Raw genomic sequence first — 56,809 nt, forward strand, 5'->3', positions numbered from 1 at the left:
GGGGGCCGGCCCGTCCTGGGGGCCGAAGCACTGGTCCATGGGCGGGAACGCCGGCGGCTGCGCCGTCGTACGGACGTCGTCCGGCAGGGCGTCCAGGTCGCCGTAGGAGGCGAGGACACGGATGCGTTCCACCTCGCGGCCCTGCTCGTCGTACTGGAAGAGCGAGGCCTGGCCGGTCGACAGGGTGCGGCCCGTCCGTACGACCTCGGTGCGGATGACCGCCGGGCCCGGCTGGGACGCCGTCAGGTAGTGCGCCGAGATCGTGAACGGGTCGGCGTGCGGCAAGGCGTCCGCGAGGGCGCGGCCGAGGACGGCCAGCAGATAGCCGCCGTTGACGGCGTTGATGATGGTCCAGCCGGCGGAGAGGTCGATGTCGTACACGCCGGGTGCGCGAGCGACGAGCGCGGTGTCCCGGTCGAACTCGCTGTCACCGATGGTGGCCCTGGTGGCCTGCACGGAAGCTGCTTCTGGCATGCCTGAACCGTACAACGACAAACTACTAAGCGGTAGCTTTCCAGGTTACGGGCGCATGACACGTCCCATTCGGCCGCCGTCCTCCCGGGTGAGGTTCCGGCAATTTCTTGGTAAGTGTCCCCACTCGTCCTCAACCCCGGGGCGCCTCTCCCCCTCTATGGGGACATGAGCCTCACCGGGACTGCGTTCCTCTACACGCTGATCGTGCTGTTCGCGATCGCCCTGATACTGCCGCTCGTCCTGTGGACGCGGATGCGCGGGCCGAGAGCGCTGCGCATGGCGGCCCGGATGCTGATGCTGCTGTTCGCCCAGGGGACGGCCGTCGCGTTGGTCTTCGTGTTCATCAACAACGCCAACAACCTCTACGACAACTGGGCCGACCTGCTCGGCACGGGCAACCATGTGCAGCAGGCGGCCAACCTGGGCGCCGACGGCACCGGCGGAATAGCGCTGAAACGGTTGCCCAGGGTCAAGCAGGACTTCACCCCGGCCACCGGACCGGGCATGCGCGGGGTGCGCCAGACGGAGCTCAAGGGCCGTGTCTCCGGCGTGAACGCCGAGGTCTACGTGTGGCTGCCGCCGCAGTACAACGAGCCCGCCTACCGCCACCGCAAGTTCCCCGTGGTCGAGCTGCTCCCAGGCTACCCGGGCTCGGCGAAGGCCTGGTTCGGGTCGATGAAGGCGACCCAGCAGCTGGCCCCGCTGATGCGCAGCGGCCAGGTCGCGCCGTTCATTCTGGTCGCCCCGCGCACCAACCTGCTGGCCGGCGTGGACACCGGCTGCGCCAACATCCCGGGCCAGGTCAACGCCGACAGCTGGCTCAGCATCGACGTGCCGAAGATGGTCATGGACAACTTCCGCGCCGAGCCCGGCCCCAAGGGCTGGGCGGTCGCCGGGTACTCGGCCGGGGCGCACTGCGCGGTCAAGCTGGCCGTCGCGCACCCGAACCGCTACATGGCCGCGATCAGCATGTCCGGCTACAACGACCCGATCGGCGAACGCAATTCGCTCGCCTCGCAGAACCCGACGGTCCGGGCCGAGAACAACCCCTTCCTGCTGCTGAGGAAGTCGCCCGCCCCGCCCCGGATCGCGCTGTACATCTCCGGCCAGCCGCGCGACGGCTACGAGGCCGGCGTCGCCCTCGAACAGATCGCGAAGGCGCCGACCACGGTGCATGTCATCTTCATCCCGAAGAGCGCGGGCGGCCACACCATGGCGCTGTGGCGGCCGCAGGTGGTCCCGTCGTTCCGCTGGCTCACCGTGGAGATGGGCCGGCACCACGCGCGGGTCCGGAGCACTACTCCTCCCGCACCGTCGACCGGCGATTCCACGCACGCGGCGCTCGCCAGTGGTACTTCATCGCAAGCAGGCGCAACACGAAGGCGGTGACGACCGCGAGCCCGCTGGTGAACGGCGTCAGGGCGTCGTAGCGGAGGCAGAGGACGGCCATGGTGGAGCCGACGATCGCTGGGACCGCGTACAGGTCGCGGTCCCAGCGCAGCAGTGACGGCACCTCGTTGGCCAGGACGTCCCTGAGCACACCGCCCCCGACGGCGGTGGCGAGGCCGAGGGTCGCCGACTGGGTGAGACCGAGCCCGTACTCGTACGCCTTGATCGTTCCGGCGACGCAGAACAGACCGAGGCCGGCCGCGTCGAAGACGTTGACGGCGACCTGGATGCGCTCGACGTGCGGGTGCAGGAAGACCACCATGAGAGCGGCGAGCAGCGGGGTGATGAAGTAGCCCAGGTCCGTGAAGGCGGCCGGGGGCACGGCCCCGATGATCAGGTCCCGGAACAGCCCTCCGCCCAGCGCGGTGACCTCGGCGAGCACGGCGATGCCGAAGACGTCGAAGTTCTTGCGGACGGCCAGCAGCGCGCCGGAGATGGCGAACACAAAGATGCCGACGAGGTCGAGCGTGTGCTGGACGGAGGGGCTGAACAGTTGCTGGAGCACCCCACATTCTTACTCGGGGGCCCGCACGGTCCTCACAGGGCCGGTTTGCCGGTGGTGTAGATCCACTTCTGGAACAGGTCGTCGAGGTTCTGCCCGGAGATCTTCTCGGCGAGCGCGATGAACTGCCCGGTGTTCGCGTTGCCGTAGCGGTGGATCCTGGTCCAGGCCGGCAGCAGCCTGAAGAACGCCTCGTCGCCGATGCGTTCGCGCAGCGTCTGGAGCGTCATCGCCCCGCGCTGGTAGACCGCGGAGGCGAACATGGTGTCGCGCTGCGGGTCGGCGACGGTGATCTGCCAGAAGGGGTTGTCGGCGGCGCGGGCGTTGTAAGCGGCCAGGAACGAGTCGTGGGCGCTGCGGGTGCCCTGGTGCTCGGCCCACAGCCACTGGGCGTAGGTGGCGAAGCCCTCGTTGAGCCAGATGTCCTTCCAGCGCTCGACCGAGACCGAGTCGCCGAACCACTGGTGGGCGAGCTCGTGCACGATCGTCGACTCGCTGCGCACGGCCGAGTACGCCGGCTTGCTCTGCACCTCCAGCGAGAACCCGGCCTGGGGCATGTCGTCGACGATCGCGCCGGTCTCCTCGAAGGGGTACGGCCCGAAGACCTGCGACCAGTAGTCGGTGGCCGCCGCGGTGACGGCGTACACGTCGACGTTGTTGCTGTTCGCGAGCACCGGGTCGATGGCGACGTAGATCGGGATCCCGGAAGGCGTGGTGCCGGTCTTCACGTCGAACTTCCCGATGGTGGCGGTCGCGAGATAGGTCGCCATGGGTTTCGACTCGCGCCAGTGGGTGTACGTCGAGTCGCCCTTGTCGTACGTCGAGACGAGACGGCCGTTGGAGACGCCGGTCAGACCCTTGGGCGCCTTGATACGGATGTCGTAGGTGGCCTTGTCGTCGGGGTGGTCGCTGGACGGGAACCAGGTGGAGGCGGCATTGGGTTCGCAGGCGACGAAGACGCCGTCGGGGGTCTTCATCCACCCGTAGTCGGAGCCGAAGATGATCGGGCCGTTGAGGGGTTCGGGGACACCGCCGTAGGTGACGGTGACCGTGAAGGTGTGCCCCTTGGGCAGCACTCCCTTCGGCGTGATGCGCAGTTCGTCGCCGTCCCGGGTGAACCCGGCGCGTCTGCCGTTCACTTCGACCGCGGTGACCTCCAGTTTCTGCAGGTCCAGGTCGAAGGAGGAGAGGGTCTGGGTGGCGCGGGCGGTGAGCGTCGTACGCCCGTCCAGGCGGTCGGTGTCCGGGTCGTACGCCACGTCGAGGGCGTAGTGGCGGGCGTCGAAGCCGCCGTTGCCGAGGTCGGGGAAGTAGGGGTCGCCGATGCCCCGAGCGCCCGGGGTGGGGGCGGCGGAGGCGGCTATGACGAAGAAGGAGGCCGCCGCGGTCGCGACGGCCCCTAAGCGTGCCGAACGGGAGAGTGCCATGGGTAGCCCCTTCGGTGCGTGGTCCGATCAGACGGATACGCCCGACTCTGCACTCCCCCTGATGGGCATGTACATGGCTTTACCAAGTCGTCATGCCTATCGGGGAGTTGACTCCTGACCGGTCCCCCGGTCGCGCGAATGCTCCGGCAGCCCGTTCGGACTGCCGGAGCATTCACCCTGATGGATTCCGGGTTACTTCTCGCCGCCGGTTTCCGGCTTCCCGGACTCGGCGGCGGGCGCCGCCTCCGCGGGCTCCTCCGCTTCCGCGGGCTCCTCCGCCGCCACGTCTGCTTCGGCCTCGGGCTCGGGCTCGGGCTCGGCGGCGACCTCCGCCGCCACCGCCGCCACCGCCGCCGACGTCTCCGCCGACTCCGCGAGCACCTCGTCGGAAACCAGCTCGGCCGCCTCCTTGGCGGCCGTCAGCAGGACGGTGTCCTGGGGCGCCTGGTCCTCGAAGTTCTCCGGGTGGTGGCAGGCGACCTGCTGGCCGGGCTTGAGCTCGACCAGCTTCGGCTCGGTCGTCTTGCAGATCTCCGTCGCCTTCCAGCACCGCGTGTGGAAGCGGCAGCCACTCGGCGGGGAGATCGGCGAGGGCACGTCGCCCTTGAGCAGGATGCGCTCGCTCTTGGCGTTCTTCCGCTTCGGGTCCGGGATCGGCACCGCAGACATGAGCGCCTTGGTGTACGGGTGCATCGGCGCCCGGTACAGCGACTCACGGTCGGCCAGCTCGACGATCTTGCCGAGGTACATCACCGCGATCCGGTCCGAGACGTGCCGGACGACCGAGAGGTCGTGCGCGATGATCACGTACGTCAGGCCCAGCTCCTGCTGGAGGTCGTCGAGCAGGTTGACGACCTGCGCCTGGATCGACACGTCCAGCGCGGAGACCGGCTCGTCCGCCACGACCAGCTTCGGGTTCAGGGCGAGCGCGCGGGCGATGCCGATGCGCTGGCGCTGACCGCCGGAGAACTCGTGCGGATAGCGGTTGTAGTGCTCGGGGTTGAGACCGACCACCGACAGCAGCCGCTGCACTTCCTTCTTGATGCCGCCCTCGGGCTCGACGCCCTGCAGCCTGAAGGGGGCGCCGACGATCGTGCCGATGGTGTGGCGCGGGTTCAGCGAGGAGTACGGGTCCTGGAAGATCATCTGCACATCGCGGCGCAGCGGACGCATGCCGCTCACACCGAGGTGCGTGATGTCCTTGCCCTCGAACTCGACCGTGCCGCCGGTCGGTTCGAGCAGCCGGGTGATCAGCCGGCCCATCGTCGACTTGCCGCAGCCGGACTCGCCCACGACACCGAGGGTCTCGCCGGCCTTGACCTCGAAGTCGATGCCGTCGACCGCGTGCACGGCGCCGACCTGCCGCTGGAGCAGGCCCTTCTTGATCGGGAAGTGCTTCTGGAGCCCGGTCACCTTCAGCAGGGTCTCGCCGGGCGCGGCGTCCGCCTTGGTGGCCAGGTCGCCTTGGCTCTGCGCAGGGATGCTCACTGCCTTGTCCTCGCTCACAGCTTCGGCGCAATCTCTTCGGTCCAGATACGCTCCCGCTGCTCCTGCGTCATGTGGCAGGCGGCCCAGTGCCGGCTGCCGACCTCGGTCAGCTCGGGGCGGACCGTGCGGGTGACGTTGTCCTTCGGGATGTCGGCGTACGGGCAGCGCGGGTTGAAGGCGCAGCCCGACGGGACGTTGATCAGGGAGGGCGGGGAACCCTTGATCGGGATGAGCCGGTCGGTGTCCTCGCGGTCCAGCCGCGGCATCGAGCCCAGCAGGCCCCAGGTGTAGGGATGGCGGGGCGCGGAGAACACCGACTCCGCCGAGCCGCGCTCCACGCACCGGCCGCCGTACATGACCAGCAGGTCGTCGGCCATCTCGGCGACGACACCGAGATCGTGCGTGATCATGATGACCGCGGAGCCGAACTCCTTCTGCAGATCGCGGATCAGGTCGAGGATCTGCGCCTGGACGGTCACGTCCAGGGCGGTCGTCGGCTCGTCCGCGATGAGCAGCTCGGGGTTGTTGACCAGCGACATCGCGATCATCGCGCGCTGGCGCATACCGCCGGAGAACTCGTGCGGGTAGCCGTCCACACGCTTGTCCGGCTCCGGGATGCCCACCCGGTCCAGCATCTCGATGGCCCGCTGCCTGGCCACCTTCTTGGACACGTCGTGGTGGACCCGGTACGCCTCGATGATCTGCGCCCCGACGCTGTAGAACGGGTGCATGGCCGACAGCGGGTCCTGGAAGATCATCGCCATCTTCCGGCCGCGCAGGCGGCGGACCTCGTCCGGATCGGCCGCGATCAGCTCCTGACCGTCCAGCCAGACTTCGCCGCTGACCCGGGCGTTGGCCTGGCGGTGCAGGCCCATCACCCCGAGGGAGGTGACGGACTTTCCGGAACCGGACTCACCGACGATGCCCAGCGTCCGGCCGCGGCGGACGTCGAAGCTGACACCGTCCACCGACTTGACCAGACCGTCGTCCGTGTCGAAGTGGATGCGCAGATCGCGCACGGAGAGGAACGCGTCGTCGGCGTCGGACGGGGCGGCAGTGGTCGGTTCGCCCAACGCCGCCTTTTCGAGCTTGCTCACGAGTACCTCACGCGGGGGTCGATGGCGGCGTACACCAGGTCGACGATGAGATTGCAGAAGACGATGAAGAAGGCAGCGACCAGGGTGACGCCCATGACGATGGGCAGGTCGTTGTCCTTGATGGACTGGATGGAATACGCGCCGATGCCCTGGAGGGAGAAGACGGTCTCGGTGAGCACCGCGGTACCGATCAAGGTGCCGAAGTCCATGCCGAAGATGGTGACGATGGGAGTCAGCGCGGCTCTGAGGCCGTGCTTCGTCACGACCGTGCGCTCCTTGAGGCCCTTGGCCCGTGCCGTCCGGATGTAGTCCTCGCCCATGGTCTCCAGCATGCCTGCCCGGGTGAGCCGGGCGTAGAGAGCGGAGAAGAGGAACGCGAGGCTGATCCATGGCAGCAGCAGATGCCATGCCCATTCGGCCGGATTCTGCGTGAACGGCACATAGTCCGTGCTGTCCCAGATGGGGAACTGGTAGACGAACAGCGCGTTGATCACCTGGCCGGTGAAGAAGATCGGCAGCGAGACGCCGGCGAGCGCGATGAACATCGAGATGCGGTCCACCGGCTTGCCCTTGCGCAGCGCCGAGATGACACCGGTCGTGACGCCGAAGATCACCCAGATCACGGCTGCGCCGACGGCCAGCGAGAAGGAGATCGGGATGCGCTGCGTGAGCTGCGGCCACACCTCGACATGGCTCTTGAAGGAGTACCCGAAGCACGGCGCGTCGCAATGCGTCGCGTCGGGACCGAACTTGTAGTCGGCGCCTACGAACAAGCCCTTGAGGTAGTGCCAGTACTGGATGTAGATGGGCTGGTCGAAACCAAGGTTCCGCTTGATCGCGGCGACGGACGCGGGGTTGGCGTCCTTGCCCACGTACTGGGAGGCCAGCTGGGTGGCCGTCTGGCCGCCGAGGCGCGGGACCAGGAAGAAGATGCCGAAGGTGACTGCGCTGACCACCAGCAGCAGTACGAATGCGCCCAAGACGCGTCGGATGATGTACGCAGCCACAGCTGTGCGGCTCCCAGCGGCCGGGACGGGGTTTGCCCGTCCCGGCCGCCCGGTGCCTTCACCTGCCTTTCAGGGGAATCCGGCCTGTGCTTACTTCGACGAGCTCAGCAGCAGGTAGTCGTACATACCGAGGTACGCCTGCGTGACCGTCACGTTGGTCGCGGACGTCGGCCGGAGCAACAGGTTCTTGCGGTAGAGCAGCGGAACGACCGAGCCGTTGTCCATGACCATCTTGTCGATGTCGCCCCAGGCCTTGGTGCGGGCGGCGGAGTCGGTGTTGGCGATCGCGGACTTCAGGGCGTCGTTGATCTTCGGGTCGTTCAGCTCCATCAGGTTGTTACCACCCGACGGCTTGATGGCCGCACCGTTGACGATCTGGTCCAGGAAGCCGTAGCCGGTCGGCCAGTCGGCGCCCCAGGCCATGGACAGCATGCCCAGCTTGTGGTCGTGGACGTAGCTCGGGACACCGGCGAAGTTCGAGAAGTACTTGCCGGACGGGAACTGCTTGATGTCCACGTTGATGCCGACGGCCTTCAGCGAGTTCTGGATGGCCGTGGCTGCCGCAACCTCGGCAGGGCGGTCCGAACGAGCCGTCAGCGTGGTGGAGAAGCCGTTCGGCTTGCCGCACGCCTTCAGCGCCGCCTTGGCCTTGGCGATCCTGTCCGCCGTCCGCGCCTTGGCGGTGTCGCCCACGACGGGGTACTTGTCGAACTTCGTGTAGCCGTTCACCGACGGCGGCAGCAGCGTGGTGGCCACGTCACCCTTGGGCGAGCCACCCACGGCGTCGAGCACCGACTGCTTGTCGATGCCGTACTGCACGGCCTTGCGGCAGTCGATGTTGTCGAACGGCGCCACGTGCACGTTCAGCGCGATGTACTGCGTCGCACCCGCGTACGAGTTGTCCGTCTGCTTGGCGTACTTGCCGCTCAGAACCCTCGGCTGGGTCTGCGGCTGCACGCCGGTGCCGGCCGCGTCAGCGGTGATCTTGTCGGCGAGCAGGTCGTTGTCGACCGTGACCGGGTTGACCTTGAACTTGATCGTGATCTTGTCCGGCTGCGCCTTGCGGATCGGGTCCGTCTTGGCGTCCCAGCTCGTGTTGCGGACGAGAGTGGCACCACGGCCCTCCTCGTACGACTGGAACTTGTACGGGCCCGAGGACACGATGTGCTGCACGTACTTCGCACCGTCGTCCTTCGCCTGCGGCACGGGGGCCGTCTGGGAGAAGGTCGCCAGGTAGTCGAAGTCGGCGAAGGGCTGGTTCAGCTTGAAGACGATCGTCCGGTCGTCCGGGGTCTCGATCGACTTCAGGCCACCGGCCGACTTGTCCTTGTAGGGGCCCTGGTACTTGTCGCCGCCGACCAGGTACGACTTGAAGTACGTGGGGCCGTTGGACAGCGCGTCGGGCGCGAAGTTGGAGCGCTCGACCGCGTACTTGACGTCCTTGGACGTGATCGGCGTGCCGTCCTGGAACTTCAGGCCCGCGCGCAGGTGGTACGTCCAGGTCTTCGCGTCGGCGCTCGCCTTGCCCAGGGACTCGGCGAGGTCGGGGACGACCGTGAGACCGGCCTTGCCAGCCGCCGGTTTGAACGTGGTGAGCGTACGCGCGTAGAGGCGGGAGAAGTTCTGCACCCAGCCGTAGTACGTGTTGCCCGGGTCCAGGGAGTCCGGCACGTCGGAGTGCTCGAACGCGACCGTGCCTCCCTTCTTGCTGGACGCATTGACTATGGAGTCCAGCGCCGCGTCCTTCTTGCCGCTGCCACCACTGCTGCTGTTGCCGCCTCCGCCGCACGCGGCGGCGCCGAGCGAGAGCGCCAGGACCGACGCCACGGCGGCGGTCACCCTTCTCGTCTTCACGGTGAGGAAAGCCCCCTCTATCGATGGATCACTTGCTGCGAGGATCGAGCGCATCACGCAGCCCGTCACCCAGCAGATTGAAGGCCAGGACGGTGATGAAGATCGCCAGTCCGGGCACGAACATGTACTGCGGATCTGCGGTGTAGAGATCCACGGCATTGCTGAGCATTCCGCCCCAGGAGGCCTGCGGCGGAGCGATGCCGACACCGAGGAAGCTCAGCGCGGCCTCGAAGAGGATGTTCGTCGGGATGATCAGCGTCGAGTAGACGAGGATCGGCGCGACGAGGTTGGGGAGCAGCTCACGGAACAGCACGTACGGACCACGCGCCCCGAGACTGTGGGCCGCCTCGATGAACTCCCGCTTCCGGAGACTCAAGGTCTGGGCGCGGACGATACGGCCGATGTAGGGCCAGCTGAAGAAGCCGATCACGAAGATCAGCACGGAGATGCGCAGCGACAGGCCGTTGAGCCCGAAGAAACCGTCCTGCACCGAGGCGGAGATGGCGATGGCGAAGAGCAGGAGCGGGAAGGCGAGGAAGGTGTCCATCAGCTTGCTGACGATGCTGTCCACCCAGCCGCCGTAGTACCCCGCGACGATGCCCAGCACAGTGCCGATCACCACCGACAGCACGGTGGCGCCGCCGGCGACGAGGAGCGAGACCCAGGAACCGTCGATGATGCGGGCGAGCATGTCACGGCCGTACTGCGGCTCCACACCGAGGGGGTGCGACCAGCTCATGCCGCCCCAGCCGCCCTTGGGGGCCAGCAGCGCCGGGTCGATGAGGTTCTGGTGGAACTTGTCGGGGTCGAGACCGAAGACCCACTCGATCGGCTTGGCGAGCACGGCCATCAGCACAAGGCAGATGACGACGACGCCACCCGCCACCGCCACCTTGTCCCGCTTGAACCGGGTCCAGGCGATCTGGGTGAGTGAACGCCCCTCGATCTGGCTCTTCTTGGCGCCGGCGAGCACGGCCTCGGGCTGCGCTCCGGCTTCCGCCCCCGTGGTCTCGATCGGTGCGGTCACAATGACCTGACCCCTCTCGCCGGTGGTGACCGGCCTTTGTACCGCCGCTGTGGGCGGCTTGGTTCGCTTACCTGCTGCGCGGTGGCCGCAGATGGTTACGGCCGAACTGTCGAGTTGATCCTCCGACGGGTACCGATCGGTCCCGGCTCAGAGGATGGGCCGACCACGCGTCTTTGGAGGGGAGTCTTCAACGCGCTCGCGATCACGCGCCAGGCCTGACGGAGAAAGTATGCGCAACCGTGATGACGACTGAGAGCTTCCGTTATCCGGACGGCCAATCACAGGGGTCGGACAGAGCCACATGAGACAAAAGGGATGTTTGATCCTTTCCTCTACTATCTACGCGCGAAGATAGATCTCGGATCCGACAGCAGAACCAGTGGCGACGGCACAGCGATGGACGCCCGGGCGACACAAGCCGGGCGCACGAGAGGGTGACCGACGTCACACCCAGCCGCTGCCATGTCCGGTTCACCCCTTCCCCTCCACTTACCGCCCGCCCATAGAGCGGACAATTGAAACCCTTAGCCGCAAATCAATTTTTCCAGCCCTTTGCGAATCTGAGGTTCCCCTGAGGATTCCGCTGAAAACTCCAAACCAACATGCTTGCCGGACCAATTCGGCACGGCTAGTTTCATTGCCGCCACCACAGTTCCAAGGCCAACTGACCAGGTCTGGAAGAAACGGGGAAGAAAAGTGAAGAAAATGAAGAAGCGCACTCTCTATTCGGTTGCGACGAGCGCCGCTCTGATCGCCGGAAGTTTTGCCATTGTCCCCGCGACGGCGACTGCGGCGGCAGCGCGGCCTTCCTCGCACTGCGAGCCCTTCACCTATTACGAAGTGAGCAAGCTGTCGGGCGGCTCCTACGCGGCACGCGGCCCCGTCCGCAGCAAGTACAACAGCAGCTCGCACCCCTCCACGCTCACGATCGCGGAGACGACGAGCACCACGAGGTCTTCCGGCTGGAGCGTAGAAGGCGGCGCCAGTGTGAGCTGGGGCATCGCCGAGGTGAACGCCAAGACCAACTACACGGTCACCAAGACGGCCGCCGCGGGTGTCACCGTGACCGACACGATGACCGTCGACCCTCACAAGCGGGGTTACGCGCAGCCGCTGGTCGAGTACCACCGCTTCTCGATCGAGAAGTGGCGGCAGGCCGGGGACTGCAGCCAGGTTCCCGTGAAGAGCATGGGCGTTCTCAACGCAATCACCTCGTCGGAACACTGGGCGGAATGCCAGACCACGAGCACCGACGGCTGCACGCCGAAGCCGTGACGCCGACCGGGAGCTGACCACGGGGGAATACACGGGGAACATCCGGGTGAGCGGAAGAATTCATTTTCCGCTCACCCGGATTTTGTTTTCATGACGAACCTCGCAACACCCGGAGAAACGCAGAGCTGGAGCGAAAAACCGAGCGACCGCGCCGGGCAGGTTCGGCCTCAGTACGCCCCGGGACCGGGGTAGCCGTACCCGCCCGCCGGAGCCTGGGCCGGAGCGGCCACGTGGGCCTCGCGGTCGTAGAAGGGGCGGGCACTCGCGCGCATCCACAGCGCGACGGGGTCGTACTCGTCCGACATCGCCACCGTCGACACCGGCAGTCCGTCCGGGACGGCGCCGATGGACTGCTGCATCATCGCCCGCACCGAGTCCACCGCGGGCGGGCTGGTGTCGTACACGTCGAGCCCGATGGCGAGATACGGCGCCCCGAGCGCCGGCTGCACCCAGGCGCGGCGCAACGAGCGGACGGCCGGGGTGCGGTGGGCGTTCTGCGCGAGCAGGGCGTAGAACTGCGGGATCTCGATCGTGGGTTCCGACATCCGCAGCGGGCCGGCCGCCTGGCGCTCCAGACCGGTGGCGATACGGCGGAGGTCCAGCCAGGGAATGCCCACGCCACCGCCCGGTGCGTGCGGGTTGAGCCAGAGGCCGAAGTGGTCGGGGTACAGGGTCCGGGCGACGTCAAGGCCGTCGACCACCTCGTACGACCTGTTCCAGCCGCTGGCCGAGAGTTCCTGGGCGGAGGTGACGCACGGGGCGTAGCCGTAGCCGTCGACCTCCATGTTTCCGTACTGGGCGTCCGGGGAGCCCGCCTGGCCGTGCCACAGGAGCATCCAGACCTGGCCGGAGCCGGGCGTCGCGAGTGCGCGGAGGAGTGCCTCGTAGGCGTCGTAGCGCCCTGGCGTCACCTGGCGCAGCATGTTCTCGACCGTCCCGGTCGTGGTGCTGGCGCTCACGTGTGTGCCCCTTCTGGTGGTTGCCCCGCGTATGCCAACAGCTTAAGCGCCCGGGAGCTCGGGATTTGGTGGTCCGTTCCCCCTGACAGCACTTACAGGTGATCCCTCGTATAGAAGGGGCGCACCTGTTCGCGCATCCACATCGCCACCGGGTCGTCCGTCACGTCGAGGAGGACCAGGTTGACCGGCCACTGGGTGGGGATCCTGGTGATGGCCCTGCTCAGGGCCTCCAGGGGGAGCGCCCTGATGTCACCCTCCCGCTGGGAGAGTTCGACGCCCACGAACATGACCGGGTCGGCCGTCTCGACGGCGGCGAGGCAGCGGCGGGCCGTGACGACCACGCCCGTCTCGGCGAACTCGGCGGAGGCCGCGGCGAGGAAGTCGATCGGGTCGTCCTGCCAGTCCGGCTCGAAGAGCCGGACCCGGCCGCCGGAGGCGGGGCCGTCCAGCGGGGTGCGGCCCACGCGGCAGAGTTCGGCGACGGCGGCCGGCGGGAGCGGGATGCCGATCACCCCGTCCGGGTTCACGGCGAGACCGACCTGCGGGGGCAGTCCGCGGGCGAACTCGACGGCCGGGGCGATCGTGTACGCCATGTGGGGGCCGACGACCTGCCGGAACTGCTCCTCGGAGCTGAAGACCGGCACGTAGGCCTGGCCCTCGATCTCCAGCGTGGGCAGGTCGAGGGGGCCGCTGTTCAGGTCGCCGCCGTTCGGCAGCGGCACCCAGAGGAAGCTGCGGCCGAGCACCTCGAGGATCCGGCCGCCCGCCGAGGGTATGCCGAGGGAGGCCGACAGCACCTCCTCCAGCTCGTTGCCGGGCCAACCGCCGTGCGGATGGGGGTGCGTCTGCATGGGAAAGTCCGCGGGGAGATCCGCTGCGAAGTCCATCTGTGTCCGACCGCCTGCTGAGAACCACTGCTGTGGCTGGAAAGGCTAGCGGGTGGGGCGGACAAAGGGGTTGGTCCGTGCGTCAGCCCGCGAAACCGATTCTGCGCAGCACGTCCGCCGCGTCCCGGTCCAGCAGCACCGCCGAGCCGACGCCCTCGGGCAGGTCCCCCCGCTCCACCGCGCGGATCAGCCGGGCCGCTGCCGTGCGGTGACGCAGGAAGGCGTAGCGCGAGACGCCGCGGCCGCGCTCGCGCTGGCCGTCCAGGGCCGTGCCGGGCGTGACGTCGAGCAGCAGCAGATGCAGGGTGCCGCCGCGGCGGCGGGCCTCGCGCGCCAGCCAGCCGCGCACCCAGGCCTGCGTACCGCAGTCGTGCACGACGACCCCTTCGCCGCTGCGCAGGGCGCGGCGCAGTCCGGCGTAGTGGGCGAGGCGGACGAGGGGGCGGTAGAGCGCGTAGGGCAGGAAGCGGGGCGTGCGGGCCTCCCAGCGGTCCCGGGCGTCCTGGGAGTCGATGCGGATGCCGCGGACCGCGCGCTCCATCAGCGTGGACTTGCCGCTGCCGGGCAGGCCGGTGACCACCACGAGGTCTCGGGGGCCGAACAGCAGGGCGTGCGGGCTGTGCCCCGAGCGGTCGCGCAGGTCGCGGACCACGGGTGCCATGGGGGTTCCCCCGTGCGAGCGCAGCCGAGCGTGGGGGCCTGCCTCCCCGGCCGGGGCCACGGGCTGCTGGGGCAGCGCGACAGCCGAGGTCGTGGCGTACACCGTGGTCCTGTTCACCGTGATCGTCCTCCCCGCGGGGTCAGGAAAGGTTCTCCCCACCTAATGTAAAGAGAAGGTAATGCACGATCTCTCGCGGTTGCGTTCGGTTCCGGCCACAGCCCCGTTACAAGATGGGACCCTGCCGCACACGCACGAGGCGTGCAATGATGTGCGCGCCAACTGCATACCGGCCGTTTGAATCCGCGCGGGAGAGTCCCCGGCAGTACCTCTGTGTCGCCGGGGCGCCGAAGGAGCAAGTCCCTCCCTTGAATCTCTCAGGCCCCGTTACCGCGCGGGCGAGGCACATCTGAAAAGCGGGCCACCTCATCCGGTGGCCCCACCCAAGGTGCAAGCCATGACTTCATGGCGAACCTCTCAGGTTCCGATGACAGATGGGGAGGAACGACCTCGCCCGTCTGCATTCGCCCTGGGAGACGACCGTCCGATGAGCAGCACCGCACCCCGTCACACCGCGCTCGATGCCCTGCATCGCTCGCTCGGTGCGACGATGACCGACTTCGCCGGCTGGGACATGCCCCTGCGCTACGGCTCCGAGCGCGACGAGCACCTCGCCGTACGCACGAAGGCCGGACTCTTCGACCTCTCCCACATGGGCGAGATCACCGTCACCGGCCCGCAGGCCGCCCAGCTCCTGAACTTCGCCCTGGTCGGCAACATCGCCTCCGTCGGCGTCGGCCGCGCCCGCTACACCATGATCTGCCGGGCCGACGGCGGCATCCTCGACGACCTGATCGTCTACCGGCTCGCGGAGACCGAATACTTGGTCGTCGCCAACGCCTCCAACGCCCAGGTGGTGCTGGACGCGCTGGTGGAGCGTTCGGCCGGCTTCGACGCCGAGGTGCGCGACGACCGGGACAACTACGCGCTGATCGCCGTGCAGGGCCCCGAGTCCCCCGGCATCCTGAAGTCGCTCACCGACGCCGACCTCGACGGCCTCAAGTACTACGCCGGCCTGCCCGGCACCGTCGCCGGCGTCCCCGCCCTCATCGCGCGCACCGGCTACACCGGTGAGGACGGCTTCGAGCTGTTCGTCGCCCCCGGTGACGCGGAGAAGCTGTGGCAGGCGCTGACCGAGGCGGGAGCGCCCGTCGGGCTGGTGCCCTGCGGACTGTCCTGCCGCGACACGCTGCGCCTGGAGGCGGGCATGCCGCTGTACGGGCATGAACTGTCCACCTCGCTCACGCCGTTCGACGCCGGGCTCGGCCGGGTGGTGAAGTTCGAGAAGGAGGGCGACTTCGTGGGGCGCGAGGCGCTCCAGGAGGCGGCCGCCAGGGCTGCGGAGAACCCGCCGCGCGTCCTCGTCGGCCTGGTCGCCGAGGGCCGTCGGGTCCCGCGCGCCGGGTACGCCGTCGTCGCGGGCGGCGAGGTGATCGGCGAGGTCACCTCCGGCGCCCCCTCCCCCACGCTGGGCAAGCCGATCGCGATGGCGTACGTGGACGCCGCGCACTCGGCGCCGGGTACCGCGGGTGTCGGCGTGGACATCCGGGGCAGTCACGAGCCGTACGAGGTCGTGGCGCTGCCGTTCTACAAGCGGCAGAAGTAGACACTGACCGAGACTGGGCGAGGGGGCGCCGTCCCCGGACGTGACCCCGCGCACATTTTCGCTGCTCACACGCGTTTTCAGCACTCCCCCATTCATCACCACTCCACCGCGTACAGGAGAATCCAGGCCATGAGCAACCCCCAGCAGCTGCGTTACAGCAAGGAGCACGAGTGGCTGTCGGCCGCCGAGGACGGCGTCTCGACGGTCGGCATCACGGAGTTCGCGGCCAACGCGCTCGGCGATGTCGTGTACGCCCAGCTTCCCGAGGTGGGCTCCGCCGTGACCGCGGGCGAGACCTGCGGCGAGCTGGAGTCGACCAAGTCGGTCAGCGACCTGTACTCCCCCGTCACCGGTGAGGTCACCGAGATCAACGAGGACGTGGTGAACGACCCGTCCCTGGTCAACTCGGCCCCCTTCGAGGGCGGTTGGCTCTTCAAGGTCCGTGTCACCCAGGAGCCGGCCGATCTGCTCTCCGCCGACGAGTACACCGCCCAGAACGCCGGCTGAGGAGCCGTAGACGCATGTCCGTACTGAACACGCCCCTGCACGAGCTCGACCCGGACATCGCCGCCGCGGTCGACGCCGAGCTGCACCGCCAGCAGTCGACGCTCGAGATGATCGCCTCGGAGAACTTCGCGCCGCTGGCGGTGATGGAGGCCCAGGGCTCGGTCCTGACCAACAAGTACGCCGAGGGCTATCCGGGACGGCGCTACTACGGCGGCTGCGAGCACGTGGACGTCGCCGAGCAGATCGCCATCGACCGGGTCAAGGAGCTGTTCGGCGCCGAGTACGCCAACGTGCAGCCGCACTCGGGTGCCTCCGCCAACCAGGCCGCGCTGTTCGCGCTGGCCCAGCCCGGCGACACCATCCTGGGCCTGGACCTGGCGCACGGCGGCCACCTCACCCACGGGATGCGGCTGAACTTCTCCGGCAAGCAGTTCCAGGTCGTCGCCTACCACGTGGACCCGGCGACCGGGCTCGTCGACATGGCCGAGCTGGAGAAGCTGGCCAAGGAGCACCGCCCGAAGGTGATCATCGCGGGCTGGTCGGCGTATCCGCGGCAGCTGGACTTCGCCGAGTTCCGCCGGATCGCCGACGAGGTCGAGGCGTACCTGTGGGTCGACATGGCGCACTTCGCGGGCCTGGTCGCGGCCGGGCTGCACCCCAACCCGGTGCCGTACGCCGACGTCGTCACCTCCACCACGCACAAGACGCTGGGCGGCCCGCGCGGCGGCATCATCCTCGCCAAGCAGGACTTCGCGAAGAAGCTGAACTCCTCGGTCTTCCCGGGCTTCCAGGGCGGTCCGCTGGAGCATGTGATCGCGGCGAAGGCGGTCTCCTTCAAGGTCGCCGCGAGCGAGGAGTTCAAGGAGCGGCAGCGGCGTACGGTGGAGGGGGCGCGCATCCTGGCCGAGCGGCTGACGGCGGCGGACGCCCGTGAGGCCGGGGTGAACGTGCTGTCCGGCGGCACGGATGTGCACCTGATCCTGGTCGACCTGCGCGAGTCCGCGCTGGACGGGCAGCAGGCCGAGGACCGCCTCCACGAGGTCGGCATCACGGTCAACCGCAACGCCGTCCCGAACGACCCGCGCCCGCCGATGGTCACCTCGGGTCTGCGGATCGGCACCCCGGCGCTGGCCACCCGCGGCTTCACCGCGGAGGACTTCGCCGAGGTCGCGGACGTCATCGCCAAGGCGCTGAAGCCGTCGTACGACGTCGAGGCGCTCAAGGCCCGGGTCGAGGCGCTCGCCGACAAGCACCCGCTGTACCCCGGTCTGAACAAGTAGTTCCCCGGTGGGGGCACCCGACGACGTGTGCCCCCACCCTTTTCGGAGGAGTTCCCGTGGCCATCTCGGTCTTCGACCTGTTCTCGATCGGCATAGGCCCGTCGAGCTCCCACACGGTGGGACCGATGCGCGCGGCCCGCATGTTCGCGCGGCGTCTGCGGGGCGAGGAGCTGCTGGGCTCCGTCGCGTCCGTCCGTGCCGAGCTGTACGGCTCCCTCGGCGCGACCGGCCACGGCCACGGCACCCCCAAGGCGGTGCTGCTCGGCCTGGAGGGCGCCTCGCCGCGGACGGTGGACGTGGAGACGGCGGACGAGCGGGTGGCGGCGATCAAGTCGTCCGGCCGGATCCGGCTTCTCGACGAGCACGAGATCCCGTTCTCCTTCGACGACGACCTGAAACTGCACCGCCGCAAGGCACTCCCGTACCACGCGAACGGCATGACCCTGTGGGCGTTCGACGCCTCGGGCACGGAGCTGCTGTCGAAGACGTACTACTCGGTGGGCGGCGGCTTCGTCGTCGACGAGGACGCGGTCGGCCAGGACCGCATCAAGCTGGACGACACGGTGCTGAAGTACCCCTTCCGCACGGGCGACGAGCTGCTGCGCCTGACGAAGGAGACGGGCCTTTCCATCTCCGCCCTGATGCTGGAGAACGAGCGGGCCTGGCGCACCGAGGACGAGATCCGCTCGGGGCTCCTCGACATCTGGCGCGTCATGCAGGCGTGCGTGTCCCGCGGCATGTCCCGTGAGGGCATCCTGCCCGGCGGTCTGAAGGTGCGGCGCCGGGCGGCGCTCTCCGCACGCCAGCTCCGCGCCGAGGGCGACCCGTTGGCGCACGCCATGGAGTGGATCACGCTCTACGCGATGGCCGTGAACGAGGAGAACGCGGCGGGCGGCCGCGTGGTGACCGCCCCGACGAACGGCGCCGCGGGCATCATCCCGGCGGTCCTGCACTACTACCTCAACTTCGTGCCGGGCGCGGACGAGGACGGGGTGGTCCGTTTCCTGCTGGCCGCGGGCGCGATCGGCATGCTCTTCAAGGAGAACGCGTCCATCTCCGGCGCCGAGGTCGGCTGCCAGGGCGAGGTCGGCTCCGCCTGCTCGATGGCGGCGGGCGCGCTCGCGGAGGTGCTGGGCGGCTCTCCCGAACAGGTCGAGAACGCCGCCGAGATCGGCATGGAGCACAACCTCGGTCTCACCTGCGACCCGGTCGGCGGCCTGGTCCAGATCCCCTGCATCGAGCGCAACGGCATGGCCGCGGTCAAGGCGGTCACCGCGGCCCGGATGGCGATGCGCGGTGACGGCTCCCACAAGGTGTCCCTGGACAAGGTCATCAAGACGATGAAGGACACGGGCGCGGACATGTCCGTGAAGTACAAGGAGACGGCGCGGGGCGGGCTGGCGGTCAACATCATCGAGTGCTGAGGACCGCCATGAGCTCCGGCTCGCTGTCCGCCGACGCAGAGACGGAGAGCCGGGCGGGAATCGACGGCGCTCGACGAATGCCCGTCGGCGGCCGGGGTATGCGCGTGCTTGCCGGTCGATGGACCGGCAAGCGGACGCAGAGCGACTGGGAGGGGTGCTTGATGGCGGCGACGACCGTGCAGACTGCCGAGCCGATGGTGGAGGTTCCGGAGGTCGCGGACCCGTCCAAGGTCACGCCGAAGGATGCACGGCAGATGTCGAAGCTGTTCTTCGGCCGGATGGCGGCTTCTGACGAGGGAACACCGGAGCACCAGTACGCGCGCAACACGCTGATCGAGATGAACATGTCCCTCGTCCGCTACGCCGCCGGCCGGTTCCGCAGCCGGGGTCCGGAGGAGATGGAGGACATCGTCCAGGTCGGCGTGATCGGTCTGATCAAGGCCATCGACCGCTTCGAGCTGTCGCGTGAGGTCGAGTTCACCTCCTTCGCCATCCCCTACATCGTCGGCGAGATCAAGCGCTTCTTCCGGGACACCTCCTGGGCCGTGCACGTCCCGCGCCGGCTCCAGGAAGCCCGCGTCCAGCTCGCGCGTGCCAATGAGGAACTGTGCACCCGACTGGGTCGGACACCGACGGTCAGGGAGCTGTCCGAGCTGATGAGTCTCCCGGAGGACGAGGTCGTCGAGGCCCAACTGGCCTCCAACGGCTACAAGTCGGCGTCCCTGGACGCCGCGATCAGCGGCAGCGAAGACGGTGAGGCCGTGCTCGCGGACTTCATCGGCGGTGAGGACGAGGCCATGGAACGGGTCGAGGACTTCCACGCCCTCGCACCGATGATCGCCGAACTGGACGAACGCGATCGCAAAATAATCCATTGGCGCTTCGTCGAGGAGCTCACCCAGGCCCAGATCGGCGAACGCCTGAACGTCTCCCAGATGCAGATCTCCCGACTGATCACGCGCCTCCTTACGCGCCTGCGCGAAGGAATGCTCAGCACGGAATGACGGGCAGATGATCCCGTCGGTCCGGCAGGGGAACCTGCTGGTCGAAGCCCTCGGTGGAGTAGCCTCTTGGCTCATTCGCCGGGGGCTCACTCTACGGTGAACCCGTCGGCGGGCTGCGCGAAACAGCCGTCACCCGGCCCGGCCAGGGGCACTCCTACCATGGAGCGAAGCCCGGGCCCTCCATCGATCCAGCACCGGCTTGCACCCCTTGCCTTCGGGTACAGCGATTGAATGAGGATTATCTCTTTGGGATGAGGATTATCTCTACAGCGTCCGAAACTGAGTGAAAGCGATGTGTTCGTGACCCGTCTCGACGGCCCAGGCGACGACCGCGTGGAGGGATCCGGTGATGGCCCGGACGCCGTCGCCCTGGAGATCGCCAACGCTGTGGAGAGTCTCACCGACCTGTGGTCGCTGGCCGCTCAGGAGGCGGCCTTGCGGCTGTCCCTGCACCAGTTGCGGGCGCTGCGGACGCTTCAGGCGGCACCCGAACTGAACCTGACCGCTTTGGCCGAGCGGCTGGACATAGGGCTGCCCACGGCGAGCAGGCTGTGTGACCGGCTGGAGGCGGCCGGAATGCTGGAACGATCCCTGCACCCGCAGAACCGCCGCGAGGTCCGGCTGATCCTCACCACACAGGGACACCGCGTACTGGACGAGGTGGCGTCGCGCCGGGCACAGGCACTGACTGCCGCGTTGACGGCCATGCACCCGGCGGAGCGGTCGGCGCTGAGCCGCGGAATGAAGGCCTTTCTCGCCGCCCGGAGCGGGGCGCCGCCCGCCTTGGGAGAGCCCCCTGGCAACCGGTGACGCGGCTGGTTCGGCGGAGTTCAGGAATTCGGGAGCGGAGTGGTGCGGCACAGCAGGAGGCAGACGTCGTCGTCGCGCTCGGACTCGTGCACCAGGGGTTTGAGGAGGGACTCGGCGCACGCGTCCAGGTTTGCGAGGTCGGTTTCGTGCAGTGCCGCCAGGGTCTGGGCGAGCAACCCGATACCCACGTCGATCCCTTCAGCACGCCGTTCGACCAGACCGTCGGTGTAGAGCACCAGAGTCGAGCCCGGTTCGATCTCGGTCGTGTGGTCCTCGTACTCGAAGGGGATCGGCACGCCCAGCATGACCCCGGGCTTCTCGTCCAGGACCCGCACGGCGCCGCCGGGGGCACGGACCACCGCCGGCGGGTGGCCGGCGGCGGCCCATGTCGCCTGGGGCTCGCCGGGCCTGAAGCGGGCGATCGTGGCGGTGGCGTAGAGGTTGGGCTGCTGGTGGCAGAGCATGCGGTGCAGCCGTGTGAGGATCCGGGCGGGGCTGGTCTCCTCGACCGCGTAGGCGCGCAGTGCCGTGCGCAGCTGGCCCATGATGACGGCCGCGCGCAGCCCGTGCCCCGTGACGTCCCCTATGACGGTCAGCAGGCTGCCGTCGGGCTGGAAGAAGGCGTCGTACCAGTCGCCGCCGATGTTGAGGCCACGGGTGGCGGGCAGGTACCGGGCCGCCAGGTGCAGGCCATCGGCGGCGGGCAGGTCGGTGAGCTGGGCGCGCTGGAGCTCTTCGGCGGTGTCCCGGTGCTGCTCGTAGCGCAGGGCGTTGTCCAGGGCGATGGCGACACGGCGGGCCAGTTCGATCAGCATGACGCTGGTGTCGGCATCGAAGCGGTCACCCGGTGCCGTGAGGGTCAGCACGCCCAGGGTCCGGCGCACGGCCAGGGGGATGCACAGCAGAGGCCGATGCGGCGACAGGGCGGAGGGTGGGCAGTCGTCGGTGCCGGGCAGGCCACCCGGGTGCGGTCCGGCGTGCTGGGGGCGGTCGGTGCGGGCGGCGGTCACCGCGGCGGCGGAGTGGACACCATGGCCGGCTGTCCGCTCGTCCTCGTCGAAGAGCCACACGTCGACCTGGCTCGCGTACTCCGGCATGAGGAGTTCCGGGAGGCGGCGCACGATGTCCTCGTGATCGAGCGACGCGGTGACGACCGCACTGGCGTTGGCAAGGAAGGTCAGCAGGCGCCGTGCCTTCTCCGCCTCGCCGCGCGCGGCCCGTTCCGCGTCGAGCAGTTCCCGTTGGGTCAGCGCGGCGGCGTCCAGTTCGGCGTGCAGGGCCAGCACACCCTGGTTGGTCTGGTGCAGTTCCTCACGGTGGAGCCGAAGCAGGTTCTCCGACTCGTCCAGCCTCCGCAGAACCGCCGCCGTCTCCTCATCCGCTGCCAGCAGGGCTTCGGCCGACACGATGTCGTTCGGGTGCGCCGGGAGAGGCGGGTCCTGTGTCACGGGGCCGGGGCAGGAGAGAGCGAGGTGCCACCGCGAGGCGTGTTCCGGGGCCGGTGCGGTCGGCCGTACGACCGCCTCCAGACGCACGGAACTGTCCGGACCCGGTTGCTGGACGGTGAGGGTGAGTTCCGCCCCGCCTTGGCCGAGACACTTCCGCAACTGTGCGGTGAGTGCGGTGAGGAAGCGCGCCCGTTCGACCTCCGGCGCGCCCAGGGAGGCTGCGAGGTGCGCCGCGAAGGCCCGGGCCCGGGCGGTCTCGGCGGCTGTGGTGATCTTCTGGACGTCAGGCGGGATCATGGCGTCGGTCCCTGGGGTCGGGGGCCAGGACGGCCACGCTGGTGTCGTCGCGCACGGGGCTGGCGGCGCTGCTGGCATCACGCAGGATGGTCGCCGCGACCACCGCCGGGTCATGGGTGAGCAGTTCGGGATCGGTCGGCGGTACCCATCGACTGGGCAAACCGTCGCTGTGCAGAACGAGCAGGCTGCCCTGCCCCCAGGGCACGCGACGTACGGGCACGGTCGCCGGGAACTGGGCGCCGACGATACCGGGGTGGGAGATCAGGTGCCCCCAGGAGTCGCCGGCGTGCAGGCGGGCCCCGATGTTGCCGACGCCGGCGAAGGCCAGTTCACCGGTGCCGGTGTCCACTTGTGCCACGGCGACTGCCGCGCCGCGGGTGTGCCGGAGGGCCGGGTGCATATGGCGCAGGATCTCCTCCGGCGGCAGGTGTGCCGAGCGATGCAGTTCGTCGACGGCGGCGCTGGACGCGTGCGCCGCCTTGGTGCCGTGGCCGAGGCCGTCGGCGAGCATCAGGGTCAGGCGGGTGCCCGACCGGGCGCAGCTCCAGGCGTCTCCCGAGTGCTCGTCCCGGCCGAGCGGTACGTTGATCCCCCCCGGCGTCGGGCCCTTCCACATCCGTTCCGGGCGCGTCGCGGGCTCCTGGTCGACCCGGGCGACCGCGATGGTGCCACGGGGAGTGCTGTACAGGTCGAAGCCGCTGGATATCCGCATGCAGGTACCCAGGCCTGCGCCCAGCGACGCCTCGCTCGTGCTGTACCCGTCGCGGAGGGCCGCGGTGACGTCGCGGATGCCCGGCCCGTAGTCGATGGCTGTCACCTGCACCCCGGGAGTGCGCGTGACCGCCCCGGGCCGGTCGACGAGGTCGATCACGACGCGGCCGCCCCTGGCGTGCTTGACCAGGTTGGTGGCCAGTTCGGTGGCGACCAGGGTGGCGACCGCGGTCCGGTGCGGATCGAGAGGGACATGGGTGCCGGCCGCCTCGACGGCTACCCGGACGTCGCGTACGCGCGTGGAGTCGTGAACCGGAATGTCCCAGACGCGCGCCATCACAACCCCGTCCGTGCCGCGGGTACGCCCGTGGTCCAGGCGATGACGGTGACGGTCGTGCCCTGGCCGGGCTCGGTGTCGATCTCGAACTCGTCGACGAGGCGTTTGGCGCCGCTGAGCCCGAGTCCCAGACCGCCCCCGCTGGTGTATCCGTCGGTCATGGCCAGCTCGACATCGCGGATGCCGGGGCCACTGTCGACGAACGACAGCCGAAGCCCCGGGGTCACGCCTCGGGTGAGGGGCGTGATTTCCACGTGTCCGCCGCCGCCGTGGACCAGGGTGTTGCGGGCCAGTTCGCTGGCGGCGGTGACCAGCTTCGTCTGCTGCACCAGCCCGAAGCCGAGGTCGGCGGCGGTCTGGCGTACGTGCTGGCGGACCCACGCGAGGTCCGCGTCCGAGCCGATCGGCAGGCTTGTTTCGACGGCGGGGTCGGAGGCCGGCATCACGTCCCCCTCTCGCGTCCGTCCGAGGCGCTCGGCGTGGACGCGCGAGTGAGGAGTTCCAGTGCGCGATCGACGTCAAGGGCGGTGGTCAGTCCCGGCAGGGTGAGACCCAGCTCGACCAGAGTGATCGCCACAGCCGGACGCATGCCGGCGACGACCGTACGGGCGGCCAGCAGACTGGCGCTCGCCGCGATCTCGGCAAGGATCCGCCCCAGGAAGGAGTCGACGATCTCCACACCGGAGATGTCGATGATCACACCGGTCGCCCCACTGCTGGCGATCCGGCTGTTTATGTCCTCCTGGAGTTGCTCGGCCATACCGTCGTGCAGCTCCCCCTGAAGGGTGACCAGCAGGGTCTCCCGCAGCGCCAGGACGGGCACCACGGTCGCGGGACCCTGGGAAGGAAAGCTCATCGCGTGCTCTCACGGGGAGACACCTCGATGCCCAGCCGGCTGAGGGCGTAGGCCAGGGCGTCGGCGAGTGAGGCACGGGTGAGGACGGAGCTGAGATCGATGCCGAGTTGCACGATGGTCTGTGCGATGGCCGGGCGGATGCCGGAGACGATGCACTCGGCACCCATGAGCCGCGCGGCGGCCACGGTCTTCATCAGGTGTTGGGCGACGAGCGAGTCGACCGTGGGCACACCCGTGATGTCCAGGATGGCGTAGCGGGCGCGCATGCCGACGATGCCCTCCAGCAAGGACTCCATGACGACCTGGCTGCGGGCGCTGTCCAGCGTGCCGATCAGCGGTACGGCGACGACGCCGTCCCACAGGCTGATGACGGGGGTGGCGACCTCGAGCAACTGCTGCCGCTGCCGTTCGATCAGCTCCTCGCCCGAGCTCAGCGCCGTCTGCATCACCACCAGCCGCAGAGTGCCCATCAGGACCGTCAGCGCCAGCAACCCCTCGGCCGCCTCAGGAGTGGTGGGATCGGAGAACTCCGCCCGCAGCAGTTCGGCGACCGGCGACCGCAGGGCGGCCACCTCGTCGGCGATCCGGGCCGCGCTCGACCCCGCCCGGATCCGCGTACCGGACATGCGCCCCAGCTGGTCGCGCACGCTGTCGAAGCCGGGCGAGGCGATGTCTTCCAGGCGTCCGGACGAGGCGACGTCGGTCAACGCGTCGACGATGGCCTTGCACGCGTCGACAGCTTCTTCGCGCGACACGGTGAAGACCGTCCCGAAGAGAGGCTCATCGGCCCAACGCTGAGCAATCTGCTCCCGGCGGAGTTCCAGGAAAGCTCCCAGTCGGCGCGCCGTCGATCCGACCGCCTCTTGCTCCGACACCTTGATCGTCTCCTCTGTACAGGGCCGCCGATCGACCACACCCGAGACGCGATTATTGCCGCATGGCAAACGTTAGCGTCGAGGGCCGGACACAAACAACACGGGATCGCCACATACTGGGGGGTGGCAGCGGCGATCGAGGACCAGGTCAGCTTCCATGCCAGTCGAGGCAGACGACGAGTGCGTCGTCGTCGGGAAGGGAGCGACCGCGGTGGCCGGTCAACTCCCGCAGGATGGCGCGCGGAACCTCGGCGGCCGGCAGCAGCCGGGTGACCTGGATCGCCCGGGCGAGGGCGATGTCGCCGTACGCCTCCCCCTTGCGGTCGGCGACCGCGTACACCCCGTCGCTGACGAAGACGAGGCGGTCACCGGGCTCGACCCGGAACTCCTGGGCCACATAGTCGGTCTCCTCGAACATGCCCAGCGGAAGCTGCGCCTCGAAGGTGACGCGTTCCACCGTCCCGCCTCGCAGCCGCAACAACTGCGGGGAGCCGGCGTCCACGACCTTGGCACGGCCCGTCGCAAGGTCGAAGTCGAACATCAGCACCGACAGGTAGCACCGGCCCTGATAGTGGGCGTACACCGCCTGGTCGGCCAGGGCCGCCTGGTCGTCGAGGGCGAGACCGGCGCGCCGGGCGTTGCGCAGCGCGTTGATGGCCAGATTCGTCAGCAGGGAGGCTTCTATGCCCTCTCCCATGCCATTGGTGACGTAGAGCATCAGGTGGTCGGCGGTCGCGGACCAGTCGAAGTTGTCACCGAAGATCGCATACGCCGGCTCCAACTGCGCGCCCAGCTCGTACTCGGGGCGGGAACAGGAGCGCCCGGGCAGCAACTGCCACTGCATCTCGGCGGCCAGCGTGAGCCGGTCCTTGCGCCGTGCCTGCAGATAGATGTCGGTGTCCCGCTCTGCCACGACCACCTCGTGCCCGAGCACCTGCGCGATGTCGCAGAGCTCACCGAGCAGGTCCTGAACCCCGCCCTGCTCCGGCAGGGTCACGGACAGCACGCCCAGTCGGTCCCCGCGCACGCTGACCGGAAGGTGCACGCGCACGCGACCGTGGGCGGCGGAATCGACGACGGGTTCCTGGGCACCGAAAGCACGGCCCACCACGCTGTTGTGCACGGAAACCGGCTCCACGGCGTGCGGCGGCTCCGACACCGGCTGGAGCACCGTCAGACCGTAATCGGCCATCAACAGCTCGACGGACTCCGCCCCGTACTGCTCAACCAGCACACGACGGACAGCGCCGAGCAACTCATGGGGTGCCGCTGTACGCAGAGCCCGTTCAGCGGTCACATATCTGTTCACGGTGGAAAACACACCAATCCTTCGGCCGACACTTACCGGCCTCGCTCGCGACGAGGCCGCTCGACAAGCCGCGCCAAGCCGTCCGAACCATCTCTGGCCGCCGCGGCCGCCTAGTACGCTGGCGACCGTCCCAGTGCCTGCGAGAGTGTGACAGTGGCCGTCTTCCGCCCCCACCCGGAACCCGTCGAGGTCGCCCGAGTGACCGCGACGGCTGGAGAGTTGCTGGAAGTCCTGTGGGGTCGAGCCTCCACTGCGCCGGCGTCGGCATCGCAGATGCGAGTGCTGCTGACCTTGGAACACCAGGACGGTATCAACCTGCGCACGCTGTGTGACGCGCTCTCCTCCACGCCACCCGCCACCAGCCGGCTCTGCGACCGTCTGGTCGCAGCCGGCTTCGTCGAGCGCGTGATCGGCAAGGCCGACCGGCGCGAGATCCGGCTGCACCTCAGCAACCGGGGCCGCACCTTCCTCGACGAGCTGCGCGCGCGCAGGGAGCAGGAGCTACAGGCGGTGCTGAGGCTCATGCCCGTCGGCAAACGAGCGGCACTGCTGGAGGGACTGGCGGCGTTCTGCGACGCGGCCGCGCTGCAGATACACGCGCAGCCCGGCGACCGCACGGCCTGAACGGCGGCCTGCGCCGCCGGACACCCCGGCGCCCACGAGCGCCGGCGGCCAGCACGCGGAGCGGTCTCCGCCCACCGCACCATTCCGTAATCCTTCCCCGTGCGGTACGACACGGTTACTTTGTTGCCTGGGTTCATTGTTGTCAAATGGCAATAGACGTCTTGGGGACCTTCATGGCGTCGAGTACCCCGGAACGCCGCCGACGGACTGTGAGCCTCGCCTCGAAGCGGGACAGGTCCGATCGCACAGGCACGGGGTTCGGCCGACGTATCGGCCGAACCCCGCGATGAAGGCGCGCTGGGTCAGATCACCATCGGTACCAGCGCCCCCTGCCACCACCGGCGGTGGTGGAACGCATGACGAAGCCGAGAAGCCACAGCACCAGGACGGCGACGGCGACCCACCAGAGGACCTTGAGCGCGAAGCCGGCCCCGAAGAGCACCAGCGCGAGAAGCAGAACGAGCAGCAAAGGAACCATGTTTTATCGACCTCCTGCACGCTCAAGTGCCCCGCGTTTCTGAAGCCATTCGCACGACCTGTCGGGAGGTGTCCTCCATGACGCCGAAAGGAAAGGCCAAGGAGGCGTTTGAACAATGCTCCTTCGTGACCTCATGAGAAGACGGGAAAGGGGCATGTCCGGCATCAGTCCGGGAAGCCTTTCTCCGAGACGTCGCCGAGAACTGAAACCGCAGTACGTCCCGCCGCACCTACCGGGGTGAGAGCATCCGCGTCATGGACGATGCAGACGGTCCCACGGCTCACTGGTGGGCTGCTTTGCGCCGGACGCCGACGGCCGTCTGGAACGACGACGTCACCGACTGGGCCGCCGCCCTCACCTATTACGCGGTCCTGGCCCTGTTCCCCTTGCTGCTGGTACTCCTCTCGGTCCTGGGTCTGACGATGCCCACGGACAAGCCGGAGGTGATCGACCATCTCCTGCAGGCCACCCCGGCCGCGTCCCGCGCTGTGCTGCGCGGCACCCTTCGGCAGATGGCCGGACAGCCCTCGACGGAATGGACGCTGGTCTGCCTGGGAGCATCGGGAGCCCTGTGGTCGGGATCCAGCTATCTGAGCGTCTTCCGCCGGGCGTTGCACGCCATGCACCGGATGAGTTCGCACCGGCCCGTGTGGCGCACCGCTCCGCGCATCATCGCCACCGCCCTCGCCCTGATCACCCTGCTTCTCACGTCGACCCTGGCGTTGCTGCTCACCGGCAGCCTGGCGCGGCGCTTGGGCCGAGCACTGAATCTCGGAACGGGACCGCAGGCCGCCTGGCACGCACTGCGGTGGCCGGTCGTGACCGCGGTCGCCGTCGTGCTGGTGCTCATCCTGTACCGTTCGGGCCCGGCACGCTCCCGCCCTGTCGGGAAAATGGCTCCCGGCGGCGTCTTGGCGGTAGCGCTCCTGCTGACCGTCTCCGTCGGATTCGCCGTTTACACCTCCCATGTCAGCACCTATCACGATCTTTATGGTTCGCTGGCAGGCGTCGTGGTCTTCCTGGTCTGGCTGTGGCTGTCCAATCTGGCTCTTCTTGTCGGCGCTCAGTTCAACGCAGAGCTGGCGAAACCCGATGACGCTCCGCCACGCAGAACGTGAACTCCGCGGAGCGCTCGAAGTCGTGCGTCGACGTTTTGCACGTCGTTTCCACATCCGGAACGGATCACCCGTGCAAAGGTGGGGATGAATCAACCGCTGTCCCCCCACCGGCACTTCAGGGAGTCCTTCCATGCTGCGCGGTATCGACGTAAGCGCCTACCAGCCCTCCTCGTACGGTACGGACGGCCTCTCCTTCGTCTTCGTCAAGGCGACGGAGGGCCGCTCGTACGTCAATCCAAGACTCGGCGCCCAGACGAAACACGGCCGGGACGCCGGCCTCGTCGTCGGCTTCTACCACTTCCTCTGGCCGGGCCATCTCCAGGCCCAGGCCGAGTACTTCGTCGAGCACGCCCCCGAGAAGGCGGGCGACATCCTCGCCGTGGACTGGGAGCGGACCAGCGCCGGGACGCATGCCAGCAACGCGGAGAAGGACCTGTTCATCCGCAAAGTGAAGGAACTGCGGCCGAACAACCAGGTCGTGCTCTACACCAACCGCGACTTCTGGCTCAACGTCGACACGACCTCGTACGCCGGCGACGGCCTCTGGATCGCCGACTACGTCACGGCGGGCAAGCCCCGTATCAAGGCCAAGTGGCGCTTCCACCAGTACACCAGCGAGCCGCACGACAAGGATGTCGCGGACTTCGCCGACAAGGCCGCGCTGAAGGAGTGGGCCAGGAATGCGTGACGTGTGAGTCGTACGGCGGACCGGACGCAGCGCGGTTACCCCCGGAAGTCCGCCTGGCGCTCCCGGGATGCCTCCGCCAGCGCCTTGGTCACTCCCTCCACGCCCGCGCGCAGGCCGTACACCGGTGTGCCCGGCTGCTGGCGCCAGGAGTCGGCGAGGGTGCCCGTGTCGACCGTGTCGAAGCCGAGTTCGTCGATCAGGTTCCTGACCACGCGCTTCGCGGCCTCGTCGTCGCCCGCGACCGGGATCGCCTGCCGGTCGGGGTCGCCCGCGGGGCGCGCGCGATCCAGGATGTCCTGGGCGAAGGTGCCGTTGAACGCCTTGATGACGGTGTGGCCGATCTGCTGTGCCGTCCAGGCGCTCTCCGTGAGGCCCTCGTCCTCGATCGCCGCGATCCTGCCGTCCCGCTGCCGGGGGTAGTAGTTGCCGGTGTCGATCACGGCGACGTTCTCGGCCGCACCGTCCAGGACGCCCGCCGGCAGGTCGGGGATCGCCTTGACGGGGATCGTGATCACCACGACCTCCGCGCCGCGCGCCGCCTTCTCCACGGGCACGGGGGTCGCGCCGGTCTCCTCGGCCAGCTCGGTGAGCGTGTGGGGACCGCGGGAGTTGGCGACGGAGACGTCGTGGCCGAGGGCGGTGAGCCGCCGGGTGAGGTTGCCGCCGATGTTGCCCGCGCCGATGATGCCGATCTTCATGACAGGCCTTTCCGTGGATGATGCACGTGCGGACGTCCGGGTCGCGTCAACCTCGGACATCGGCGGCCTATTCCGTCGTCGCGGCCGAACGGGTGAGGCCCTCAGACCCGGACGACGATCTTGCCCGTGTGCCGGTTGGACTCCATCAGCCGGTGGGCGTCCTGGATCCGGTCGAGGCCGTCGAGGACCTCGCCGACGACCGGGCGGAACCCGCCGTCGGCGAGACCGGCGTCGAGGAAGGCGGTGGAGCGACGACGGCCGGCGGGTGTGCCGGTGAGGATCAGGTTGGCGTAGGTGTGCAGGGTGAAGGGCCAGTTCCGGGGGATCTCGGCCGGGCGGGTGTCCAGCCAGCCGTAGACGACCACGGAGCCGCCCGGTGCCAGGCCCTCGGCGAGCGGGCCGAAGCCGGGGCCGCCGATCGCATCGAAGATCACTTCGGCGCCGTTGCCCCCGGTGAGACGTTTGACCTCCTTGGCCACGGCCTCGGGGGCCGATTCGCCGGTGACGATCACCTCGGCCGCGCCGAGCTCCAGCAGCCGGTCCCGTTTCTCCTCGGTACGGGTGGTGGCCAGCGGGATCGCGCCGATGCGGCGGGCGACCTGGATCGCGGCGGTGCCGACACCGCTGGACGCGCCGGTGATCAGCACATGGTCGCCGGGCCTGAGGCCGGCGGTCTCCAGCAGGGCGCCGTACGCGGTCGTGTACGTGAGCCAGGCCGCGGCGCCGGTGACGGCGTCGACGGAGGCGGGGCGGCGCAGGACCGCCGTCTCGGGCAGGACGACCCGCTCGGCGTACACGCCCTGCGCGCTCATCTCGATGCCGGGGCCGGTCATCACCGGGTCGCCGACGGCCAGTTCGGTCACGCCCTCGCCGACCGCCTCGACGACGCCGGCGGCCTCGTAGCCGAGACGGGAGGCGGGGAGGGCCGGCTGGTAGTAGTAACCGCCGCTCCGGAAGAGGGCTTCGGCACGGTTGAGTCCCAACGCCTCGACCCGTACGAGCACTTGACCGGGGGCGGGGTCGGGGACGGTCACGTCCTCGACCGTCAGCACCTCAGGTCCGCCGATTTCATGAAAAAGCACAGTGCGTGCGGTAGTTGGCATGCGGAACACGCTAGGTGGCGGGACACGAGACGATCCATGCCCACCGCTCTCCCTTTCCTGTCCGATCGTCTCTCCGGTACGGCATGCGGCTACCGTTCGGGCATGGACGTACTCAGTGACGCCGTGAGCGCGATGCGCACCGGGCGGCCGCACTCCTCGCGCCGGGACAAGTACGCACCCTGGGGCATGCGGTTCGAGGCATCCCCGGGGGCCGGGTTCCATGTGGTGCTGCGCGGGTCGGCATGGCTCATCCCGGCGGAGGGCGAGCCGGTCGCGGTCGGGCCCGGGGACGTGGTGTTCCTGGCGCACGGGCGGGGGCACGCGCTGGCCAGCGGGCTCGACGTGCCGCTGGAGCACGTGCGGCCGGGTTCGGACAACCGGTGGCCCGCACCGACGAACACTCCACGGGAGGGAACACCGGACGCGGTCCTGCTCTGCGGCTCCTACCAGATGGACCGCAGCCGCACCCACCGGCTGGTCTCCGAGCTGCCCGACGTGGTGCACCTGCCCGCCCGGGTCGGCGCCCACCGCTCACTGCGGGCGGCGGTGGAGTTGCTCGGCATGGAGCTGGAGGAGCCGCAGCCCGGCTCGGACGCCATCGTCACCTCGCTGCTCGACACCCTGCTGCTGTACATCCTGCGCGCCTGGTGGCAGCACGACCGCAAGGCCACCGGCTGGTCGGCCGCGCTCGACGACCCGGCCGTCGCCGCGGCCCTGCGCGCCATCCACGGTGACCCGGCCCGCCCCTGGACGGTCGAGGAGCTGGGCATGGAGAGCGGCCTGTCCCGCGCGGCCTTCGCCCGCCGCTTCACCACACTGGTCGGCGAACCGCCGCTCGCCTACCTCACGTGGTGGCGCATGACGACCGCGGGCCGCCTCCTGCGCGAGGAGGACCTTCCCCTGCGCCTGATCGCCCAACGCGCGGGCTACACCTCGGAGTTCGCCTTCGCCAAGGCGTTCAAGCGGGAGTTCGGGGTGGCACCGGGGCAGTACCGGAGGCAGGTGTCCTGAGGCCGGCAGGGGTGCCGTCCGCCGTGCGGACAGGCACCCCCGGCACGTCCTACTTGTTCAGGTACGCCCAGAACTCTTCGAACGACAGCACCTTGTCGCCGTTCAGGTCACGGGTCTTGATGATCACCTCGGCGACCGACTCGGTGACGTTCCAGTCGCCCCCCTGGGCAAGGGCGGTCTTGAACTCGGCGGCGGTGATGAACCCGTCGCCGTCGCTGTCGATCCGCTGGAACTCCTTGCGCGCTGCCTCGATGTCGGCCACCGATCCGCCCCTTTTCTCCGTGACTGCGTGTCTTGCTGTCGTACTGACGCAGGTCAGATTAGCTGGCCACGCGGGCCTTCAGTGCGGCGACCACCCAGGCGAACTCCGGCTCGTACGCGGACTGCGGCCCGAGCCCCGCCACGACCGCCCACAACTGGCGGTAGCGGGCCACACGGACATTGGTGCCCGCCTCCAGTCGCTTCAGCACCTCGGCGGGGTCCGCGTCGCCGAGCAGCCCGTGCAGATGCTCCTCGGCCTCGGGTGCCTCGGGGGCGATGCCCCGCTCCAGGGCCTGACCCGCGAGCTGCACCAGGCGGCTCATGAACCACAGCGAGGTGCCCGCGGGCACGTCCGGGCCGCGGTCCGCCGCGTTGAACTCGATCATCCTGCGCATCAGGGCCCGGAACTCGGGGTCCTGCATCATCTCGGCGAGCTCCACCCAGGCGTCCACCTGCTCGGGGGTCGGCTCGTCCGGCAGGTCGGCGGGGGCGAACCGCAGCCGCTTGCGGATGTCGGGGTCGGCGGTGTCGAGCCCGTCGAAGATCTCCGTCGTGAAGTCCTCGACGATTCGGGCCCGCTCGGCCGCCGACAGCCGCGCCAGCTTGTTCATCAGGGTCATCTCCTCTGCGGTCGAACCGCGTCGCGCCACGGTCGACAGCACCGCCCGGGTCACCTTCAGGGAGCGGATCTGCGCGTCCAGCGCCACCACGTGCGCCGCCGCGACCTGAGCGACCGTCCGCTCCCCGTCCAGCACCTTGCGTACGTCGTCCAGACCGAGGCCCAGCTCACGCAGCGTGCGGATCAGCTCCAGACGGGCGGCGGACTCGGTGTCGTAGAGCCGGTATCCGCCCAAGGAGCGGGTCACGGGGGTCAGGACGCCCTCGTCGGACCAGTAGCGGATGGTGCGCACGGTCAGGCCCGTGGACCGCGCCAGCTCGCCTATGGTGAAAAGTCCGGTGCCGTCGTCGATCATGTGTGTGAGTCTGGGCCTTCCAGTGGGTGGAGACTCAAGGAGCGGGGCGATGGAGACTCTGCGGGACATTCTCGACGCGGCCGCGCGCGGTGTCTTCCCGCCCGCCGACGGCCGTACGACCGTCGTCCCGCAGGCCTCGCACCGGGACGCCGGGGTCATCGCCTTCACCGCGCACTCCGTCGTCTTCACCGACGAGGACCCGACGTGGGTGTACGAGACACTGCGCGCCGTCGACTGCGACGAACTGGCCGCGAGCATGAACGCCCGGTTCCTCACGGCGCTGCTGGAGCGGACGGGTCGCCGGACCGACACCATCGACGCGCTTCTGGTCGGCGACCCGCTGCCTGGCGGGCCTCCGCTCGCCCTGACGGAGATCACCGAGGCCGGTCATCCCCGGGCCGCCCGGGCCCGTACGCACCGCGAGGACGTGCGGCTGTGGGCGGCACAGGGCGGCGTGGTGGTGCTGGGGCGCGGGGTCGCGGGGCGCCTGGAGGTCGCGGTCGAGGTGGACGAGGAGGTACGGCACCGGGGGCTGGGGCGGCTGCTGGTGACGGCGGCGCGGCACCTGGCCGGGGAGCCGGTGTGGGCCCAGGTGTCGCCGGGCAACGCCCGCAGCATGCGGGCGTTCCAGGCGGCGGGCTACCGTCCTGTGGGTGCTGAAGCCCTGCTGCTCAGCGCCAGGGCCGGTGGTACGGGTTGCTCCGACAGTCGTTCATGATCGTCCCGCTCGGCCCGACTCGCGGTGTTTCAGCGGAAGATGCCCGTGTGGCCGAGCGAGTAGCGGCCCGGCTGCGGGTACACCGCGAGGCCGTGCGGGCCGCTGCCGACCTTGATGCGGGCCAGCTGGGTGCCCGTGCCGGTGTCGATGGCGTACACCTCGGAGTTGTAGCGGCCCGACAGCCACAGGACCTTGCCGTCCGCGGAGACGCCGCCCATGTCGGGGCTGCCGCCGTCCGGCAGGTGCCACTTCTTGGTGAGCCTGTTCTGCGTGAAGTCGAAGAGGGAGATGGTGCCTTCGCCCCGGTTGGAGATGTACATCTCGCGCGAGTCGCGGCTGACGTAGAGGCCGTGGGCGCCCTTGCCGGTGGGCAGGAGGGTGGGCTTGGTGAACTTGTCGCCGTCCAGGATCCACACACCGTCGGCCATCATGTCGGCGATGTAGAACCTCTTGCCGTCGGGTGAGATCTTGACGTCCTGCGGCATCGCACCCTGGAAGGGCAGCTTCTCCTGCCCGATCACCTTCATCTTCGCCGTGTCGACCTTGAGCAGTTCACCGCTGAACTCGCAGGAGACGATGAAGTAGCGGCCGTCCAGGGAGAAGTCGGCGTGGTTGACGCCGTAGCAGCTGACCGGCACGGTCTTCTCGCGCTTCATGGTGTGCGCGTCGCGGAAGACGAGCTCGCGGTCGAGGGAGGCCATGACGATCGCGTACTTGCCGTTCGGCGTGAAGTACAGGTTGTAGGGGTCGTGCACGTCGACGGCCTTGCCGGCCTTCCCCGTCCTCGGGTCGATGGGGGTGAGGGTGTTGCCCCGGTCGTTGTTGACCCACAGCGTCTTCATGTCCCAGGAGGGGACGACGTGCTGGGGCTGGGCGCCCACCGGGATCGTCTCGATGACCTTGTACGTCTTCGGGTCGATGACGGAGACCGTGTTGGAGTTGGTGTTGGGGACGTAGACCCGGGACGGGAAGTGCCGCACCACCGGGGAGAGCCGGTTCGGGCGGTCGGCCGCGTACACGTCGTGCGGGTCGAGCACGGGCGGCATTCCGGCCAGGCCCGGCACCGCGGCCTTCTTCTTCGGCGGGGCGACGGCGGCCTTCTTGCCGAGGGCCTCGTCCTCGTGCCGGGCGCCGCCGGTGCAGGCGGCGAGGGCGGTGAGCGAGGCGAGGGCGACGGTCGCGAGGAGGGCGCGGGTGAGCCGGGTGGGGTTCATCAGCTGAACAACTCCGTGGTGGTCACCGCGGCCAGGCCGCGGCGGGCGAGTTCTTCCAGTACGACGGGGAGGGCAGCGACCGTGTCCGCGTACCCGAAATGCATGCTCACCACGGAGCCGCCCCGGACCTCGTCGAGGACCTTGCGCTGGACGGCGCCGGCGCCGGGCCGGGTGTAGTCGAGGGAGTCGACGTCGTACGAGAGGACGTGCGGATAGCCGGCGCCGCGGGCCAGGCGCAGGACCAGCGGGGACGCGAGGGGGGCGCGGGAGGGGCGGAACCAGGTGCCGATGGAGCCGGTGAGGTGCTCCAGGCGGTCGGCGCAGGCGGTGATCTCGCTGCGGGCGTCGTCCTCGGGCAGGGCGTTGACGGCCAGATGGCGCTCGGTGTGGTTGCCGAGGTCGTGGCCGCCCTCGAGGACGCGGCGGGCCATGTCCGGGTGCTGGTCCAGCCAGCTGCCTACGGCCAGGACGGTGAGGCGGGCACCGCGCCGCTCGGCCTCGGTGAGGAGGGCGTGGGCGATGGCGGGGTCGCCCTGGCCGTGAAACGTGAGGGCGACCCGGGGGTGGGTGCGGGGGCCGTGGGTGAGCTGGGCGGGCCGGCCGGGGAAGCGGCGCGGGGCGGGGGCGGCGGATGACGTGGAGGACGGGGTGGACGACGGGTGCGCCGATGAAGTGGGGTGCGCGACGGCGCCGTTCGTGGCGCACCCCGCGGTGAGGGCGCCCGCGGCGAGAAGGCCGGCACCCGTGCGGAGCGCTGTCCGGCGGTCGGTCGAGGTCACCGCACCATTTAAGAGGCGAAGGGTAAGAAAAGGGCCGATTGACCCGATCGGGGGACATTCGCCGGGTCGCGGCCGGACACGGCTCGACCTAGCGGTCGGCGACCCTCATTTCGAACCAGGTCGTCTTGCCGCGCGGCAGGAGGTCGACCCCCCAGCGGTCGGAGAGCTTGTCGACCAGGAACAGGCCCCGGCCGCTGATGTCCGTCTCCTGGACCGGCATCAGACAGGGCAGGCCCCGGGAGGGGTCGCGGACCTCGATACGGATCCAGCCCCGGCGGCGGCGCATCCGAAGGCCGAAGACCCGGGCGCCGGTGTGGCGGACCGCGTTGCCGACCAGTTCGGAGACGAGCAGGACGGCGTCCTCCGTCATCTTGGGCGTCAGACCCCACTGGCGCAGGACCACGACCTGGGTGAGCCGGCGGGCGGTGGCGGCGGACTCCGGGCGGGACGGCAGCGGTACCTCCGCCTCGGTCGGGTTGCCGAACAACTCGAGCGCCTTGAGCGCTCGTTCGTCCTCCACAGCGGGCGACCAGCGCGCCGCCGTCACACGGCCGTGTCCCCGCGGCTGTTCGATGCCCTCCAGCCCCGCCATGCCCCCATCATGGCCGCCCAGAGCGCCCTCCGGGGCCGTTCCTGAGGAATACGCCCCCCGGAATACGTCGTTCCGAATAGGCCCGTTGACATATGCCACGGGCAGTTCAGGGGCTTCGACAGCCCGCCCGACCTGCGCTGAAGGCTCTCGTGGGGGCAATCTACGGTCTCCCTCGACAAGGCAGACTTAAGGTTGCCTTAAGGCTCCCATAAACCGCCCCATCGAGGGACCCGGATCAGACAGCGCGTCAATTGCAAGTGGTTCAGGGGGACTCAGAGGAACTTGGCCTTGCCCGGCCCTTCCTCCACGAAGCTGCGCATCCCGCGCTCACGGTCCTCCGTGGCGAACAGGCCCGCGAACCAGTTCCGTTCGACGGCGAGGCCCGTCTCGATGTCCGTCTCCAGGCCGGTGTCGATGGACTCCTTCGCGGCCCGCAGCGCGATCACCGGACCCTGGGCCAGCTTCGCCGCCCACTCGTGCGCGGCGGTGTAGACCTCCTCGGCCGGCACCACCCGGTCCACCAGACCCAGCGTCAGCGCCTCGTCCGCCTTGACCATCCGGCCGGTGAAGATCAGGTCCTTCGCCTTCGACGGGCCGACCAGCCGGGACAGCCGCTGGGTGCCGCCGGCGCCCGGGATCAGGCCCAGCAGGATCTCCGGCTGGCCCAGCTTGGCGTTCTCGGCCGCGATCCGGTAGTCCGCGCACAGCGCCAACTCGCAGCCGCCGCCGAGCGCATAGCCCGTGATCGCCGCGACCACCGGCTTGGGGATACGGGCCACCGCGGTGAACGAGTCCTGAAGGGCGCGGGCGCGCAGGACCATCGCCGTGTGGTCCATGTTCTGCATCTCCTTGATGTCCGCACCCGCCGCGAACACCTTCTCCCCGCCGTACACGATCACGGCCCGTACGTCGTCGCGCCGGGTCGCCTCCTCGGCCAGCTCCTTGAGCCGGTCCTGGGTGGCGACGTCCAGCGCGTTCATCGGCGGACGGTCGAGGCGGATCGTCCCGACGCCTTCGGCGACTTCGAGATTCACGGTCATGAGGGCAGGTTAACGTGCGCTAACGACAATGGCCCCGGTGCCGTACCTCACACCGGGGCCGTACATCAGCGCACCTCTACGACTTCCACTTCTCCCACGACATGTTCCAGCCGTTGAGCCCGTTGTCCGGGGAGACGGTCTCGTCATGGGCGTGCTTGACGATCACCACGTCGCCGAGGATGGAGTGGTCGTACATCCAGCCCGCCGGCAACTTGCGGTCGTAGCCGCCCCGCACGTCCCGCAGACCGACGCAGCCGTGGCTGGCGTTGTAGTTGCCGAAGGCTCCGCCGGCCCAGTAGTTGCCGTGCATGAAGGTGCCGGAGTCGGTCAGCCGCATCGCGTCCGGGACATCCTTGATGTCGTACTCCTTGCCGAGGTTGACCGTCTCGCTGTTCATGCGGGTCACCCGGAGCTTCTCGCTGATGACCATCTGGCCGTTCCAGGTGTCGTAGCCCGGCTTGCCCGTGGTGATCGGGATGGTCTTGATGACCTTGCCGTCCTGGGTGACCTTCATCTGGTGGGTCTTGGCGTCGACGATGGAGACCTGGTTGCGGCCGATGGTGAACTTCACCGTCTTGTCCTGCTTGCCGTAGACGCCGGGCCGGCCCTCGACGCCGTCGAGGTTCAGGCTCACCGTGACCTTCGTACCGGACTTCCAGTAGTGCTCCGGGCGGAAGTCGAGGCGGTCGTTGCCGAACCAGTGGCCCTCGACGTCGACGGCCGGTTCGGTCTTGATGGTGATGGCCTTCTTGACGTCCTCGGGGTGTGTGATGCCCCGGGTGAAGCGGACGGAGAACGGCATCCCGACGCCGACGGTGGAGCCGTCCTCCGGGGTGAAGGTGCCGATGAAGGTGTTCTTAGGAGTGAGCGTGGTGAAGCTGGAGTCCTCCGCGGCCTCACGCCCCTCGGAGTCCTTCGCGACCGCGTGCACCGTGTACTTGGTGGACGCGGCCAGGTGGGTGGACGGCGTCCAGCCGGAGCCGTCGGCGGTGATCTTCCCTGCTATCTCCCCGCCCTTGGTGTCCCTGACCTCGACCTCGGTCAACTTGCCCTTGCTTGCGCCGACCTTGAGGACGCCGCTGGTCTCGACGGACTTCGCGCCGTCCTTGGGGGCAATCGTGACGACGGCCGCCGACTGCTTGGTCTGCGTCGCGTCCGCGTCCTTGCCCTTGCCGTCGCCGGAACCGGACCCGGAATTCGAGCCTCCCCCTCCGCACGCGGTGACGGACAGCAGCAGCACCCCGGATATGAGTGCCAGCCGCCCCTTGCGCCATCTCCCGCGCGCGTCAACCGACGCCCCCGATATCGGCCGCACGTTCAAGTTGTTCTCCCCTCGCCGGCCCTGGTCAGGCCCGCTCCCCGGCGCGTCCCGCGCGCGCATTGGCGCATATTAACTGCAAGGTTTTGGGGATCGTGTCAGGTGAAGGTCACCGTTCCGTCGCAAACACCGACCCCTTCGCCCGGCCCCCGTCCCCGCCCCCTCGGGTCACTTGACCGCGCTGCCCGCCTTCCACTCCTTCCAGCCCATGTTCCATCCTCCGAGGCCGTTGTCGGGAGCGACCTTTTTGTCATTGCTGTGGATGACCTGGACGACGTCCCCGACGAGGCTGCGGTCGAAGAACCAGCCGGCCGGGGTGTCGGAGCTGCCGCCCTTGACGTCCATGAGCCCCACGCAGCCGTGGCTGACGTTGACGTGGCCGGGGGCGTTCGGCGCCCAGTAGTTGCCGTGCAGGAAGGTGCCGGAGTCGGTGAGGCGCAGGGCGTGCGGGACGTCCGGGATGTCGTACTCGCCCTTGCCGTTGCGCTTCTTGAAGCCGACCGTGGCGCCGTTCATACGCGTCAGCTCGAGCATCTCCATCACCACCATCTTCCCGTTGTAGGTGGTGTGCTTGGGCGCCCCGGCCGTGATCGGCACGGTGGCGAGCAGCGCGCCGTCGCGCCGTACCTGCATGGTGTGCGCGGCCGCGTCGACCACGGAGACCTGGCTGCGGCCGACGGTGAAGGAGAACGTCTTGTACTGCAGCCCGTAGACCCCGGGTGCCCCCTCGACGTCGCGGAGCCGGAGGGAGACGGTGACCTGGGTGCCGGGTTTCCAGTAGCGCTGTGGGCGGAAGTCGAGGCGGTCCTTGCCGAACCAGTGCGGGCGGATCTCGACCGGCGGTCGCGCGGTGACGTGGATGGCACGCTCGACGGCCGCGCGGTGCTCGATCTCCCGGTTGAACTCCAGGGAGACGATCATTCCGGTGCCGACCGTGGAACGGTTCTCCGGGGTGACGTAGCCGATGAAGCGCTCGTCGGGGACGAACGTGGTGAACGTCGTGTGCCGTGCGGACCTGTGGCCGTGGCCGTCCAGGGCCACCGCGTCGACGGTGTACTTGGCGGCCAGCGCGAGCCGACTCTCGTCGGGTTCCCAGCGCAGGCCGTCCTCGGAGATGCGGCCGGGCACCTCCGAGTCCTGTGCGTCCTGCGACTTGACGACCTTCACGGACTCCAGGCGTCCGCTGGGCACCCCCACCCGGAGCCTGCGGCCGGGGCGGACGCCCTTGCTGCCCTCGTCCGGGGAGATCCGGATGACGTCCTCGGGTGCCCGAGCCTTGCCGAACGCCTCACCGATGTCGCCGCGGTCCGCCGGGTCCGCGGTACAGCCGGCGGCTCCGGCCAGCAGTCCTGCCCATGTCAGTACGGCGGCCAGCGCGGCCCTCGCGCGCCGTGCGCGCCCTTGTCCATGCCTCACGAGCTTCCCAACGACCGGCCCCGCCCTGGGGAAACGTGAGTGCGGGTGCGCTCCGCGGGCTGAGCCATCGATCAGCTGCGGCGCCGTTGTGGCTGGTCGCGCCCCGCGGCTGAGCCGCATATCGGCTGTGACGTCAGCCGCTGACGCGGCGGGGCCCCGTGCCCCTGAGGGACGCTGCCGAACCGGATGGGACTTCGTCCCCCATGCTCTGGGCAGAACAGTGGGGAGGACGACGCGACGGGGAGCCGCGGCCGGGACGCCGTGCGCTCTTTTTGGAGGTCGTTCCGCGAGCCGTGGGAGGCGGACTGGTGTCCAGCGCAGCCGAGCAGGAGGCGGTGGCCGAGGGGCGTGCCGAGGAGGGTGAACGCCCGGCCGGCGTGGTCAACGGCGCGCCCCGCAAGGTGCCGGGCGTGCCCGTGCGGCCGGGGGCGCCGATGCCGCTGGGGGCCAGGTTCCGGGTCGGCCCGGACGGGGTGGCGGGCACCAACTTCGCGCTGTGGGCGGGCGGGGCGGAGGCGGTGGAGCTGTGTCTGTTCGACGAGGCCGGAAAGGAGACCCGCGCCCGGCTGACCGAGCTGACGCACGAGATCTGGCACGGCTTCGTGCCGGGGGTGATGCCCGGTCAGCGCTACGGCTACCGGGTGCACGGCCGCTGGGACCCGTGGACCGGCGGCCGCTGGAACCCGGCGAAGCTGCTCCTCGACCCGTACGCGCGCGCCGTGGACGGCGACTTCAGCCTGCCGCCCGAGGTGTACGGGCATGTGCGCGACTGGCCCCAGCAGCAGGTCGCGGACACCGTGCGCGACGACCGGGACTCGGCGCCGTACGTCCCCAAGGGCGTCGTGGTCCACGATGACGACGACTGGGCCGACGACCGCCGCCCGAAGACGCCGTGGGCGGACTCGGTCATCTACGAGCTGCACGTCAGGGGCTTCACCGCCCTGCACCCGGGGATCCCTGAGGAACTGCGCGGCACCTACGCGGGGTTGGCGCACCCCGCCGCCGTCGAACACCTCGTCAAACTGGGCGTCACGGCTGTCGAGCTGCTGCCCGTCCACCAGTTCGCGCACGAGGACCATCTGCTGCGCCGCGGTCTGAGGAACTACTGGGGCTACAACTCGATCGGCTACTTCGCTCCGCACGCCGCGTACGCCGCGTCCGGTACGACGGGGCAGCAGGTCGGCGAGTTCAAGCGCATGGTGCGCGCGCTGCACGCGGCCGGCATCGAGGTCGTCCTCGACGTGGTCTACAACCACACGGCGGAGGCGGGCGAGCTCGGTCCGACGCTGTCGTTGAAGGGGATCGACAACCGGGGGTACTACCGGCTCCAGTCGGACGCGCGCCGCTACGCCGACTACACCGGCTGCGGGAACACGCTCCACGTCGTACAACCCCACGTGCTCCGCCTCATCACCGACTCCCTGCGCTACTGGGTGACGGAGATGGGCGTCGACGGCTTCCGCTTCGATCTGGCCGCCGCCCTCGCCCGGTCCATGCACGACGTGGACATGCTGTCGCCCTTTCTCGCGGTCATCGCGCAGGACCCGGTGCTGCGGCGGGTGAAGCTGATCGCCGAGCCGTGGGACGTCGGGTCCGGCGGCTATCAGGTGGGGGCCTTCCCGCCGCTGTGGACGGAGTGGAACGACCGGTACCGCAATGCCGTACGGGACTTCTGGCGGGGCGCGCTGCCGGACGTGCGGGATCTCGGGTACCGGCTGTCGGGGTCGAGCGACCTGTACGCGTGGGGCGGCCGCCGGCCCTACGCGTCGGTCAACTTCATCACCGCGCACGACGGTTTCACACTGCGCGACCTGGTGTCGTACGAGCGCAAGCACAACGAGGCCAACGGCGAAGGGAACCGGGACGGTTCGAACGACAACCGGTCGTGGAACTGCGGGGCGGAGGGCGAGACGGCCGACGAGCGGGTACGGGGGCTCAGGCGGCGGCAGCTGCGCAATCTGCTGACGACCCTGCTGCTGTCGACGGGCGTGCCGATGCTGGTGGCCGGCGACGAACTCGGGCGCACCCAGCGCGGCAACAACAACGCGTACTGCCAGGACAACGAGATCAGCTGGCTGGACTGGGGGCTGCTGGAGGAGCCGGGCTGGAAGGCGTTGTTCGACCTCACGGCCCGGCTCATCGAGCTGCGGCACCAGCACCCCGTGCTGCGCCGCCGGGCCTTCTTCTCGGGGCGGGCGCACTCCGCCGACGGTCTGCGCGACCTGGCCTGGTTCACCGCGCGCGGCACGGAGATGACGGAGCGGGACTGGTACGCGCCCGCCGCCACGCTCGGCATGTATCTGTCCGGGCGGGACATACCGGGCCGCGACGAGCGGGGCGATCCGATCCTCGACGACAGCTTCCTCGCCGTCCTGCACGCCGGGGACCGCCCGGTGAGCTTCGTGCTGCCGGGTCCGCCGTGGGCCGAGCAGTACGAGGTGGTCGTCGACACGTCGCGGGAGGCGCAGGGGGAGGCGCCCGGGGTGGTGCACCGGGCGGGGACGGCGATCACGGTGCCGGCGCGGGCGGTGCTGTTGCTGCGGGTCGGCTGAGCGGTGGCACTGCGCGGCTGCGGCCGTTCCACAGTGCGAACACGTCCTTGACGGCTCAACCGGCGCACTGGCACCGTCCATGGTCATGAGGCTGTCCGCTGACCACCGCCGCGCGCGCGTCGCGCTCGTGGAGCGACGCCACGTGGATCTGTGCCGGCAGTCCAGCGCCATCTGTCGCTGAGCCGCAGCCCCTTCCCCCTTCTTTTTCTCTCCCCCTCACGTTGCGTGCCGTGTTGCAGGTGCGCCGATCCCTGGGATCCCCTATGTCTGACATATCCCGTCGCGCCTTCGGTGGTCTAGTCGGCGGCGGTGCCGTGACCGCCGTCGCCGGTTCCGCGGGCGCCGCGAGCGCCGCCGAAGCCGCCCCCACCGAGCGCCCGTTCCGCGCCCGTACGAGCCCCGCGGCCAAAAAGCGCCCCAACCTGCTGGTCATCCTCGGCGACGACCTCGGCTGGGCCGACCTCTCCTCCTACGGCGCCCCGCACATCAGGACGCCGAACCTGGACCGGCTGGCCCGGCAGGGCGTGCGCTTCACGGACGCCTACTCCGGCTCCGCGACCTGCTCACCGACCCGGTTCAGCCTGTACACCGGGCGCTATCCCGGACGTACGAAGGGCGGACTCGCCGAGCCGATCGCGAACAGGACGCAGGGGCTGGACCCGAACCACCCGACCCTGGCCTCCCTCCTGAAGAAGGCCGGCTACTCCACCGCGCTGATCGGCAAGTGGCACTGCGGCTGGCTGCCCGACTACAGCCCCACCAAGTCCGGCTGGGACGAGTTCTTCGGCAACCATGGCGGGGTGCTGGAGTACTTCTCCAAACTGGGGCAGCTGGGCGACCACGACCTCTACGAGGGCGACGCCGAGTACCAGGACCTGCGGTACTACACGAACGTCCTGACCGAGCGTGCCGTCGAGTACGTCAGCCGCGACCACGAGGCGCCCTGGCTGCTCAACCTCAACTTCACCACCCCGCACTGGCCCTGGCTGGCGGAGGGCGACGAGGAGACCGGCGCCGTGATCGCGGCGAGGATCCGGGCCGCGAAGAGCCAGGCGGAGGTCAGCAACGCCCTCAACCACTTCGACGGCGGCTCGGTCGCCAAGTACACGGAGATGGTGCAGAGCCTGGACGCGGCCGTCGGCGAGGTGCTCGCCGCGCTGCGCCGCTCCGGGCAGGAGGAACACACGCTGGTGTACTTCGCCAGCGACAACGGCGGTGAGCGCTGGTCGTACCTGTGGCCGCTCAGCGGTGAGAAGTTCGTGCTCCAGGAGGGCGGCATCCGGGTGCCGACGATCGTGCGCTGGCCGCACCGCATCGACGCCCACCAGGTCAGCCACGAGCCGAACTTCTCCCCCGACTGGACGGCGACCTTCCTGGAGGTGGCGGGCGCCCGACCCGACCCCGCCTACCCGCTGGACGGAACGAGCCTGGCCGGATACCTGCTGCGCGGCGAAGCGCTTCCCGAGCGCGACCTGTTCTGGCGGGTGCGCGCCAACCGGGCCCTCAGGCGCGGGAACTGGAAGTACTACCAGGACTCCACCGGCAAGGACCATCTCTACGACCTCGGAGCCGACCTGCGCGAGCAGGCCGATCTGGCACCCGACAAGCCGGAGTTGCTCGCGGAACTCAAGGCGTCCTGGGAGAAGACCGCCGCCGGTCTGCTCCCCTATCCGCAGTAGCCGAGCTAGCCGAGGATCCCCCGCTCGTACGCCGTCGCCACCGCCGCCGCTCGGTCGTTGACGCCCAACTTGCCGTACAGATGGGTGAGATGGGTCTTCACGGTCGCCTCGCTGATGAACAGTTCGCGGGCGATCTCGCGGTTGGAGGTGCCCTTGGCGACCAGGGCGAGGACCTCGCGCTCGCGGGCGGAGAGGGGCTCGTTCCCGGGCGGCCTGGGCGTACGGACAGCGGAGACCAGACGGGAGGCGACGGCGGGGGACAGCACGGTGCGGCCCTCCGCCGCCGCCCGGACGGCGGTGAAGAGCTCGTCGCGCGGGGCGTCCTTGAGCAGATAGCCGGTCGCGCCCGCCTCGATCGCGGGCAGGGTGTCCGAGTCCGTGTCGTACGTCGTCAGGACCAGGACCTTGGCCCGGGCGCCGCGCCGGGCGAGCTCCGCGATCGCGTCCACTCCGCCGCCGCCCGGCATCCGCAGGTCCATGAGGATCACGTCGGGATCGAGGGCCGCGGCCCGTTCGAGCGCCTCGACGCCGTTGGAGGCCTCACCGAGGACGGCGAATCCGGGGGCCGACTCGAACATGCCGCGCAGACCGTCGCGTACGACAGGATGGTCGTCGACGATCAGCAGGGAGATCCGCGGGGTGCCGCTCACATCAGCTGTCATGGCGGACCAACGGTACGCGAGCCGACAGCGCCGTGCCGTGCCCCGGTTCCGTCTCGACGGTCAGCGAGCCCGCGATGCGTTCGGCGCGCGCCCGCATGCCGTCGAGGCCGAAGCCGCCGGAGCCGGTGCGGGCCGGGAGCGCGAGGAGGTCGAAGCCGGTGCCGTCGTCGCGGATGTCGAGGATCACCTCGTCGCCCATGAAGGAGAGGGTGACGCCGAGGCGGGAGGCGCGGGCGTGGCGGGCCGCGTTGGACAGGGCCTCCTGGGCGATGCGCAGAAGGGTGGCCGAGACCTCCTCGTGGAGCTGTTCCGCGGTGCCGGTGACCGTGAACTCGGCGCGCACGCCCGTCCGTTCGCCCCATTCGGTGACCGTCTTCTTCAGCGCCTCGGGCAGTCCGGCGTCCGCCAGCTCCACCGGGGCCAGGTTGTGCACGGAGCGGCGGGCCTCGCCGAGGCTGTGCCGGGCCAGGTCCATGGCGCGTCCCAGGTGTTCGCGGGCCGGCCCGGGACCGGGCGTGTTGGAGACGACCTGGAGCTGGGCGATGATCCCGGTCAGCCCCTGGGCGATGGTGTCGTGGATCTCGGCCGCGAGCCGCCGCCGTTCGTCCGCGACCCCCGCTTCCCGTGCCTGGACGAGGAGTTGGGAGTGGAGGGCGGCGTTCTCGTCGAGCGCCTGTTGCAGGGCGGCGTTGGTGCGTTCGAGTTCGGCGATGGTCGCGGTGCGTTCGCGGGCCCGCTGCATCTCCTGCTCGGTGAGATGGGCGACCACCATCTGCAGGCCCGAGTTGGCGACCAGCAGCGCGGCGAAGACGGCCCACTGCACTCCGCTCCCGAACGGCATCCCGCCGGCCTGCGCGCCCGCCACGGTGACCGCGCTCGCGAGCAGCCCGAGCCGCTGCCACGCCCTGCCCGGGATGGTCTCGTCGGCGTCCATGTAGCCGGCGGCGGCGTAGAACGCGAAGAACGGGTTGATCCAGGTGAGGACGAAGGCGAGGGCCCAGCGGACGGCGTAGTACGCCGTCCCGGCGCGGGACGGTGTCCGGCCGCGGCCGGGCCGGCGCACCCGGATGGCGTGCCACGACAGTTGCAGCGCGATCGCGGCGCCGAACAGGGCCCAGGCGGTGTACCACTTGGCCGGGGAGGCATGCGGGTCGGCGGTCGCGAGGGCGGGGACGAGACCGATGAGGAGCAGCCCGTACGGCCCCCAGGTGTGCAGTTGGTCCCAGCGCCGGTCTATCTGACTGTCCACCACGGTCATGTCCTCAGTGTGCACGGCCGGTCGCCTACTCCCAGCGGAACCAGCGGCTGGCCGCACCCGTGAGCAGCAGGATCCACATCGCCAGCACACCCAGGTGCCCCCAGCCCGGCCAGTGCCCGGCCGCCGCCCGGTTCAGGGCCTGCGCGGCCGCACCGAAGGGCGTGTACCCGACGATCCGGGCCATCAGGTCCGGCATGGACTGCGTCGGCAGCCACACACCCGCGCAGAACATCGACGGGAAGAAGACGGCCGAACCGATCGCACCCGCGATCTTCGTCGTACGGGACAGGGCCGACACCACCGATCCGAGAGCGAGGGCGGCCAGGACGGCCAGCAGCAGGGCGAGGACGTATCCGAAGGGCTGTTTCGGCAGTCGTACGGCGAAGGCGAGGCGCCCGACCGCGAGGGCGAGCAGCGCGGACATCAGGGCGGCAGCGCCGTACACCACCATCTGCGCGGAGAGCAGGGCGCCCGGCCGGACCGGGGTGGTGGCCATCCGGCGCAGGATGCCGCGCTCCCGGTAGCCGGTGAGGGTCTGCGGCATCGACTGAAGGCCGCCGACGATCATGCCGAGCAGCACGGCGACCGGGACGTAGACGTCGATGGTGCGCAGACCGCCGAGGTCGGCCTGGTGGTCGCGGAAGGAGGGGATGGAGCCGAGGATCACCAGCAGGAGGGTCGGGAAGAGCAGGATCCAGAAGATGGCGCCGGGTTCCCGGCGGAAGAGGCGGACCTCGGTCCTCAGTACGGCGGTGCTCATGCCGCTGTCTCCTTGGTGTGCGTGTCGTCGGTCTTCGTCAGGTCGAGGAAGGCGTCGTCCAGCGTGGCGTCCACGACACGCAGCTGGTGGGCGGTGACGTGGTGGCGGGCGAGGAGGGTGATGACGGCGTTGACCGTCTCGTCCGTGCCGGAGAGGGTGATGCGGCCGTCCTTGTGCTCGACGGACGCGAGCGCGGGCAGGGCGGCGAGGTCACGGTCGTCCAGCGGGGCGGACGGCGTGAAGCTGATGACGGTGGACCCCGCCGAGCGCCGGATGAGGCCGGCCGGGGTGTCCAGTGCGGCCACCCTGCCCTTGTCGATCACGGCGATCCGGTCGCACAGGCGCTGCGCCTCCTCCATGAAGTGGGTGACGAGGAGAACCGTCACGCCCCTGGCCCGGACGTCCTCGATCAGCGCCCAGGTGTCCCGGCGGGCCCGCGGGTCCAGGCCCGTCGTCAGCTCGTCCAGGACGACCACCCGTGGGTTGCCGATCAGGGCGAGCGCGATGAACAGGCGCTGCTTCTGGCCGCCGGAGAGCTTGCCGAACCGGGTGGTCAGCTTCTGGTCCAGTCCGAGGCGTTCGGCGAGCGGTGCCCAGTCGAGCGGGGCCGGGTAGAAGGAGGCGTACAGCTCCAGCGCCTCGCGGACGGTGAGTTTGGGCTGCAGTTCGCTCTGCTGGAGCTGGGCGCCGAGGACGCGGGCCACGCGCGCGTGGTCGGCGATCGGGTCGAGGCCGGTGACGCGTACCCGGCCCGCGTCGGGGACCCGCAGTCCCTCGACGCACTCGACGGTGGTGGTCTTGCCGGCGCCGTTCGGGCCGAGGATCCCGAAGATCTCGCCCTCCTCGACGGCGAAGGAGACACCGTCGACGACGGTCCGGCCGGCGTAGGACTTGCGCAGTTCGGTGACTTCGATGACGGGCATGGCATCAGATTCGCGGGAAGCGCCCCGCCGCCACATCGGCCGTCGCGCTCGAAGCGGCATCAACCGATCGGTGGATACCGCCCTACGACCCCTCCGGATCTCTTGTACGACCCCTCGAACGCGCAGGTCGTAGGACCAGCGGCCGACCCGGGTCCGGCCAAAACTCGGTGGGCGTTGTCAGAGCCGATCCGTAGGCTCACAGACGATGCCCTCGACACGTGCAACCACCAAGGACCCCGCAAGGACCACCGACCGATCCGCCGTACGCGCACTGCTGCGCCTGTGGCCATACGTACGGCCCGTGCGGGCGCGGCTGTTCACCGCCGCGTTCGTCGCCGTGCTCGCCTCCTGTACGGGCCTCGTGATCCCGCTCGTACTGAAGTGGATGGTGGACGGGCCGGTCGCCGACCGGGACCCCGCGGGCGTGTGGCTCGGGGCGCTGTACCTGCTGCTCCTCGGGCTCGGGGAGGCGCTGCTGTTCGGGCTGCGGCGGTGGCTGGTGGCGCGGCCGCTCGCGGGCGTCGAGGCGGGGATGCGGGGCGATCTGTACCGGCATCTGCAGCGGCTGCCGGTCGCCTTCCACGACCGCTGGGCCTCGGGCCAGTTGCTCTCGCGCGGCACGACGGACCTGATGCTGCTGCGCATGTTCCTCGCCTTCCCGATGACGTTCCTGCTGGTCAACGGGGTGACGATCCTCGTCGGTGTGGTGATCATGCTGCTGCAGGACTGGACGCTCGGGCTGGTGATCCTGGGGCCGGCCGTCCCCGTGATGGTCACCTGCGTGATCTTCGAGAAGCGGTACGCCGATGTGGCGCGGCTCGCGCAGGACCAGGTCGGCGATCTGACGACCGTCGTCGAGGAGAGCGTGCTCGGCATCCGGATCATCAAGGGGTTCGGGCGCCACCGCAGCCAGGCGCGGGCCTTCCGGGAGCTGACGCGGACGCTGCGGGGGACGGAGCTGCGGAAGGCTCGGCTGCTCGCCACGATCTGGGGTGTCATCGTGACGCTGCCGGAGGTGGCCATCGGGGCGGCGCTGGTGCTGGGGGTCGTGCAGGTTGCGGACGGGTCGCTGTCCGCGGGGACGTTGGTGGCGTTTCTGTCGACGGCGCTTGCTCTGCGGTGGCCGGTGGATTCCATCGGGTTTCTGCTGGCTATGAGCCAGGAGGCGGCTACTGCTACGGAGCGGTACTTCGAGGTTATGGACGAGGTACCGGAGGGTGCGGTGGCCGGGGGTGGGGTGCGCGACTCGGCGGTGCGAGGTGCCGCTGCGCCCACCCGTGCCGCCCTAGCGGCACGACTGCCCGCAGCTACGGCAGATGTGCGGCGCCGACCGCCCGCAGCTGCGCTGGGCAGCGGGCTTCGGTTCGACGGCGTCATGTTCCGTTACCCGGACGCCCCCGCCGACTCCCCGCCCGTCCTCGACCGCATCGATCTCCACATCCGCCCCGGCGAGTCCATGGCACTGGTGGGCGCCACCGGTAGCGGCAAGACGACGCTGACCGCACTCGTCCCCCGCCTCCACGAGGTGACGTCCGGTCGCATCACGCTCGACGGCGAGGACATCACCGCCATGTCCCGCGAGGAGCTGCGCTCCAGGGTCGCCGTCGCCTTCGAGGAACCCACCCTCTTCTCCGCGACCGTCGGGGACAACGTGCTCATGGGTGCCCAGGACGGTGCGGGCGACGCCGAGCTGAACCGCGCCCTCGCCGTAGCGCAGGCCGAGTTCGCGCATGCGCTGCCGCAGGGGACCGACACCCAGGTCGGCGAGCAGGGCCTCAGCCTCTCCGGCGGACAGCGGCAGCGGCTGGCGCTGGCGCGGGCCGTCGTGGGCAGACCCAGGTTCCTCGTCCTGGACGACCCGCTGTCCGCCCTGGACGTGCACACCGAGGCGGCAGTCGAGGCCGCCCTGCGGGACGTCCTCGCGGACACCACGGCGCTCATCGTGGCGCACCGCCCGTCCACCGTCCTGCTCGCCGACCGGGTCGCGCTGCTCTCCGGCGGCCGCATCACCGCCGTCGGCACGCATCACGAACTGCTGCGCACGAACGCCGAGTACGCCCATCTGATGTCCGGGACCTCAGAAGCGGAGGACGAGCGATGACGGCCCCCACCACCTCCGTCCCCACGGCGGACGACGAGCCGGACCTCCCCCGCCCCAAGTCTGCCGGCGACCCCTTCGACCGGGACGTCCTGCCCACCCCGCCGGGCGCCACCGCCGGGCTGCTGCGCTCCCTGCTCGCCCCCATGAAGGCGCGCGTCGCCGTCACCACGCTCCTGCTGCTGCTCCAGCAGGCGGCGGTGCAGGCGGGCCCGCTGCTGGTGGCGTACGCGATCGACAGGGCCGTACCGGCGTTCCGGGACCACGACCACGGCCCGCTGATCGCGGTGGCCGCGGGCTATCTGCTGTGCGCACTCGTCTCCGGCGGGCTCCAGTACGCGTTCATCATCGCCTCCGCCCGGGTGAACCAGGACGCACTGCTCGATCTGCGCGGCCGTATCTTCCGGCACGCGCAGGCGCTGAGCATCGACTTCCACGAGCGCTACACGAGCGGACGTCTGATCTCCCGCTCCACGGCGGACGTGGAGTCGCTGCGGGAGCTGCTCAACGAGGGCTTGCAGGAGCTCATCACGGTCATCCTGTCCTTCGTCTACATCTCGGCCATGCTGCTCTGGCTGGACCTCGGGCTCGGCGCGGTCGCGGTGGCGTCCTTCGTACCGCTGTACCTGCTGGTACGGGTCTACCAGCGGCGCGCGGTACGGGTGTACCGGTTGCGGTCCACCGCCACCGCGGCCGTCATCGTCAAGTTCGTCGAGACCATGAACGGCATCCGGCCGGTGCGCGCGTTCCGCCGGGAGGCCGCCAACGACGCCGACTTCCTGGCGCTGAACCGGCGGCACGAACGGATCAACGGCGACGCCATGCTGGAGATGGCGCGCTATGTCGTCGGCTCCCGGCTGGTCGCCAACACGGCCGTCGCGGCGATCGTGCTGTGGGGCGCCTACCGCGTGGCGGGCGGCTCGCTGGAGCTGGGTGTCCTGGCGGCCGCGGTCCTGTATCTGCGCCGCCTCTACGACCCGATCGACCGCCTCGGCATGTTCCTGAACTCGTACCAGTCGGCGGCGGCCTCCCTGGAGAAGATCGCCGGGCTGCTCGCGCAGACACCGTCCGTGCCCGAGCCGTCGAACCCCGTGGAACTTCCGGTGCTCGAGAGCGAACACCCGGGCCGCGAGGTCGTCTTCGACGGCGTCAGTTTCGGCTACCGCACCGGCGGCGAGGTCCTGCCGGCCTTCGATCTGACGATCCCCGCCGGGCAGACCGTCGCGGTCGTCGGCTCGACGGGCGCCGGCAAGTCGACCCTCGCCAAGCTGCTGGCCCGCTTCTACGACCCCTCCACCGGGCGGGTCCTGCTGGACGGCGTCGACCTGCGCGACCTCGCCGTGCCCGAGCTGCGGCGCGGGGTGGTGATGGTGACACAGGAGGCGTTCCTGTTCTCCGGCACGGTCGCCGAGAACATCGCCATCGGCCGCCCGGACGCGACCCGCGAGCAGATCGAGCAGGCGGCGAAGGCGATCGGTGCGCACGAGTTCATCAGCGCCCTGCCCGACGGGTACGACACGGACGTACGGAAGCGAGGCGGGCGTATCTCCGCGGGCCAGCGCCAGCTCGTCGCCTTCGCCCGGGCGCTGCTCGCCGACCCGGCCGTGCTGATCCTCGACGAGGCGACCAGCTCGCTCGACATCCCCGGCGAACGTGCGGTGCAACAGGCGATGTTGACGGTCCTGCGCGGACGTACGGCCGTGGTCATCGCGCACCGGCTGTCGACGGTCGAGATCGCGGACCGGGTACTGGTCATGGAGCACGGAAGGATCGTGGAGGACGGCAGCCCGGCCGAACTCGTCGAAGGCACCGGGCGGTTCGCGGATCTGCACCGGGCGTGGCGGGACAGTCTGGCGTAGAGATCGCAGGGATCGGCAGGGATCGGGGGAGCATGATCGACGCGTACGAGGACCCGGGCGAACCCGACCGCCGCGGAGGTGCCCGCTATCTGCTGTGGCTGGTGCGCTGCCAGCCCGGCCGGTCGCTCGCCGGGGCGGTGCTGGGCAGCGTGTGGATGGTGCTGCTGGCGGCGACGCCGTATCTCCTCTCCCGGGCGATCGACGACGGACTGGAACCCGGGGACTTTCCGGCACTGGCGGGCTGGACCGCGGTGCTCTTCGCGGTCGGGACGTTCAACGCCTGGCTGAGCATCATGCGGCACCGCACGATGACACGGGTGCGGATGGACGCCAACTTCCGCACCGTGAAGGTGATCGTCGGCCAGGCGGTCCGGCTGGGCGCCGCGCTGCCGCGCCGGGTCGGGGCCGGGGAGGTCGTGACCATCGGCGTCGGCGACGTCCAGACGATCAGCCAGTCTCTGACGGTGGTGGGCCCCGGTGTGGGGGCGGTGGTCGCCTACCTGGCGGTCGCGGCCGCTCTCCTCTCGGTCTCACCCTTGATCGCCGCAGTCGTGCTCCTCGGCATCCCCGTGATCGTCGTCCTCGTCGGACCGCTGCTGGCCCGTCTGCAAGGCGCGGAGACCGAGTACCGCAACCGGCAGGGCGTGCTCACGGCCCGGATCGCCGACCTCGCGGGCGGTCTGCGCGTCCTCAACGGCCTGGGCGGCAAGGGCTTGTTCGCGGCCGCCTTCCACCACGACTCCCAGCGACTGCGCCGCCAGGGCTACCGGGTCGGCGCGGTCACCAGCTGGGTCCAAGCGCTGGGCATCGGACTGCCCACCCTGTTCCTGGCGGTGGTCACCTGGCTGGCGGCCCGCCTCGCGGCCCAAGGCTCCATCACCATCGGCGAATTGGTGTCGGTGTACGGCTACGTGGCCGTCCTGGTCGGCCCGGTGGCGTTCTGGGTGGAGTGCGGCTACCAGATCAGCCGCGGCCTGGTCTCGGCCCGCCGGGTCGTACGCTTCCTGCGACTGGAACCCCTGGCCGACACCGGCACCCGCAACGCCCCTGCCGAGCCGGCGGTACTGCACGACCCGGAGTCGGGGGTACGGGTACGACCCGGCCGGCTGACCGCATTGGCCGGCGCCCGCCCGGCGGACGCGGCAACGGTCGTGGACCGCCTGGGCCGGTACATGCCGTCGAGGGCGACCTGGGGCGACATACCGCTGGACGAGATCGAGTTGAAGCAGATCAGGGAGCACATCCTGGTCGCGGACCACGAGGCAGACCTGTTCGCGGGCACCCTGCGCGATGTACTGGGCGGCGCGACAACTCCCCTCAGGGGCGCGAGGAACTGCGCGACCAGCCACAACGAGCCCGCAGACGCCCGAGAACAAGCCGAGGCACCCTCAGAGGCGCACCTGCTCAAAGCCATCCACGCAGCCGTCGCGGACGACATCGTCCAAGGCCTGCCCGAAGGCCTGGCCTCGGCAATCGACCCCCAGGCCCGCAACCTCTCCGGCGGCCAAAGACAACGCATCCGCCTGGCCAGGGCACTTGCGGCCGACCCCGAGGTACTGCTCGCCGTAGAGCCGACGTCGGCGCTCGACGCACACACCGAGGCCCGGGTGGCCCAACGCCTGCGGGCGGTACGGCAGGGCCGTACAACCCTGGTCACCACCACCTCCCCGCTCGTCCTGGACCAGGCGGACACCGTGCACTACCTGGTCGACGGCAAAGTGGCGGCCACCGGAGCCCACCGCGAACTCCTGGACACCGAGCCGGGCTACCGCGCCCTGGTCGCACGTGACGCCGAGGAGCCGGTCCGATGACGACGAACTCAGGCCACCTCCCCGTCGCCGAACGGCAGGACGTACGCCGGGCCCTGGTGCGCCTCGTACGGGCCGACGCCCGCGCCTTCGCCGCCGTGCTCGCACTCAACGCACTGGCGGCCGGCGCCGGTCTCGCCGGGCCCTGGCTGGTCGGCCGGATCATCGACGAGGTGCGGGCCGGACACGGCGTGGGCGCGGTCGACCGGCTGGCCCTGTGGATCCTGCTCTGTTCGCTGGCGCAGCTGGTACTCGCCCGCTGGGCCCGGTATGTGGGACACCGCTTCGGGGAGCGGACGCTGGCCCGCGTGCGCGAGGAGTTCGTCGACCGGGCGCTCGCGCTGCCCGCGGCGGTCGTGGAGCGGGCCGGCACCGGCGATCTGACGGCACGCGGGACGGCCGACGTGGCCACGGTCGGCACTACGCTGCGGGACGTCGGGCCCGAACTGCTCATCAACAGCGTGCAGGCGCTGTTCCTGCTCGGGGCGGTGTTCTGGCTGAACCCGCTGCTCGGCGGGTGCGGTCTGCTCGGTCTGGTGGGCATCTGGTGCGCGCTGCGCTGGTATCTGCGCCGGGCCCGCGACGGCTACCTCGCCGAGGGCGCCGCCACCTCCGAGGTCGCCGAGATCCTCGCGGCGACCGCGTCCGGCGCCCGCACGGTCGAGGCACTGCGGCTGGAGCGGCGGCGGATCGCGGCGAGCCGGGAGGCGCTGGAGACCTCCCGGCGCACCCGGCTGTACACCCTGTTCCTGCGCACCGTGTTCTTCCCGGCGGTGGAGGTCTCCTACCTGGTTCCGGTGTCCGCGGTGCTGCTGGTCGGCGGGGTGCTGCACGGGCGCGGCACGCTGAGTCTCGGCGCGGTCGTGACGGCGGCCCTGTATCTGCAGCGGCTGAGCGGACCCCTCGACGAGATCCTGATGCGGGTCGAGCAACTGCAGAACAGCAGCGCCTCCTTCGCCCGGGTGGAGGGCCTGGCCCGGGCGCCCCGCGCACAACGGGCCGATGCGCCCGCCCCGGCGGACGACCGCTTCGACGTGGCCGGGGTGCGGTACGCCTACGACCGGGGCGGCGAGGTGCTGCACGGCGTCGACCTGACCGTGCGGCCCGGCGAGCGGCTGGCGGTCGTGGGCCCCTCGGGTGCCGGAAAGACCACGCTGAGCAGGCTGCTGGCGGGTGTCGACGCGCCCACCGAGGGGACGGTGACCGTCGGCGGGGTGCCCGTGGTCGGCCTCGGCCCCGAGCAGCTGCGCCGCCAGGTCGTCCTGGTCACGCAGGAGCACCATGTGTTCCTCGGCTCGGTCCGCGACAACCTGCTGATCGCCGAACCGGCTGCCGTCGACGAGGAGTTGTGGGCGGCGCTGACGGCGGTGGGAGCCGACGACTGGGTGCGCGAACTGCCGGACGGACTGGGCACCCGGCTCGGAGACGGCGGCACCCGCACCGACGGCTCCCAGGCCCAGCAGCTCGCCCTCGCCCGGGTGGTCCTGGCCGACCCGCACACCCTGATCCTCGACGAGGCCACCGCGCTCCTCGACCCGACGACGGCGCGCCACACCGAGCGTGCCCTGGCCGCCGTCCTGGAGGGCCGCACGGTCATCGCCATCGCCCACCGTCTGCACACCGCCCACGACGCGGACCGGGTGGCCGTGATGGAGGACGGGCGGCTCACCGAACTCGGCACGCACGAAGAGCTCGTGGCGGCGGAGGGGGCGTACGCGGCGCTCTGGCACACCTGGCACGGCGAGCCGTCGTAGGACGCGCTTTTCGCTCACGATCAAACATCTGGTTCGGATACCGAACATGAACAACCGGACAACGAACCATTTCCGGCCAACTTTGTGACGCGCTCCTGACAGGGCGTAAATCTCCTGCCACCCTTCCCACAGCTTCAACACAGCAACCCCACAAGCTCCACCCCCAGTTCTGCCCGGACGGTCGACCCACCGTCCGGATCTCCCCTGGCCGCGCAATCCGCGGCCACGCAGAAGGAGTCAGTGTTGAGAAGCAGTTCCTCTCGCAGACGCACCTCCCACATCGTCGCCGTCGCCGGCGTCACCGCACTGCTCGCCGCGGCCGTCCAGTCGGGCGCCGCGTCCGCCACCCCCGCCCAGGCCTCGTCCGCGAACAAGGCGCACATGGCGGTCAAGCTCTCCCCCTCCCAGCGCGCGGAGCTGATACGCGACGCCGACAGCGCGCGTGCGCAGACCGCCAAGGACATAGGCCTCGGCGCGAAGGAGAAGCTCGTCGCCCGTGACGTCGTCAAGGACGCCGACGGCACCCTGCACACCCGCTACGAGCGCACCTACGACGGCCTGCCGGTCCTCGGCGGCGACCTGGTGGTCGACACCGCCAAGTCGGGCGCCACCAAGGGCGTCATCAAGGCGACGAACGCCGCCATCAAGGTCTCCGACGTCACCCCGGACATCACCAAGGAGACCGCCGAGCGGCAGGCCGTGAAGCGCGCGAAGGCCCTCGGCGGGACCAAGTCGGCCGCCGACAGCGCCCGCAAGGTGATCTGGGCGGCGAGCGGCAAGCCGGTCCTCGCCTACG

At 69.8% G+C, this 56,809-nt stretch carries 53 protein-coding genes and 2 riboswitches (2 of these 55 running past the window's edge); of the genes, 21 read left to right on the plus strand and 32 right to left on the minus strand.

All coding sequences use genetic code 11. The features are described 5' to 3' along the window. A protein-coding gene (locus ABT254_RS28060) for a thioesterase family protein (protein WP_351475629.1) crosses the window boundary here: on the minus strand, positions 1-474 show its 5' portion. 387 nt of this gene lie to the left of the window's left edge; the window shows 474 of its 861 coding nt (coding positions 1-474); the start codon lies at positions 472-474; its stop codon lies off the left edge, out of view. 165 nt (positions 475-639) lie between these two features. Here ABT254_RS28060 and ABT254_RS28065 point away from each other — a divergent pair, with 165 nt between their 5' ends. Beyond that, the gene (locus ABT254_RS28065; protein WP_351475632.1) at positions 640-1,863 is read left to right on the plus strand and encodes an alpha/beta hydrolase; all 1,224 of its coding nucleotides are present in this window, start codon (positions 640-642) and stop codon (positions 1,861-1,863) included. Here ABT254_RS28065 and ABT254_RS28070 read toward each other — a convergent pair. The 7 genes from ABT254_RS28070 to ABT254_RS28100 form a co-directional block, all read right to left on the minus strand. After that, positions 1,772-2,428, minus strand: coding sequence for a trimeric intracellular cation channel family protein (locus ABT254_RS28070; RefSeq protein WP_351475635.1), 657 nt, complete (start codon positions 2,426-2,428; stop codon positions 1,772-1,774). The genes ABT254_RS28065 and ABT254_RS28070 overlap by 92 nt on opposite strands. A gap of 32 nt (positions 2,429-2,460) precedes the next feature. Beyond that, a complete protein-coding gene (locus ABT254_RS28075; RefSeq protein WP_351475638.1) occupies positions 2,461-3,852 on the minus strand; it encodes a M1 family metallopeptidase in 1,392 nt (463 codons plus the stop codon). Between the two features lie 192 nt (positions 3,853-4,044). Continuing rightward, entirely contained in the window at positions 4,045-5,340 is a 1,296-nt protein-coding gene (locus tag ABT254_RS28080; RefSeq protein ID WP_351475641.1) for an ABC transporter ATP-binding protein, read from the minus strand. Positions 5,341-5,354: 14 nt separating this feature from the next. Next, the gene (locus tag ABT254_RS28085) at positions 5,355-6,437 is read right to left on the minus strand and encodes an ABC transporter ATP-binding protein (protein ID WP_351475644.1); all 1,083 of its coding nucleotides are present in this window, start codon (positions 6,435-6,437) and stop codon (positions 5,355-5,357) included. After that, positions 6,434-7,444, minus strand: coding sequence for an ABC transporter permease (locus ABT254_RS28090; protein ID WP_351475647.1), 1,011 nt, complete (start codon positions 7,442-7,444; stop codon positions 6,434-6,436). The genes ABT254_RS28085 and ABT254_RS28090 overlap by 4 nt, the downstream gene beginning before the upstream one ends. Before the next feature lie 90 nt (positions 7,445-7,534). Continuing rightward, positions 7,535-9,298, minus strand: a complete 1,764-nt coding sequence (locus tag ABT254_RS28095; RefSeq protein ID WP_351475650.1) for an ABC transporter substrate-binding protein — start codon at positions 9,296-9,298, stop codon at positions 7,535-7,537. Positions 9,299-9,326: 28 nt separating this feature from the next. Then, a complete protein-coding gene (locus tag ABT254_RS28100) occupies positions 9,327-10,325 on the minus strand; it encodes an ABC transporter permease (protein ID WP_351475653.1) in 999 nt (332 codons plus the stop codon). A gap of 696 nt (positions 10,326-11,021) precedes the next feature. Here ABT254_RS28100 and ABT254_RS28105 point away from each other — a divergent pair. Continuing rightward, positions 11,022-11,600, plus strand: coding sequence for a hypothetical protein (locus ABT254_RS28105; protein ID WP_450750830.1), 579 nt, complete (start codon positions 11,022-11,024; stop codon positions 11,598-11,600). Between the two features lie 167 nt (positions 11,601-11,767). On the opposite strand, the gene ABT254_RS28110 is transcribed toward ABT254_RS28105, so the two are convergent. The 3 genes from ABT254_RS28110 to ABT254_RS28120 all read right to left on the minus strand — a co-directional run bounded on the left by ABT254_RS28110 (position 11,768) and on the right by ABT254_RS28120 (position 14,224). Then, entirely contained in the window at positions 11,768-12,559 is a 792-nt protein-coding gene (locus tag ABT254_RS28110; protein WP_351475656.1) for an enhanced serine sensitivity protein SseB C-terminal domain-containing protein, read from the minus strand. 92 nt (positions 12,560-12,651) lie between these two features. Next, complete coding sequence (locus ABT254_RS28115) at positions 12,652-13,446, minus strand: enhanced serine sensitivity protein SseB (protein ID WP_351475659.1); 795 nt, start codon at positions 13,444-13,446, stop codon at positions 12,652-12,654. Positions 13,447-13,528: 82 nt separating this feature from the next. Then, positions 13,529-14,224: an AAA family ATPase gene (locus ABT254_RS28120; RefSeq protein WP_351475662.1), complete on the minus strand. Its 696-nt coding sequence runs from the start codon at positions 14,222-14,224 to the stop codon at positions 13,529-13,531. Positions 14,225-14,402: 178 nt separating this feature from the next. Further along, a riboswitch (glycine riboswitch) is annotated at positions 14,403-14,507 on the plus strand. Beyond that, positions 14,508-14,608: riboswitch (glycine riboswitch) on the plus strand. Between the two features lie 43 nt (positions 14,609-14,651). On the opposite strand from ABT254_RS28120, the gene gcvT reads away from it, so the two are divergent. The 6 genes from gcvT (at position 14,652) to ABT254_RS28150 (ending at position 20,795) form a co-directional block, all read left to right on the plus strand. Continuing rightward, positions 14,652-15,770 carry a glycine cleavage system aminomethyltransferase GcvT gene (gene gcvT / locus ABT254_RS28125; protein WP_351475664.1) on the plus strand — a complete coding sequence of 373 codons (1,119 nt, stop codon included), beginning with the start codon at positions 14,652-14,654 and terminating at the stop codon, positions 15,768-15,770. A gap of 129 nt (positions 15,771-15,899) precedes the next feature. Next, positions 15,900-16,277: a glycine cleavage system protein GcvH gene (gene gcvH / locus ABT254_RS28130; protein ID WP_351475667.1), complete on the plus strand. Its 378-nt coding sequence runs from the start codon at positions 15,900-15,902 to the stop codon at positions 16,275-16,277. 14 nt (positions 16,278-16,291) lie between these two features. After that, positions 16,292-17,557, plus strand: coding sequence for a serine hydroxymethyltransferase (gene glyA, locus ABT254_RS28135; protein WP_351475670.1), 1,266 nt, complete (start codon positions 16,292-16,294; stop codon positions 17,555-17,557). A 56-nt stretch (positions 17,558-17,613) separates the two neighbouring features. Beyond that, entirely contained in the window at positions 17,614-18,981 is a 1,368-nt protein-coding gene (locus tag ABT254_RS28140) for an L-serine ammonia-lyase (protein WP_351475673.1), read from the plus strand. 161 nt (positions 18,982-19,142) lie between these two features. Further along, positions 19,143-19,985 carry an RNA polymerase sigma factor SigF gene (locus ABT254_RS28145; RefSeq protein WP_351475676.1) on the plus strand — a complete coding sequence of 281 codons (843 nt, stop codon included), beginning with the start codon at positions 19,143-19,145 and terminating at the stop codon, positions 19,983-19,985. A gap of 300 nt (positions 19,986-20,285) precedes the next feature. Then, positions 20,286-20,795, plus strand: coding sequence for a MarR family winged helix-turn-helix transcriptional regulator (locus tag ABT254_RS28150; protein ID WP_351475679.1), 510 nt, complete (start codon positions 20,286-20,288; stop codon positions 20,793-20,795). A 20-nt stretch (positions 20,796-20,815) separates the two neighbouring features. Here ABT254_RS28150 and ABT254_RS28155 read toward each other — a convergent pair whose 3' ends face one another. From ABT254_RS28155 to ABT254_RS28180, 6 genes are all read right to left on the minus strand, one after another. Continuing rightward, the gene (locus ABT254_RS28155; RefSeq protein ID WP_351475682.1) at positions 20,816-22,540 is read right to left on the minus strand and encodes a PP2C family protein-serine/threonine phosphatase; all 1,725 of its coding nucleotides are present in this window, start codon (positions 22,538-22,540) and stop codon (positions 20,816-20,818) included. Next, positions 22,527-23,588: a SpoIIE family protein phosphatase gene (locus ABT254_RS28160; protein ID WP_351475684.1), complete on the minus strand. Its 1,062-nt coding sequence runs from the start codon at positions 23,586-23,588 to the stop codon at positions 22,527-22,529. Before ABT254_RS28160 ends, ABT254_RS28155 begins: the two co-directional genes overlap by 14 nt. Then, positions 23,588-24,031 (minus strand): anti-sigma regulatory factor, encoded by a 444-nt coding sequence (locus ABT254_RS28165; RefSeq protein WP_351475686.1) that lies wholly within the window; start codon positions 24,029-24,031, stop codon positions 23,588-23,590. Before ABT254_RS28165 ends, ABT254_RS28160 begins: the two co-directional genes overlap by 1 nt. Next, positions 24,031-24,444: an STAS domain-containing protein gene (locus ABT254_RS28170; protein ID WP_351475688.1), complete on the minus strand. Its 414-nt coding sequence runs from the start codon at positions 24,442-24,444 to the stop codon at positions 24,031-24,033. The genes ABT254_RS28165 and ABT254_RS28170 overlap by 1 nt, the downstream gene beginning before the upstream one ends. Further along, complete coding sequence (locus ABT254_RS28175) at positions 24,441-25,325, minus strand: STAS domain-containing protein (protein WP_351475809.1); 885 nt, start codon at positions 25,323-25,325, stop codon at positions 24,441-24,443. The genes ABT254_RS28170 and ABT254_RS28175 overlap by 4 nt, the downstream gene beginning before the upstream one ends. A gap of 142 nt (positions 25,326-25,467) precedes the next feature. After that, positions 25,468-26,628 (minus strand): PP2C family protein-serine/threonine phosphatase, encoded by a 1,161-nt coding sequence (locus ABT254_RS28180; RefSeq protein ID WP_351475691.1) that lies wholly within the window; start codon positions 26,626-26,628, stop codon positions 25,468-25,470. A gap of 147 nt (positions 26,629-26,775) precedes the next feature. On the opposite strand from ABT254_RS28180, the gene ABT254_RS28185 reads away from it, so the two are divergent. Continuing rightward, positions 26,776-27,252: a MarR family winged helix-turn-helix transcriptional regulator gene (locus ABT254_RS28185; protein ID WP_351475693.1), complete on the plus strand. Its 477-nt coding sequence runs from the start codon at positions 26,776-26,778 to the stop codon at positions 27,250-27,252. Positions 27,253-27,559: 307 nt separating this feature from the next. Here ABT254_RS28185 and ABT254_RS28190 read toward each other — a convergent pair whose 3' ends face one another. Next, complete coding sequence (locus tag ABT254_RS28190) at positions 27,560-27,730, minus strand: hydrophobic protein (RefSeq protein WP_351475696.1); 171 nt, start codon at positions 27,728-27,730, stop codon at positions 27,560-27,562. Between the two features lie 254 nt (positions 27,731-27,984). Here ABT254_RS28190 and ABT254_RS28195 point away from each other — a divergent pair, with 254 nt between their 5' ends. After that, complete coding sequence (locus ABT254_RS28195) at positions 27,985-28,848, plus strand: YihY/virulence factor BrkB family protein (protein ID WP_351475699.1); 864 nt, start codon at positions 27,985-27,987, stop codon at positions 28,846-28,848. A 130-nt stretch (positions 28,849-28,978) separates the two neighbouring features. After that, positions 28,979-29,536, plus strand: coding sequence for a GH25 family lysozyme (locus ABT254_RS28200; protein WP_351475702.1), 558 nt, complete (start codon positions 28,979-28,981; stop codon positions 29,534-29,536). A gap of 35 nt (positions 29,537-29,571) precedes the next feature. Here the strand turns inward: ABT254_RS28200 and ABT254_RS28205 are convergent, their stop codons facing one another. Together ABT254_RS28205 and ABT254_RS28210 are read right to left on the minus strand one after the other, a co-directional pair. Next, on the minus strand, positions 29,572-30,294 hold the full coding sequence (locus ABT254_RS28205) for an NADPH-dependent F420 reductase (RefSeq protein WP_351475705.1): 723 nt from the start codon (positions 30,292-30,294) through the stop codon (positions 29,572-29,574). A gap of 41 nt (positions 30,295-30,335) precedes the next feature. Further along, positions 30,336-31,337 carry a zinc-dependent alcohol dehydrogenase family protein gene (locus ABT254_RS28210; protein WP_351475708.1) on the minus strand — a complete coding sequence of 334 codons (1,002 nt, stop codon included), beginning with the start codon at positions 31,335-31,337 and terminating at the stop codon, positions 30,336-30,338. 102 nt (positions 31,338-31,439) lie between these two features. Between ABT254_RS28210 and ABT254_RS28215 the strand changes: the two genes are divergently transcribed. Further along, the gene (locus tag ABT254_RS28215; RefSeq protein WP_351475711.1) at positions 31,440-32,348 is read left to right on the plus strand and encodes an AraC family transcriptional regulator; all 909 of its coding nucleotides are present in this window, start codon (positions 31,440-31,442) and stop codon (positions 32,346-32,348) included. Between the two features lie 49 nt (positions 32,349-32,397). Here the strand turns inward: ABT254_RS28215 and ABT254_RS28220 are convergent, their stop codons facing one another. After that, a complete protein-coding gene (locus tag ABT254_RS28220; RefSeq protein ID WP_351475714.1) occupies positions 32,398-32,610 on the minus strand; it encodes an EF-hand domain-containing protein in 213 nt (70 codons plus the stop codon). Between the two features lie 58 nt (positions 32,611-32,668). Continuing rightward, entirely contained in the window at positions 32,669-33,583 is a 915-nt protein-coding gene (locus ABT254_RS28225; RefSeq protein ID WP_351475717.1) for a MerR family transcriptional regulator, read from the minus strand. Between the two features lie 49 nt (positions 33,584-33,632). On the opposite strand from ABT254_RS28225, the gene ABT254_RS28230 reads away from it, so the two are divergent. Further along, positions 33,633-34,301, plus strand: coding sequence for a GNAT family N-acetyltransferase (locus ABT254_RS28230; protein ID WP_351475720.1), 669 nt, complete (start codon positions 33,633-33,635; stop codon positions 34,299-34,301). 29 nt (positions 34,302-34,330) lie between these two features. Here the strand turns inward: ABT254_RS28230 and ABT254_RS28235 are convergent, their stop codons facing one another. The 6 genes from ABT254_RS28235 to ABT254_RS28260 form a co-directional block, all read right to left on the minus strand. After that, positions 34,331-35,515, minus strand: coding sequence for a YncE family protein (locus ABT254_RS28235; protein ID WP_351475723.1), 1,185 nt, complete (start codon positions 35,513-35,515; stop codon positions 34,331-34,333). Then, complete coding sequence (locus ABT254_RS28240) at positions 35,515-36,294, minus strand: polysaccharide deacetylase family protein (RefSeq protein WP_351475726.1); 780 nt, start codon at positions 36,292-36,294, stop codon at positions 35,515-35,517. Before ABT254_RS28240 ends, ABT254_RS28235 begins: the two co-directional genes overlap by 1 nt. Before the next feature lie 88 nt (positions 36,295-36,382). Beyond that, positions 36,383-36,886: an ATP-binding protein gene (locus ABT254_RS28245; RefSeq protein WP_351475729.1), complete on the minus strand. Its 504-nt coding sequence runs from the start codon at positions 36,884-36,886 to the stop codon at positions 36,383-36,385. 272 nt (positions 36,887-37,158) lie between these two features. Next, complete coding sequence (locus ABT254_RS28250; protein WP_351475731.1) at positions 37,159-37,926, minus strand: enoyl-CoA hydratase/isomerase family protein; 768 nt, start codon at positions 37,924-37,926, stop codon at positions 37,159-37,161. A gap of 76 nt (positions 37,927-38,002) precedes the next feature. After that, a complete protein-coding gene (locus ABT254_RS28255; RefSeq protein WP_351475734.1) occupies positions 38,003-39,247 on the minus strand; it encodes a L,D-transpeptidase in 1,245 nt (414 codons plus the stop codon). A gap of 165 nt (positions 39,248-39,412) precedes the next feature. Beyond that, a complete protein-coding gene (locus ABT254_RS28260) occupies positions 39,413-40,660 on the minus strand; it encodes a L,D-transpeptidase (RefSeq protein WP_351475737.1) in 1,248 nt (415 codons plus the stop codon). A gap of 308 nt (positions 40,661-40,968) precedes the next feature. Between ABT254_RS28260 and glgX the strand changes: the two genes are divergently transcribed. From glgX to ABT254_RS28275, 3 genes are all read left to right on the plus strand, one after another. Beyond that, positions 40,969-43,212, plus strand: coding sequence for a glycogen debranching protein GlgX (glgX, locus tag ABT254_RS28265; protein ID WP_351475740.1), 2,244 nt, complete (start codon positions 40,969-40,971; stop codon positions 43,210-43,212). 85 nt (positions 43,213-43,297) lie between these two features. Next, on the plus strand, positions 43,298-43,393 hold the full coding sequence (locus ABT254_RS28270; RefSeq protein ID WP_351475743.1) for a putative leader peptide: 96 nt from the start codon (positions 43,298-43,300) through the stop codon (positions 43,391-43,393). 82 nt (positions 43,394-43,475) lie between these two features. Then, on the plus strand, positions 43,476-44,891 hold the full coding sequence (locus ABT254_RS28275; RefSeq protein ID WP_351475746.1) for a sulfatase family protein: 1,416 nt from the start codon (positions 43,476-43,478) through the stop codon (positions 44,889-44,891). Between the two features lie 5 nt (positions 44,892-44,896). On the opposite strand, the gene ABT254_RS28280 is transcribed toward ABT254_RS28275, so the two are convergent. Genes ABT254_RS28280 through ABT254_RS28295 form a run of 4 tightly spaced genes read right to left on the minus strand, consistent with a single transcriptional unit; the run spans position 44,897 to position 48,494 of the window. Beyond that, positions 44,897-45,553, minus strand: coding sequence for a response regulator (locus tag ABT254_RS28280; RefSeq protein WP_351475749.1), 657 nt, complete (start codon positions 45,551-45,553; stop codon positions 44,897-44,899). After that, complete coding sequence (locus tag ABT254_RS28285) at positions 45,543-46,811, minus strand: sensor histidine kinase (RefSeq protein ID WP_351475752.1); 1,269 nt, start codon at positions 46,809-46,811, stop codon at positions 45,543-45,545. Before ABT254_RS28285 ends, ABT254_RS28280 begins: the two co-directional genes overlap by 11 nt. 25 nt (positions 46,812-46,836) lie before the next feature. Continuing rightward, positions 46,837-47,571: an ABC transporter permease gene (locus ABT254_RS28290; RefSeq protein WP_351475755.1), complete on the minus strand. Its 735-nt coding sequence runs from the start codon at positions 47,569-47,571 to the stop codon at positions 46,837-46,839. Continuing rightward, a complete protein-coding gene (locus ABT254_RS28295) occupies positions 47,568-48,494 on the minus strand; it encodes an ABC transporter ATP-binding protein (RefSeq protein ID WP_351475758.1) in 927 nt (308 codons plus the stop codon). Before ABT254_RS28295 ends, ABT254_RS28290 begins: the two co-directional genes overlap by 4 nt. Before the next feature lie 205 nt (positions 48,495-48,699). Between ABT254_RS28295 and ABT254_RS28300 the strand changes: the two genes are divergently transcribed. The 5 genes from ABT254_RS28300 to ABT254_RS28320 all read left to right on the plus strand — a co-directional run. Continuing rightward, positions 48,700-50,595, plus strand: a complete 1,896-nt coding sequence (locus tag ABT254_RS28300) for an ABC transporter ATP-binding protein (protein ID WP_351475761.1) — start codon at positions 48,700-48,702, stop codon at positions 50,593-50,595. Beyond that, complete coding sequence (locus ABT254_RS28305) at positions 50,592-52,451, plus strand: ABC transporter ATP-binding protein (RefSeq protein ID WP_351475764.1); 1,860 nt, start codon at positions 50,592-50,594, stop codon at positions 52,449-52,451. The genes ABT254_RS28300 and ABT254_RS28305 overlap by 4 nt, the downstream gene beginning before the upstream one ends. Before the next feature lie 32 nt (positions 52,452-52,483). Then, a complete protein-coding gene (locus tag ABT254_RS28310; protein ID WP_351475767.1) occupies positions 52,484-54,262 on the plus strand; it encodes an ABC transporter transmembrane domain-containing protein in 1,779 nt (592 codons plus the stop codon). After that, the gene (locus ABT254_RS28315; RefSeq protein WP_351475770.1) at positions 54,259-56,013 is read left to right on the plus strand and encodes an ABC transporter ATP-binding protein; all 1,755 of its coding nucleotides are present in this window, start codon (positions 54,259-54,261) and stop codon (positions 56,011-56,013) included. The genes ABT254_RS28310 and ABT254_RS28315 overlap by 4 nt, the downstream gene beginning before the upstream one ends. Before the next feature lie 243 nt (positions 56,014-56,256). Continuing rightward, positions 56,257-56,809, plus strand: partial view of a M4 family metallopeptidase gene (locus ABT254_RS28320; RefSeq protein ID WP_351475772.1) — the start only. Its footprint extends 1,469 nt past the window's final position; only the first 553 of its 2,022 coding nucleotides appear in the window; it begins with the start codon at positions 56,257-56,259; its stop codon lies off the right edge, out of view.

It is taken from the genome of Streptomyces sp. NPDC001137, assembly GCF_040298885.1.
Classification (GTDB): Bacteria; Actinomycetota; Actinomycetes; order Streptomycetales; family Streptomycetaceae; genus Streptomyces.

Bases quoted from the DNA above. Each gene is read 5' to 3' on its own strand.
- ABT254_RS28065 (WP_351475632.1), top strand. From the start codon at position 640: ATGAGCCTCACCGGGACTGCGTTCCTCTACACGCTGATCGTGCTGTTC.
- ABT254_RS28075 (WP_351475638.1), bottom strand. From the start codon at position 3,852: ATGGCACTCTCCCGTTCGGCACGCTTAGGGGCCGTCGCGACCGCGGCG.
- ABT254_RS28115 (WP_351475659.1), bottom strand. From the start codon at position 13,446: ATGGACTTCGCAGCGGATCTCCCCGCGGACTTTCCCATGCAGACGCAC.
- gcvT (WP_351475664.1), top strand. From the start codon at position 14,652: ATGAGCAGCACCGCACCCCGTCACACCGCGCTCGATGCCCTGCATCGC.
- gcvH (WP_351475667.1), top strand. From the start codon at position 15,900: ATGAGCAACCCCCAGCAGCTGCGTTACAGCAAGGAGCACGAGTGGCTG.
- glyA (WP_351475670.1), top strand. From the start codon at position 16,292: ATGTCCGTACTGAACACGCCCCTGCACGAGCTCGACCCGGACATCGCC.
- ABT254_RS28145 (WP_351475676.1), top strand. From the start codon at position 19,143: ATGGCGGCGACGACCGTGCAGACTGCCGAGCCGATGGTGGAGGTTCCG.
- ABT254_RS28155 (WP_351475682.1), bottom strand. From the start codon at position 22,540: ATGATCCCGCCTGACGTCCAGAAGATCACCACAGCCGCCGAGACCGCC.
- ABT254_RS28160 (WP_351475684.1), bottom strand. From the start codon at position 23,588: ATGGCGCGCGTCTGGGACATTCCGGTTCACGACTCCACGCGCGTACGC.
- ABT254_RS28165 (WP_351475686.1), bottom strand. From the start codon at position 24,031: ATGCCGGCCTCCGACCCCGCCGTCGAAACAAGCCTGCCGATCGGCTCG.
- ABT254_RS28170 (WP_351475688.1), bottom strand. From the start codon at position 24,444: ATGAGCTTTCCTTCCCAGGGTCCCGCGACCGTGGTGCCCGTCCTGGCG.
- ABT254_RS28190 (WP_351475696.1), bottom strand. From the start codon at position 27,730: ATGGTTCCTTTGCTGCTCGTTCTGCTTCTCGCGCTGGTGCTCTTCGGG.
- ABT254_RS28195 (WP_351475699.1), top strand. From the start codon at position 27,985: ATGGACGATGCAGACGGTCCCACGGCTCACTGGTGGGCTGCTTTGCGC.
- ABT254_RS28200 (WP_351475702.1), top strand. From the start codon at position 28,979: ATGCTGCGCGGTATCGACGTAAGCGCCTACCAGCCCTCCTCGTACGGT.
- ABT254_RS28205 (WP_351475705.1), bottom strand. From the start codon at position 30,294: ATGTCCGAGGTTGACGCGACCCGGACGTCCGCACGTGCATCATCCACG.
- ABT254_RS28210 (WP_351475708.1), bottom strand. From the start codon at position 31,337: ATGCCAACTACCGCACGCACTGTGCTTTTTCATGAAATCGGCGGACCT.
- ABT254_RS28215 (WP_351475711.1), top strand. From the start codon at position 31,440: ATGGACGTACTCAGTGACGCCGTGAGCGCGATGCGCACCGGGCGGCCG.
- ABT254_RS28225 (WP_351475717.1), bottom strand. From the start codon at position 33,583: ATGATCGACGACGGCACCGGACTTTTCACCATAGGCGAGCTGGCGCGG.
- ABT254_RS28230 (WP_351475720.1), top strand. From the start codon at position 33,633: ATGGAGACTCTGCGGGACATTCTCGACGCGGCCGCGCGCGGTGTCTTC.
- ABT254_RS28235 (WP_351475723.1), bottom strand. From the start codon at position 35,515: ATGAACCCCACCCGGCTCACCCGCGCCCTCCTCGCGACCGTCGCCCTC.
- ABT254_RS28245 (WP_351475729.1), bottom strand. From the start codon at position 36,886: ATGGCGGGGCTGGAGGGCATCGAACAGCCGCGGGGACACGGCCGTGTG.
- ABT254_RS28250 (WP_351475731.1), bottom strand. From the start codon at position 37,926: ATGACCGTGAATCTCGAAGTCGCCGAAGGCGTCGGGACGATCCGCCTC.
- ABT254_RS28270 (WP_351475743.1), top strand. From the start codon at position 43,298: ATGAGGCTGTCCGCTGACCACCGCCGCGCGCGCGTCGCGCTCGTGGAG.
- ABT254_RS28275 (WP_351475746.1), top strand. From the start codon at position 43,476: ATGTCTGACATATCCCGTCGCGCCTTCGGTGGTCTAGTCGGCGGCGGT.
- ABT254_RS28280 (WP_351475749.1), bottom strand. From the start codon at position 45,553: ATGACAGCTGATGTGAGCGGCACCCCGCGGATCTCCCTGCTGATCGTC.
- ABT254_RS28285 (WP_351475752.1), bottom strand. From the start codon at position 46,811: ATGACCGTGGTGGACAGTCAGATAGACCGGCGCTGGGACCAACTGCAC.
- ABT254_RS28290 (WP_351475755.1), bottom strand. From the start codon at position 47,571: ATGAGCACCGCCGTACTGAGGACCGAGGTCCGCCTCTTCCGCCGGGAA.
- ABT254_RS28295 (WP_351475758.1), bottom strand. From the start codon at position 48,494: ATGCCCGTCATCGAAGTCACCGAACTGCGCAAGTCCTACGCCGGCCGG.
- ABT254_RS28300 (WP_351475761.1), top strand. From the start codon at position 48,700: ATGCCCTCGACACGTGCAACCACCAAGGACCCCGCAAGGACCACCGAC.
- ABT254_RS28305 (WP_351475764.1), top strand. From the start codon at position 50,592: ATGACGGCCCCCACCACCTCCGTCCCCACGGCGGACGACGAGCCGGAC.
- ABT254_RS28310 (WP_351475767.1), top strand. From the start codon at position 52,484: ATGATCGACGCGTACGAGGACCCGGGCGAACCCGACCGCCGCGGAGGT.
- ABT254_RS28315 (WP_351475770.1), top strand. From the start codon at position 54,259: ATGACGACGAACTCAGGCCACCTCCCCGTCGCCGAACGGCAGGACGTA.